Below are 57,671 nucleotides of genomic sequence, written 5' to 3' on the forward strand. Positions count from 1 at the left end.
TCACCCGTGATGTTTGAACGACAAAAGGCAAATACTAAAATGCTTTTTAATTAAAACCAGTCTTAAAATTGTTGCAGGAAATTGAACTATTACACATCAACAAAAGGATGAATACGGACAAAATTAGCATGTAATTCAGCAATACGCTCTAAATCAGCTCTCCCTTCTTCTTTATCCCTTGCGTTTTTTTCTAGTAGCCTATCTATTTCGTTTTGCACTAAGTACGGTTGAGGCGGAATATGCTTTGCCCCCTGAATCATGACAGGAACAGAACGGTATTTGCCCGAATACATTTCATATTTTGTTGATTTTAAAAGTAATGTATTAAATTCTTTAATGTGTCGCTCAGATAACGGCTCTTTATTCTTAATAATATCTAATAGATAATAAATGGCCTCTTGATGGTTGATGACGTCTAAGTGATCTTTAAACGGCTTACCTTTAGCCGTCATCCCGTTTTCAAGCAATACTCTTGTTTCAATTAACGTTAATTGGTTTCCTTCGATAGCGTTAGAGGCTTGATTGTATCGAATCATAAAATCATCTTGTAATGATTGCGCCGTAATAGGATCTAATGGTCTTTTTGTATCGAGTATTTTTTTGAGTTGTTCAACGGAGTCCATAAGCGTTTTCCTCGATTAAGTGCTTATGCCGCACTTCGCAAACGGGCGGATAGTTAATCCGCCTCTACATTGCCTAATCAAATATCTTTGTCAGTAACCGGATAAAAACGGAATTACTCCACCGTCACCGATTGAATAACCACATCTTCTTGCGGCACGTCTTGGTGGAAGCCTTTATTGCCGGTTTTCACTTGGCGAATTTTCTCTACTACGTCCATGCCTTCGACCACTTCGCCGAACACGGCATAGCCCCACTCTTGCACCACGTCACGGTCGTACATCTTTTTGCCACGGTAATCCAAGAATGTGTTGTCGGCCACATTGATAAAAAATTGGGCGGTGGCAGAGTGCGGATCGCTGGTGCGTGCCATGGCAATTGTGCCTTTTTTATTGCTTAACCCATTGCTGGCTTCGTTTTGAATCGGTTTGTCGGTGGCTTTCTCTTTCATGCCGGGTTCCATGCCGCCACCCTGAATCATAAAGCCATCGATCACACGATGGAAAATGGTATTGTTATAAAAGCCTTTTTTACAGTAATTTAGAAAATTTTCGCTGGTAATTGGGGCTTTTTCGCTGTTTAATGCTAGTTTGATATCGCCAAAATTGGTGTGTAGTGTGACCATAAATTAAATCCTATTTAATTGTGGTAAAAACGTGATAATGTGGTGCTATTATTTCATAAAAATAACAAAACGGCTACTGACTCAACAGACCCTAATCAGTCATATTATTTAAACGACGACAGAGAACGCAGGACAGAAAATGTTAAAAATCTATAATACGTTAAAACGGGAAAAACAAGAATTTAAACCGATCCATGCCGGAAAAGTGGGGATGTATGTGTGTGGTGTGACGGTGTATGACTACTGCCATATTGGTCACGGGCGCACCTTTGTCTGCTTTGATATGATCGCCCGTTATTTACGCTATTGTGGCTACGACCTGACTTATGTGCGCAACATCACCGATGTGGATGACAAAATCATTAAACGGGCAGCGGAAAATGGCGAAAGTTGTGATCAGCTGGTCGATCGCATGGTGACGGAAATGCATGCCGATTTCAGTGCCTTGAATATTCAAGCCCCCACGCGTGAGCCACGCGCCACCCACCATATTGCTGAGATTATTGCGATGGTCGAAAAATTACTGGCACGCAAACACGCGTATGTGGCAGATAACGGCGATGTGATGTTCTCAGTGCCGAGTTTTGGCAAATACGGCTTGCTGTCGCGGCAAGATCTGGATCAGTTGCAAGCCGGTGCCAGAATCGAAATTTCTGCGATCAAACAAAATCCGATGGATTTCGTGTTGTGGAAAATGTCGAAGCCGAACGAACCGAGCTGGGCGTCGCCTTGGGGTTTGGGGCGTCCCGGTTGGCATATCGAATGTTCGGCAATGAACCACAAAGAGCTGGGCGCGCACTTTGATATCCACGGCGGTGGCTCGGATTTGATGTTTCCACACCATGAAAATGAAATCGCGCAATCTTGCTGTGCCCACGGCGATGATTATGTCAACTACTGGATCCATTCCGGCATGATCATGGTCGATAAAGAGAAGATGTCGAAATCGCTCAATAACTTCTTCACCATTCGTGAGGTGCTGAAACATTACAACGGCGAAAGCGTGCGTTATTTTCTGCTGACCGGGCAATACCGTAGCCAATTAAATTACAGTGAAGAAAATTTGAATCTGGCGCACACCGCACTTGAACGACTTTATACCGCCCTGCGTGGCACCGATCCACTGGCAAAAGCTAGCGGTGGAGAGAGTTTTGTAAAGACGTTTAAGGAAGCGATGGATGACGATTTTAACACGCCCAATGCGCTGTCGGTGCTATTTGAATTGGCAAGAGCAGTCAACAAAGCCAAGCAGGAATCCCCGGCACAAGCCGACGGCTTAGCAGCACGTTTGCGTGAGCTGGGCGAAGTGTTGGGCATTCTATATCAACAACCGGAAGCTTTTTTGCAAGCCGGTTCAAATGATAGCGAAGTTGCTGAAATTGAAGCCTTAATTCAACAACGCAACCAAGCCCGTGCCGACAAAAATTGGGCTGCGGCCGATCAAGCGCGCGATAAATTGAACGCCATGGGCATCATTTTAGAGGACAGCACCGACGGCACCATTTGGCGTAAAGCATAGCTTTTTACACTTAATGAAATAGTTATAACTTATCAATATAACAAAGTGCGGTTTTTTAGACCGCACTTTGTCTATTCCACGGAACACTTCCTGCCACTCTGTCTCTGATTAGTTTTATAAAAAAACATAAAACTGATTATTTTCATAAAGTTATTTTATTGATTTAATCATTCTGACCGAATATGTCGATTCGTATGAATTATTTTATTTTTATGTTGGTAAATGTAATAAAAAACTTTTTTACTCAGCATATAGAAAAGTAATTAAAAAAGTGTTCTAATGCCGCAATTATAGTCTTAATTGTAAAAATAATTAAGATTTTGTTTTTGACAAGTCAGTGTAACGGAGTATAACAATGAATAAAATTTATAAAGTGATCTGGAGTAAGGTTGTTCAGGCGTGGGTTGTGGTGTCTGAGCTCGGATCATCTCAAAGCAAAGGTGGCTCAGTTCGTACGCTGGTGCGTGCAAGCAACCATTCGCTCTTGTCTCCTTTGTCTGCCGTGGCGTTTGCGGTCAGCATGGCGTTCGCCGGCTTGGCTCAAGCTGTGGTTGTCTCCACAACAGGATATACAAATGGTTCTCCTAATGCCTCCATCGTTATTGGCAGCGCAGTAGGTAATACGGGTTGCTGGGGTGGAACAGGTACAGCCTCAGGCGTGGATTACAGCGCTGTTTCTGCGGTGGATGGCTCCGGGCAGTTGGCTTCCGTCTGGGGTTGTGCCAATGGTAACGGGCAAGTCGCGGCTACCTTATTGGGCAGTGGCGCGAAGGCCAATGGTGCTTGGGCCACTGCAATGGGGCCGTATGCCGAGGCCGGCACACGTGGTTCGGCATTTGGGGTAAAAGCGAATGCCGGCGGAAACGATGCGGTAGCGCTGGGTTCTTTTGCCAACGCTACTGCCAGCCAAACGGTGGCAATAGGCGGTTCGATTGGTAATGCGGCAGATGCGACAAACCGCGCCAATGCCACCACCGCCAGTGCAGTTGGAGCGGTTGCGATTGGTTCTAATACGGTAAGAGGCGCACAGGCCAGTGGCACCGATTCGATTGCGATTGGCGGGCAGTCAACAGCCAGTGGTGGTGGTACGATTGCCATCGGTAATCTGGCCACGGGTACCGTTGCCAATACCGTTGCCATTGGCGTGAGCACTAATGCAACGGGATTTGATTCGGTAGCACTGGGCTCAGGGGCGCAGGCATTAGCCGGCGGAGCCAATATAGCGATTGGTAGAGGGGCTTACACCAATGGTACAAGCAGTCCCGCCAATCCTGCAAACGGCACTAATATCTCCATCGGTAGTGCTGCCGGTGTGGGACAAACCACCACCGCCAACGGTAACGTGGCAATCGGTGGCAATGCGGGGCAAAACGTATCCGGTCGTGCCAACTTAGCCATGGGCTTCCAAGCGGGCTCCGGCGTCAGTGGTAATGCCAATATTGCCTTTGGTCGTAGTGCAGGCTTTGGTGGTACAGCCGCTGCGCCTTACGCACAATCCGGCTCTGTCGCTATTGGTGATAGCGCATTGTCAAGCAGCGCCACAGGCTATTCAACCGCTGTGGGTAGCTATGCACAAGCCACCGGCCAGCAAGCCATCGCCATCGGCGGCGGTTCGGCAGCCAATTCCATTGCCAGCGGCAACAATGCCGTTGCCATTGGTACCGTCGGTACGCAAGCCACCAGCAGCAATACCGTTGCATTGGGCAGCTCAGCCCAGGCTAACGCTATAAGTGCGATTGCGGTTGGTAATAGCGCCCATGCCTTGGGTCAAGGCAGTGTCGTGATGGGTAGCGCAGCAGGGCAACTGAATACTCAAGCCTACACCATTGCCATCGGCAACAGTGCAGGCACTGCCACAACAGGAACCACTAATACTGAAAATACTGCCATTGGTCGTAGTGCTGGGCAGAATGTGAGCGGCAACACCAACTTGGCGCTGTCTTCGCAAGCCGGGCAAAACGTTTCAGGTAGCAACAACTTCGCTGCCATGCTGCAGGCCGGACAATATGTTTCCGGCAACAATAATATTGCTATTGGACAAACCGCAGGCAGAGGCAGTGCTGCTACAGCGATGGCGGCTTCTCACACAGTGGCATTAAGCACTGGCGCTGTTGCGAGCCAAGATAATGCCATCGCCATTGGCAGAACCTCGCAAGCCACCAATGCCAATGCTGTCGCAATGGGTTATACAGCAAGGGCACTCGGAGCAAATTCAATTGCGATGGGCAACGCTGCCCTCGTTAATAGCTCTGCTGGGAATGCCATAGCCATCGGCATTAACGCCCTCAGTACCACGTATTCCGGTGTTGCGATTGGTGATAATGCCAGGGCAACTACCTCAGGTCTAACCAGTGCCACAGCAGGCTCATCCACGGCAATCGGTAGGAATGCGGGGGCCAACCTGGGCACCGCCGTTGGCGAAGGCGCTTGGGCGGCTAGCAGTAGCGTATCGATTGGACGTAACGCCGCCAGTGTGCCTAAAGACTGGAGCACTTCTGATATGAATACCACAAACAATAATTTTGGTATCAGTAACTATCCAGGCGCAGGCAATGTGGTGATCGGTGATAACGCCAGAGCTATGGTAGGCGGTCGGGGGGCAAATCTGGCTTCCGTAGCGTTGGGCTATGGTGCCAGCATTGTGGCTACCGATGAAACCACCATCACCAACCAACGCTTGTTGGGCGTGGGCAGTGCCACCGCGCTGGGTGGCAATACACTCATCACCGGCTCCACCGGTGCCACTGTAGTGGGTGCCAATGCCAATTCCACCGGTTCTAACGGCAGCGTAAGCGTGGGGCAATATGCCACCGCAGGAACACTGGCAAGGGGAATACTTACGCCTGCGGAAGCCGGTATTGCCATCGGTGGTGCGCGTTATAATACCAATGGTGCAGTGGTTGCCAGCACCGCCACCCGAGTTACCGGCGAAGCGGCGATTGCGATTGGTAGTGCCTTGCCAACTGGAACAACCTATCAAATTACCACCGCCACCGCGGCTAATGCCATCGCCTTGGGCACCGGGGCGCAAGCATTGGCTGAAAACACCATCTCGATTGGTACCGGTAACGTCGTGAGAGGCGCTAACTCCGGTGCCCTGGGTGATCCGTCTTATATTTCAGGCAGCGGTACTTATACCATTGGTAACGATAATGGTACTTCTGCTCAGCCGATTGCCGCCAATAATTCCGGTGCTTTTGGTAACAACAATGCCATGATTGTTGGCGGCTCAAGCGGCATCCGCATTGTGGGTAACAACAATAATGTTAGCTCCTCTAATGTGATGGTGTTGGGCAACAATGTCATTGTCGGCACTGGTTTAGATGGCGCTGTGGTGTTGGGCAATGATTCTACCGTCAGCAAAGCTGTAGATACCGCAAAAACTGATTTAAACGGCTTAACTTACACTTATGCTACTGCTGGTGCAGCCCCGGCTGACGGTGATGTAGTGAGTGTGGGCACTGCTGCCAAACCACGTCAAATTCAAAACGTCGCTAACGGACAAGTGTCTGCCACCAGCTTAGATGCCATCAACGGCAGCCAGTTGTATGCAGTGGCGGATACACTTTCCGGCAAATTAACCCATTTTTATAGCGTAGCGAATACTGATTCTACAGCAGGCAACTACAACAATGACGGTGCCACCGGCGCAAATGCAATGGCACTGGGGCCTAATGCCAAAGCAGTGGGTGCACAAAGTATTGCCATGGGCTTGAATGCTCAGACCTCTGATGGTGCCGATTCGGTTGCGATTGGTCATGAGAGTAATGCATCAACCGGCTCTGTCGCCATGGGACGTGGAACGGTTGCTAATGGACAGAATGCGGTGGCAATCGGCCTGGGGGCGCAAGCCACTTCGGCAGAATCGGATAATTTTGGGGGCGTGGCGATTGGCGGACAAAGCCGAGCCACCACGCCAACCGGCGCACTGTATACTGCAACCGCGATTGGCTATTCCAGCCAGGCAACAACCGATGGTGCTTTGGCACTCGGAGATACGGCTAAAGCCACTGCCAATGCGGGTGATGTGGCTTTAGGTAGCAATTCCGCTACCGCAGCGGTGGTTAACACCACCGAAGCAGGGATAGGTGGTTTGAAGTACTCCGGCTTTGCCGGCACCGCCGCTACCTCCACCGTGAGCGTAGGTGACACAGATAAAGAGCGCACCCTGACCAATGTGGCAGCAGGACGCATTAGCCAAACCAGCACCGACGCTATCAACGGCAGCCAGTTGTATGCGACTAATTTAACCTTGAGTAATGTTGCCACTACTGCCGTAAGCATTTTAGGCGGCGATGCCAAGTTGGCTACAGATGGCAACATCACCATGACCAATATTGGTGACACCGGTAAAACTACCGTACACGATGCAATTAAAGCAGCGAAAACCGAAGTGACAAATGGAACCAATGTGACCAGTGTGGTGAAAACCGAAGGCGCCAATGGCCAAGCGGTTTATACCGTTAATGCTAACGGAACAACGGCTTCCGCAGGTTCCACCGCAGTGACAGTGAGCGCCGATCCGAAAGACGGCACCACCAATATCACTAACTACAAAGTTGACCTCTCGCAAGAGACGAAAGACAGCATTGCCAAAGCCGATAGTGCACTTCAATCTTGGACAGCGCAGGTGAATGGTACGACAGCGAAGACGATTGATAAAGACAATACCACGTTGAATTTTGTTAATGGTGACAATATTCTGATCACCAATGATAATGGTGGGATTAAAGTGTCTACCAGTATGACGCCAACCTTTACTAGCGTTAACGCCACCACAATCACGGCACCAACCATCAGCACCGGCAATGGTGGTCCGAGCATGACCACCACGGGTATTGATGCAGGCAGCCAGAAAATCACCAATGTTACTGCGGGTTCGGCAGATACCGATGCGGTTAATTATAGCCAGTTGAAAGCGGTACAAGATGCGGCTAAAACCAGTAGCGTAGTCAAAGGCACCAATGTAGCCAGTGTTACCTCAACCACCACCGGCGTGAACACCGAATATACCGTGAATGCCGACGGCACTACTGTATCCGGCACAGGTGCGGTTAAAGTGACTGCGGGTGATAAAAATGCTACTACTAACGTTACCGATTATGCACTGGACTTAACTGATAAGACCAAGGAAGATATCGCCAAAGGCGTGACAGCCTCTGAAGATATTGCCAGCAAAGGTATTGCTTTTGCCGGTGACAGCGGTGACAACGCCACCCGCAAACTCGGCGAAACCTTAAATGTTAAAGGCGGCAATACCACCGAAGCCAATCTTACCGACAATAACATTGGCGTTGTTTCAAATGGCGCAGATACCTTAACGGTAAAACTGGCAAAAGATATCAACCTTGGCGCAACAGGCAGCCTTACCATCAACAACAACAAGCTGGATAAAGACGGTTTGGAAGTGGTTAGCGGCGTTACATCTGTGTCTGTTAAACCGATTAAACTGGGTGACCCGGTGTCGGTGGTGGCGACTGATGGCAGCAACACTGCGGTGTATGGCGCTAAAGGTTTAAGTTTTACTGAAACCAACGGCACACCTTTGGCAAACAGCCCGAGCATCAGCCAAACCGGCATTAATGCAGGCAGCCAACAAATCACCGCTGTGAAGAGCGGTGTTGACGGCACAACCTTGGCAGATGCCGCAGGCGACACCCTCACCAACGCTGCCAACATCGGCGATGTGAAAAATGCTATTACCAATCTGGAAACCCAATACCAAGGCGACAACACAACGGTGACCGTGAAACGCAAACCGGCTGAAGTGTTGAGCATTACTGGCGGAGCAACCGATTTAACTGATAACAATATCGGTACGGTGGGTAATGCCGATGGTTCTATTGCCGTGAAATTGGCGAAAAATCTGACCGGATTAACTGATGTCGCAACCGAAAGTTTGTCGGTTGGTGACAAAGTGACGATTACCAGTGCCGGCATTGATGCAGGCGGCTTACCGATCACCAATGTGGCAGACGGCGTGAATGACGACGATGCGGTGAATATGTCTCAGTTAAATAAAGTTGCCGGTGGTTGGGAAATCGGTAACGATATCACCGAAGATAAAATTGGTAATGTGGCTGCCGGTAAGCGGGTTGATTTTGTTTCCGGTAATGAAGAAAGCACGCAGGTTACGGTTGCGCAAGGTGCCGACGGAAATAGTGTTGTAACAGTGGAAGCCGCACCGGGTGCGCTTCGCTACAGCAACACCAATACCGCAGCAGGTGGCAATGTTTCGACTGGTGATCAATTTACTGCTACCGATTCAGTTACTTTGGTGGGTAAAGATGGTGATACCAGCGGTGGTGTGACGATTAACAATGTTGCACCGGGAACATTATCTGCTGACAGCAAACAAGCGGTTAACGGTTCTCAATTGTTTGCCACCAATACTAATGTAACTACGAATGCAACAAATATCACCAATCTGCAAACTGAAGTGGGCAAAGGCTGGAATGTACAGGCTAACGCAACAGCAGCAGAGAAAGTTGCGATGGGCGATACGGTTAAATTTATTGATGGCAAAAATATTGAAATCACCCAAAATGGCAAAGAATTCACCATTGCTACTGCAGCGGCTTTAGTTGCTGACAGTTTGACCATCACCAATGGCCCGGTGATTAACGCCGAAGGTATCAATGCAGGCAGCCAACAAATCACCGCTGTGAAGAGCGGTGTTGACGGTACAACCTTGGCAGATGCCGCAGGCGACACCCTCACCAACGCTGCCAACATCGGCGATGTGAAAAATGCCATTACCAATCTGGAAACCCAATACCAAGGGGATAACACAACGGTGACCGTGAAACGCAAACCGGCTGAAGTGTTGAGCATTACTGGCGGAGCAACCGATTTAACTGATAACAATATCGGTACGGTGGGTAATGCCGATGGTTCTATTGCCGTGAAATTGGCGAAAAATCTGACCGGATTAACTGATGTCGCAACCGAAAGTTTGTCGGTTGGTGACAAAGTGACGATTACCAGTGCCGGCATTGATGCAGGCGGCTTACCGATCACCAATGTGGCAGACGGCGTGAATGACGACGATGCGGTGAATATGTCTCAGTTAAATAAAGTTGCCGGTGGTTGGGAAATCGGTAACGATATCACCGAAGATAAAATTGGTAATGTGGCTGCCGGTAAGCGGGTTGATTTTGTTTCCGGTAATGAAGAAAGCACGCAGGTTACGGTTGCGCAAGGTGCCGACGGAAATAGTGTTGTAACAGTGGAAGCCGCACCGGGTGCGCTTCGCTACAGCAACACCAATACCGCAGCAGGTGGCAATGTTTCGACTGGTGATCAATTTACTGCTACCGATTCAGTTACTTTGGTGGGTAAAGATGGTGATACCAGCGGTGGTGTGACGATTAACAATGTTGCACCGGGAACATTATCTGCTGACAGCAAACAAGCGGTTAATGGTTCTCAATTGTTTGAAACCAACCAAAATGTAGCAATCAACACCACGAATATAGCAACCAATGCGGCCAATATTGCCAAAGGTATTAATTTTGGTGGCACCGAGGGCAGCAATAAATATGCGTTGGGCGACACCATCAATGTGAAAGGCGATAGCAACATCACCAGTACAACCATTGCCGGTGGTACGCAGTTGGCATTGGCGAATACCGTTACTATTGGCAATGCAACCACAGGCAAACCGGTGACGATCAATGGCGAAGCCGGTACGGTTGGCGGTTTGACCAATACTACCTTTGATGCAGCCAACATCACCAGCGGGCAAGCCGCGACAGAAGACCAGTTGAAAGCGGTTAGCGAGGTTGCCAGTGCCGGGTGGAATGTGCAAGCCAATGATACGACCGCAGCGAACGTAGCACCGAATGATACGGTGACGTTTAAAGACGGCAAAAATATTTTGGTAACTCAAGAGGGCAAAACATTAACTATTGCCACTTCTGATACACCGGAATTCACCAGTGTGAAAATTGGTGATGCCACCAATAACACCACGCTGACCAGCACAGCCAACGGCTTGGATGTGGGCGGTGACAAGATCACCAATGTTGCTACCGGCACAGCGGATACCGATGCGGTGAATGTGGCGCAATTGAATGAAGTGGCAGGCGCAGCAGCGAAACCACTGACTTTTGCCGGCAACAGCCGTGTAGCAGCAGATGGCACGAGCGATGTTGAGCGTAAATTAGGTGAAACCCTGAAGATCTACGGTGCAACTGATGGCAGCCTGACAGCGCTCTCAACGGATGCGGCGACAGCAGGCAGCTACAGTGGAAAAAATATCCAAACAATTACGGATAAAACCACCGGAGCCGTACAAATTCAATTGGCGGAGAATCCGGAGTTCACCAGCGTGAAAATTGGTGATACCACCAATAACACCACATTGACCAGCACAGCCAACGGCTTGGATGTGGGCGGTGATAAGATCACTAATCTGAAGAGCGGTTTGGACGGTACAACGTTGGGTAATGCCAGCGGTGCGGTGTTGACCAATGCGGTGAATGTGGCTGACCTGCAAAGTGCGGTCACAGGGTTGACCGATGGTGGCTTTAAAGTCAATGCCGATAATGCGGATGCTAAAACCCATAAACTGGGCAACGAGTTGGCGATTGTGGCGGGTAATGCCACAGACACATCTAGCAGCAACTTGGCAACCAAAGTTGAGCAAGATGCGGACGGTAAAACTACGGTGACCGTAAGCATGAAAAATGCACCGACCTTTACCGGTACGGTGACCGCACCAACATTTGTGACTAGTGGTAACAATCCGGTGACGATTGGTGATGGCAAAGTGACCGGCTTGGTTGCACCGACTGAAGATGGTGATGCTGCCAATAAAAAATATGTGGATGATCAGGTAACCAATATTAACACTACAGTTGATGCCGTTGCGCTGAATACCTCAGGCGACAGCGGTGCCGGTAATGTTAACCTGAAAACACAAACATTGTCGGTGACCGGTACGGCGGATCAAATTGAAACAACCGCAGCAGACCAAGGCATCAAGCTGAAGTTGAGCGACAAAGTGACCGATTCGCTGGCGAAAGCAGACAATGCGGTGCAATATGATGATCCAGCTGTGAAAGATAAAGTAACCTTGGGTGGCACAGACAGCACAACGCCGGTGCAGTTGACCAATGTCAAGGCGGGGGATCTGAGTGCGAACAGTACGGATGCGGTCAATGGCAGCCAGTTGTTTGCTACCAATCAAAATATTGAAACCTTGCAAAAAGGCTGGAACGTCACGACTTCTCAATCGGACGGCACAGCAAGTGGAAGTGCGGTCACGGCAGTGAAAGCCGAGGATACGGTGACCATTGATGCCGGTAAAAATATCGTCATTACTCAAGATGGGCAAAAAGTATCGATTGCTACTTCGGCTACACCGGAATTCAGCAGTGTGAAAATTGGTGATGACACCAATAACACCACGTTGACCAGCACCGCAAACGGCTTGGATGTGGGCGGTGACAAGATCACCAATGTGGGTTCAGGTACGGTAGCAGCGGACAGCACCGATGCAGTCAACGGCGGCGATGTGTATACGGCGATTCAAAATACCGAAACCCAATACCAAGGCGACAACACAGCGGTGACCGTGAAACGCAAACCGACTGACGTGCTGAGCGTGAAAGGCGGTGCAGCTGCGGATCAATTGACCGATAACAACATCGGTACTGTAGGTGCGGAAGACGGTTCGATCACCGTCAAACTGGCGAAAAACCTGACCGGATTGGAAAAAGTCACCGTTGGCGACAGTGAACTCACCACCAACGGCTTGACCATCAGCAATGGTACTGCGGGCAGTGCGGTCAGCTTGACCAAAGACGGCTTGAACAATGGTGGCAACCAAATCACCAATGTGAAGAGCGGCTTGGGCGATACGGCTTTGGGTGATGCCAGCGGTGCGGTGTTGACCAATGCGGTGAATGTGGCTGATCTGCAAAGTGCGGTCACAGGCTTGACCGACAGCGGCTTTAAAGTCAATGCCGATAATGCGGATGTTAAAACGCATAAACTGGGCAATGAGCTGGCGATTGTGGCGGGTAATGCCACCGATACTGTCACTACCAACTTGGCAACCAATGTTACACAAGATGCGGACGGTAAAACCACGGTGACCGTGAGCATGAAAGAGAGCCCGACTTTTAAGGATATTACTGCCACCAGCGTAACGGCTGATGACGGTGCGGGCAATGTCACCAAACTGACGGCAACGGGCACCACCGTCACCGACGGCACGAATACCAGCACTTACGGTGCCGACGGTCTGGTGATCAAAGACAAGGATGGTAAAGAAGTTGCTTCTTTGGACAGCACACCGATTACAGTGAAAGACAACGACGGCAACGATATTACCAATATCAACACGGCGTTGAACCAGTTGAACAGTGTGCAACAAACGGCTGACAGCTTTGCGGTCAAATACGACAAAAACGCAGACGGCACACCGAACAAAGACAGTGTGACCTTGGCGGGCACTGAGGCAACTGCGACTAAAGATGATACGACCGGTGTGATTACGACTATCGGCGGTACCAGCTTGAATAATGTGGCAAGTGCGGGTGATATCAGCGATGTAGCCAATGCGAATAAAGCAGTGAATGCGGCGGATTTGAACAATCAAGTTGTCAACCTGACCAATAAAGGACTGATATTTGGTGCCAATGACGGCACTGATTACACCGCTAAGTTAGGCAGCACGGTGGCAGTGAAAGGCGCAGACAGCAATACCGATTTCAGCAAGTTTGATGCGGGACAAAACATCATGACCCAAATCGACAATGGTCTGATTCGTGTTGCCTTGGCGAAAGATCTGAGCGGCTTAGACAGCGTGACGGTCGGCAAAGACGCCAACGGCAATACCACGGTATTGAACGGCGGCGGCACCACTGTGACCAACGACGACGGCCGCACCGCCAGCTATGGGGTGGACGGCATGAGTGTTAAAGGTGCGGACGGCACCAGCTTGGCCAGTGTCGGCAAGGATGGTGTGAGCACAACCGGCACGGTTAAAGTGGTCGATGACAGCGGCAACACTGTGGCGCAGTTGGACAACACCCAGATGAATGTTGGCGGCAATTCGGTGACCAGTGTCAACGAAGCCATTAATCAATTGGATAAAGCGGCAGCTGCAGCCAAAACGACGGTTACTGCGGGTGACAATATTGTGGTTACCCCAACAACCAACAGCGACGGCAGTATGACATATAATGTTGCTACCGCTAAAGATCTGAAGGTGGACAGCGTTAAAGCGGGCGATACCACCATCAACAACGATGGCTTAACCATCGCAGGTGGTCCGAGTGTGACGAAAGCCGGGATTGATGCGGCAGGAACTAAGATCACGAATGTGGCATCGGGTGATATCAGTGCAACCAGTACCGATGCAGTGAACGGTGGCGATGTGCATAATGCGATCAAAAACGCCACTAGCGACTTAGTTGATAGCGGTCTGAAATTTGGTGCCAACAGCGGTGATACTTATACTGCTAAGCTGGGATCAACGGTTAATGTGAAAGGTGCGGACAGCAATACCGACTTCAGCAAGTTTGATGGCGGCAAAAACATCATGACGCAAGTGGATACCAAGGGCAATATCACTGTGGCATTGGCTAATGATGTGGAGGTTGCCAGTGCCAAGTTCGGTGATACTGTCAAGATCGACAACAACGGTATCAATGCAGGCAATACTGTGATCGACGGGGTGAAAGCCGGCAGCATTGCTGCAGGTAGCCAACAAGCTGTCAATGGTGGCCAAGTTCGTGATGTTGCAGAATCTGTTGCTAAAGCATTGGGCGATGGCGCGAAAGTTAACCCTGACGGTACGGTGACGGCTCCGACTTATACCATCACCAAAACGGATGGTTCGACAGTAACAGCAAACAGTGTTGGTGGAGCATTGAATTACTTCAACCAAGAGATTGTTAAACCAATTACCTTTACCGGTGATAGTGGCAGCTATGATGCGAAACTGGGTAATACTGTGAATGTGAAGGGTGATGGTAAAAACATCAGCACTTCTGTGAGTGGTAATAACCTGACCATCAGCATGACCGATACTCCGGAGTTCAGCCGTGTTACCACCGGTGGCACTGTGATGAATAGCAACGGCTTGACCACGGGTGGTGGCAATGGCCCTAGCTTGACGACCAGCGGTATTAATGCAGCGGGCACCAAAATCAGCAATGTGGCCAATGCAACAGAAGCGGGTGATGCGGTCAACTTCGGGCAAGTCCAAGCGATGGGGAATAACCTGAGCAGACGTATCAATGAAGTTGATAAGAGTGCCAGAGCGGGTATCGCCGGAGCGTTGGCAACCGCCGGTCTCTACCAAGCCTACTTGCCGGGTAAATCCATGGTTTCTGTCGGTGCAGGTACTTATCGCGGTGAAAACGCGTTGGCTATCGGTGTTTCCAGAATCTCTGACAATGGCAAAATCGGGGTGAAACTGACCGGTATGTCAACCAGTCAAGGTGATGCCGGTGGTTCTGTCAGCGTAGGTTATCAGTGGTAATAAATCTTAACCGCACTTTGGACAACGTTGTGCAAAGTGCGGTCAACAAAAAGGAAATGGTGAGATGAAATTAAAGTTAGTGAAGTATGCGCTACCACTGGCAGTTGCAGTCGCATTGGCGGGCTGTCGTTTGAGCGATGTTAAATCCGATGGCACGACCGATCAGCCGGTGTGGCCGAAAGTGGAAGATGCCGGTGTGAATTTCAGCGGTTCGCAGTATGGCATTTGGCCGAACTGGGATAACGTGCGCATGATCGAAAAAGGCATGAACAAAGATCAGCTGTATTATCTGATCGGCAGACCGCACTTTAGCGAAGGCTTGTTTGCGGTGCGTGAATGGGATTATGTGTTCAACTACCGTCAAAACGGTGAGCATAAAATTTGTCAATACAAAGTGTTGTTCGACAAAGACATGAATGCCCAATCATTCTTCTGGAAACCGACCGGCTGTAACAATCAGTATGAACTGTCGGGCGACTTCTTGTTTGATTTTGACTCGGCGACCTTGAGCGCCAAAGGCAAATCGACGATTGATGAAGTGGCGCGTGGTTTAAATGTGAGTGGCAGCAAAGCGCTGACAGTGGACGGCTATACCGATCGTTTAGGTTCGGACAGCTATAACCAACGCTTGTCACAACAGCGTGCGGAAGCGGTGAAAGCCTATTTGGTTTCGAAAGGATTTGCGGCAAGTGCAGTGACAGCAGTCGGACACGGCAAAGCAGATCAAGTGGTGGCGTGTGAAGCGGAACAAGGACAAGCATTGCGTGACTGCCTGCGTCCAAACCGCCGTGTGGTGATCTCGGCTAACTAAGCTGTTGCTAAGCTCAGTTTAAAATAAACCCTGTCATGATGATAATGACAGGGTTTTTTATGGTATAGCTCGATGTTAAGGCTTATTTAACCGGGAAGCAGGATTTTTTCAAAATTTGATCGACTTTAACGGTCGCACCGTTAACCGTATCGTTTTTCGTCAAGGTCAGGAAGCCGTTGCCCTCTTTTTCAGGGGACTGCCCGGCGTTGTTATTGCTGATGGACCAAGAGTAATCACCAACACTGAAGACAGTTGTTTCCGGATTGGATTTATCACCATCATAATCCATGGTTAAAATTTCCTCGCCTAAAGTCACTTGCGCAACTGCAGTGGCTTCGCCAAAGTGATAGCGGGCTTTTGCCTGTTTTTGATCAACACCATTTTCACATTGGTAGCTGATCCATTTTGCCGTCAAAATAGGTTCTTGATAATCTTTTACGGCGACTTGGTTATCTACGGAGTGGCTGCAAGCGATTAATACAGTAGAGCAAGCAGTAGCGAGTAACATAGTTTTTTTCAAAGACATATCTTTCTCCTTTTAGGGTGCTAGAATAGAAATCCGAGATAGGATTCCCGATAAAAATCGTTATTGGTCATGATAGTGTTCGCAGGCATACAACGTATTGCTCATTAACATCGCAACCGTCATCGGCCCAACGCCACCGGGCACTGGGGTAATAAATGCTGCATTTTCGCTGGCAGTATTAAAATCAACATCGCCAACTAAACCATTTTCGGTACGGTTTATACCGACATCAATAACTGTTGCGCCTTTTTTGATCCAATCGCCCGGAATAAAGTGCGGTTTGCCGACAGCAACGACCAAAATATCAGCTTGGCGGATATGCTGCTCTAAATTTTGCGTAAAGCGGTGAGTAACCGTGACGGTACAGCCCGCCAGTAGTAGCTCTAGCGCCATTGGTCGTCCGACAATATTTGAAGCGCCGACGACTACAGCATGCTGTTCGTACAGATTGATGCCGGTGGTTTGTAACAATTTGATGATACCATAAGGGGTACAGGCGCGCAGCAGAGGAATGCGCTGGCATAAACGCCCGACGTTGTATGGGTGAAACCCATCGACATCCTTACTCGGAGTTATACGTTCAATCACTTTGGTGGTGTCGATTTGTGCCGGCAACGGCAGTTGAACTAAAATACCATCAATTTGCGTATTATTATTCAGTTGTTCGATGAGTGCTAATAGCGTTTGTTCGTCTGTTTCAGCTGGCAAATCGTAAGATTGCGAATAAATGCCCAGCTCCGCACAGGTTTTGCGTTTGCTGCCGACATAGACTTGTGAAGCCGGATCGGCACCGACTAAAATGACAGCTAGCCCCGGCGGCCGTTTACCTTCACGTATACGATCACGGATTTTTTCTGTAATCTCGGTGTTTATCTGAGCTGCAATATGTGTGCCGGAAATAATTTGCGCAGACATTTATTAATCCTTTTTTAGTAATACTCTAACGAATTAGGTTATTTTGGCAGAAAAAAGCGGGGATTGTAAGAGGAAATTCGTTAAAAAATAAGCGACTGAACTAAAAAAGATAAAAAGTGATTGACGAAAAATTTCAGACTCTTATAATGCACGCTACTTGTCGGCGAGTAGCGCAGCTTGGTAGCGCAACTGGTTTGGGACCAGTGGGTCGTAGGTTCAAATCCTATCTCGCCGACCACTTCTTTCTTCCCTTATTTATATATCCAACTAATGATGCAATAACCGTGCGCCCTTAGCTCAGCTGGATAGAGCAACGGCCTTCTAAGCCGTAGGTCACAGGTTCGAATCCTGTAGGGCGTGCCATTTATCTATTTTTGAATCATCGTGCTTTAATCAATGTGCGATTAGCTATTGCTGATCTCGTGATTTGACAAAAATAATATTATTGCTAGAATAAAAAATAAGCGGGCGTTCCCCAACGCTCGCTTATTAAGGTTATGATCTGCTACATTCCAGTAGGCGAACTACTTGTTAGTAGTAAGCAAGGCAGAATAACGATTAGATACATTATTAAACGTTTCATAAAGGTTTCCTTGTCGATATAAATCACAAGGTCTGCAACTAGCCCCACTAGCTACCCACTGGTGGGGCTGTTTATTTGCAGACCCACCTATGCTTTCATAAGCACCTCAAAATTCTAGCATAATTTTCTTAATATCTTAATATGACATTATTCATGAACTTTCCGAAAATAAAGTCATAAATCGCTTGTTATTCATCGATAATCGTGTTCTAATGCGCCACAGCTAGACGAGGTTTATTTAAGTTCGATATTTCCTGCACTTCCTTAATACAAATTTTATTTTGTTTTCCTGAAAGTCTTTGAATACCAATCTCTATCTAAGTTCAAGTGTTAGCAAACAGCTTATTTTCAAGCAACTTTATTTAAAATTATTGATTAAGGATGACAGCATGTCTAAATTAACAGGCTCTGTAAAATGGTTCAACTCAACTAAAGGCTTCGGCTTCATTACTCCGTCAAACGGTGGTAAAGACCTATTCGTTCACTTCTCTGGTATCGTTGGTGACAACTATAGAACTTTAGAAGAAGGTGCGCGTGTAGAATTCAACGTACAAGATTCTCAACGCGGCCCAGCAGCTGTGGATGTTGTTGTACTGTAACTGTAAAGTGCGGTTCGCCAAAGCATATGATTAAGCCTCCTTCGGGAGGTTTTTTATTGGGTTAATTTTAGGCTCTGTTATTCTTTATGAACTATGTTGTGACATTCTCGTTAATGCCTTGCTAGCCAATTGTTGTTTCAGAAAATAATCTGTGAGGTGAGTAACAATTTGACTCCGGATGATTTGTCTTACATGTGCTTTTTTGCCTAGAATCAAGGGTACTGATTGATTTTATGGATGTTTTCTATGGCAGATTCGCGCGCTTACTCTCTTAAAAAACTGAGCCTCTATCCTTTTGCAATGGCAAGACAGAGCAAGGTTATTCAGTTTTTACTCTCCATTCTTTTTGGTTTGGGCATGATGTATTGGTTGTCCGACCCCAGCTTTACCCAAACCCAGAACTTGGTATTGTTGTTACTTTTTTTGGCTATTGCACTATGGATTACCGAAGCCATTCCGCCGTTTTCTGTAGGGATATTGGTGATTGGCTATCTGGTGGTGGTGATGGGCACCGACGAAAACCAGCATGCGATGCGCTATGTACAAACCTGGTCTGACGGGGTGATTTGGCTTTTCTTGGGTGGTTTCTTTTTGGCGGAGGGAATGAAGAAAACCCGTTTAGATGAAGCGTTGCTGGGGATTTTATTGCCTAAATTTGGCAAGAAACCGGAATTTATCTTATTGGGGTTGATGCTGACCACGGCAGTTATTTCAATGTTAATGAGTAATACCGCAACGACTGCGATGATGATAGCAACGGTTAGCCCGATTTTTGCTTCGCTAGATAAAAAATCCAATTTTTCTCGCGCCCTGCTGCTGGGAATCCCAACGGCAGCTTCTATTGGTGGCATGGGAACAATCATCGGCTCGGCACCAAATGCCATTGCTGTTGGCGCTTTGGAAGCGGTTGGGATTAGTATTTCGTTTTTAGAGTGGATGGTCATCGGTGTACCGATTGCGTTGTTGCTACTATATATTTTTTGGCGAATTTTGCTGCGCCGCTATCGTGTGGGACGTGAGGAGATGACGGTTCAATTTGCATTGCCAACCGTAGAGCATAGTGACCAGTTGAGCAGTAAGGAACTTCGACTGCAAAAAAATATTATGATGGTGGTGTTGGGCATAACACTATTTTTCTGGTTGACCTCTAAATGGTTTGGTATTCCGATTGCGGCGGTATCGGGTATTCCGATTGTCGCGCTTACTATGTTGGGTGTCTTGGATGCCGATGATGTACGTGCTTTGCCGTGGGATACCTTAATGTTGGTTGCCGGAGGTCTTGCACTGGGAATGGCAATTCAGGAACAGGAGCTGGCAGCGCATTTTGTTGATAAGTTGAGCGGCGTGCAAATTAATTTCTATTTGTTGATGTTGTTGTTTGGCTTTATTACCGTGTTGTTGTCTAATTTTATGAGTAATACTGCTGCAACTACTATTTTAGTGCCTATTGCGCTGTCTTTGATGAGCATTTCCAGTGGCGATTTCAGCCCGGCAACCTTACCTTTAATCATTGCATTAAGTGCTTCTTGTGCACTACTGCTACCGGTGTCGACGCCACCCAATGCGATTGCTTTTAGTACCGGCTTGATCAAGCAGTCCGAATTTAGGTTAGGAGGTGTCTCAATGGGGTTATTGGGACCGGTGAGCAGTATCGTGTGGGTGTTGGCAGTGACGTCGATTTTTAATTAGCTGATAAATAAAACCGCACTTTGCTATCGTAATGCAAAGTGCGGTATAGGGGCTGTTGCGCTTTGTCTATAACTCAAATTATAAACCAAGATCAACAGATCCTAGTATCAATAATTAAGGTTTGTAGATCGTTTCTACGCCCTCTTCATCTTCTTCTGACCAGTCATCATCCCAATCGTCATCTTCGCTACTGTCACTGTGGGCGGCGATTTGTTGTTGATGGTAGTCATCCCATTTAAATTTCACCTCTTCTGTTTCAGGTTCGGCTGAGAGCGTTTCGCGTGGATTATCCTCGATAAATTGCATAATATCACGGCACAGTGCCTGAACATTTTTGCCGGTAACGGCTGAAATCAGGTAGTAATCTTCCTGCCAGCCTACACGCTCGACAATTTCAGCGGCTAGGGCTTCTGTCTCTTCGGCGCTTAAGGTATCGATTTTATTGAACACCAGCCAGCGTGGTTTTTCTGCCAGCGCTTCACTGTATTGATACAGTTCTGATTCAATAATGGCGATATTGTCCGCTGGATCGCTTTGATCGATCGGATTCAGATCGACCAAGTGAATTAACACGCGGCAGCGTTCCAAATGCTTCAGAAAACGAATCCCCAAGCCGGCACCGTCGGAAGCCCCCTCGATCAGACCGGGAATGTCAGCAATCACAAAACTGCGGTTAGCGTCCACTCTGGCGACGCCTAGGCTCGGCACCAGCGTGGTAAACGGATAATCCGCCACTTTTGGCTTGGCGGCAGAAACCGCGCGGATAAAGGTAGATTTACCGGCATTGGGTAGTCCCAACATTCCCACATCAGCCAGCAACATTAACTCCAGTTGTAAATCGCGTTTTTCACCAGTCGTACCGTTCGTTTTTTGACGTGGTGCGCGATTGATCGAGGATTTGAAACGTGTATTGCCCAAACCGTGATAACCGCCTTTAGCTACTAACAGTTTCATGCCGTGCTGGGTGAGATCACCAACTGTTTCTTGGGTGTCGTGATCGATTGCCCGAGTACCGACCGGCACACGCAGCGTGATATCTTTGCCGCGATGTCCGGTGCAATTGGCGCTGCGTCCGTTTTCCCCGCGTTCGGCGGCAAAACGTTTTTCGAAACGGTAGTCGATTAAGGTATTCAAGTTTTCATCGGCAACCAAATAAACATCACCACCATCACCGCCGTCGCCGCCGTCAGGGCCACCTTTCGGCACATATTTTTCGCGGCGGAAGCTGACACAACCGTTGCCGCCGTCGCCGGCTTCAATGCGAATTAACGCCTCATCAATAAATTTCATCTGTTTCTCCTGTTCGTCTGACTCTTTATCACGTTATTTCATTATGATTTCTTGGGACGACGAAATAAAAAAGTATGCCCGATTGCCGAGCACAGGGCACCGGTAACCACCACACAGGCACCGATATACGATAATAGGTTTAAATCCGGCAACGCAAAAGCGTGAGGTGCGGCCAGATAGGCGATTTCCGAAAATAAAATAGTAAACAGCGGAGTCAGCGTAATGATTGCGCTGACTTTAGACACTTCCCAACGGTTGATCGCTTCGGCATAACAGCCGTAAGCAACTAACGTATTTAAACAACAAAATGCCAAACAAAACAACTCTAACAGCGGCAGACGGCTGACGCTGCCAACCTCTGCCATCGGTGTGAACAATAGGGCGCTGCCGGTATAAAATATCAGTAAAATCTGTTGAGAATTGAAACGGCGCAGCATCAGTTTTTGTGCTAAACCATAGCCAACCCAAATCAGTGCAGCAGATAGGCTGAGTAACACACCTTTGGTGTAGGTTGTCATACTGGTCAGTAATTCTGCTAAGCGTTCGTTAAAAAACAGCAGCAAGCCGATAACCAATAAAACTGCACCGATTTTTTGTGTCGGACCAATCAATTCTTTCAAGAAAACCGCACTTGCTATCATCATTAAAAAGGGGGAGACTTGCGCGATCACTTGCGTCACTGCCGGATCCAAATAGCTTAACGAAGTGTTGAACAGTAAAAAATTGCCGCTGAGTGCAATGATACCAATAATCGTTAGCCAACGAAAACGCGGGCTCAGCAACAATTTAGCCTGTGGCAATTTATCTAAAAATTTTAAAATGATCAGCAAGCCGACAGCAGCTACCGAAAAGCGGTACCAAACGATAGTACTGCTGTCCATAAAACGTAAAATCGGTTTTAATGCCAACGGCACCATACCCCAGCAAACTGCTGTGGTTAAGGCAAACAAAAAACCACTGACCGATTTCTTCATCTCTTTTGTTGTGTCCAATTGTGTTGTATCAATTTTACCGCACTTTTTACCTGATAAAAGTGCTAATAAAAAACCCCGCGCTATAAAAGTGCGGGGTTCTTCAACTCTGAAATTAAATTAGTCAGCGATAATACTTACGTATTTGCGATTTTTATCGCCTTTCACTTCAAATTTAACTTTACCGTTTGCCGTTGCAAACAGAGTATGATCGCGACCAAGTCCAACATTAGTGCCTGCGTGGAATTTAGTACCACGTTGACGAACAATAATGCTACCGGCTAATACTGATTCACCGCCAAAGCGTTTAACACCAAGACGTTTACTTTCAGAGTCACGACCGTTGCGAGTGGAACCACCAGCTTTCTTATGAGCCATTTTCGATCTCCTCTAAATTAGGCACTGATGCCAGTGATTTTCACTTCTGTGAACCACTGACGGTGACCTTGTTGTTTACGACTGTGTTTACGACGACGGAACTTAACGATTTTAATTTTATCGCCACGACCGTGTGCAACGACTTCAGCCACTACTTTACCACCATCAACTAATGGGGCACCAATTTTTACATCTTCACCGTTGACGACCATCAACACTGAGTCGAACTCAACTGTTTCACCAGTTGCTACTTCAAGTTTCTCTAAACGAACAACTTGACCTGCGCTCACTCTGTGTTGTTTACCGCCACTTTGGAAAACCGCGTACATAGAAAAAACTCCGCTAAAATATGTGCCGAATAAACGAATTGCCTGTTTATATCGTATGGCACAATCAAAATTCATATAAATAGGGTGCGGATTTTACGCAAAAAATTGCCTGATAGCAAGCAACTATTTTGGATAAGTTTAAAATATTTGATCCTTGTGCAGGATTGATTTTAGAAATTCGATAAATTCGGGTACAATGCGGCTTTCCGAAATAATTATTGACGTGGCAAGTTTGCAATCATGACAGGACATCAACCCTTCGATCTAAAAAAGATCCAGACACTTTGCGCTGAAGACATGCACGCTGTCAATGCGCTGATTTTGGCGCAGATGAATTCAGATGTAGTGCTGATCAATCAATTGGGACACTATATTATCAGCGGTGGCGGCAAACGCATTCGCCCGATGATCGCCATTTTGGCAGCGCGGGCGTTGGGGTATCAAGGTACGGCGCATATCACCGCTGCTACTTTTATCGAATTTATTCACACGGCAACGTTGTTGCATGATGATGTGGTGGATGAGTCGGATATGCGACGCGGCAAAGAGACCGCCAATGCGCTGTTCGGCAATGCGGCGAGTGTCTTGGTCGGGGATTTTATCTATACTCGTGCTTTTCAATTGATGACGTCCTTGGTCTCGTTGAAGATCCTGAAGATCATGTCGGATGCCACCAATGTGATCGCCGAAGGGGAAGTGTTGCAACTGATGAATTGTAATGACCCTGACACCACCGAGCAAAGCTATATGCAGGTGATCTACAGCAAAACGGCGCGCCTGTTTGAAGCCGCAACGCAATGTGCCGCGATTGTCACCGAAGCGAATGAAAAGATTGAACAGGCGCTGGCTGATTACGGGCGTTATCTCGGCACTGCGTTTCAATTGGTGGACGATGTGCTGGATTACAGCGCTGACCAACAGGCATTGGGCAAAAATATTGGTGATGATTTAGCCGAAGGCAAACCGACATTGCCGTTATTACATGCGATGCAACACGGTGATGCTGAACAACAAACGATGATTCGTAATGTGATTGAAAATGGCAGCGGACGCGATCAACTGCCGCAAGTGTTGGCAGCAATGCAACAACACGGCTCTTTAGACTATGCAATGCAAAAAGCACAGGACGAAGCACAAAAAGCGGTGGCTGCACTAGCTCCACTGCCTGAAAGCGATTATAAACAAGCACTGGTTGCGTTGGCATATCTTTCTGTTGACCGCACTTACTAAGAAAAAATATGATGACTGAATTAGACTTAAACACTAAAAGTGCGGTCTGCGAAACTGCACCAACCACTGAACCGCACTTTGTATCTGTGCGTGCCAAACGGCGTAAACAAAAAGAGCAAGGTCCGTTTGTACGTCCTAACCTGGCATTGCCGAACGGACACAACAAACTGCTGTTGCACTCCTGCTGTGCGCCTTGCTCCGGCGAAGTGATGGAAGCGATTTTGGCCTCGGGCATTGAATTTACCATCTATTTTTACAACCCGAACATTCATCCGCTGAAAGAGTATTTGATCCGTAAAGAGGAAAATATCCGCTTCGCCGAAAAATTTAATATTCCGTTTATCGATGCCGATTATGATCGCCAAAACTGGTTCGATCGTGCTAAAGGCATGGAAGACGAGCCGGAACGCGGCATTCGCTGCACCATGTGTTTTGATATGCGTTTTGAAAAAGCGGCGGAATATGCCCATGAAAACGGTTTTCCGGTGTTCACCAGCTGTCTGGGAATTTCCCGTTGGAAAGATATGCAGCAAATCAACGGTTGCGGTCACCGTGCAGCGGAAAAATATGATGATGTGGAATATTGGGACTACAATTGGCGTAAAGGCGGTGGCTCGCAACGCATGATCGAGATCAGCAAGCGTGAACGTTTTTACCAACAAGAATATTGTGGCTGCGTCTATTCGTTGCGTGATACCAACAAATGGCGTGAAGCGACAGGTCGGCAAAAAATTGAAATTGGTAAACTGTATTATTCAGTTGATGAGAGTACAGCCTAAGTCACAGTAAAAATAGACAATTGCTTTACCTCAACAAATAAAGGTCGTAAACTAGCCAAATCTTGAGCCTTTTTCAAAAGAACTGTGCGGCAAGAACATTACTTTATTATTCATTTAGAGGATTAATCCATGAAACGTTTTTATCAATTTTTTACTTTCGTATTTGTTGCATTGGCGGTTGTCGCTTGTGGTGACAAAAATGCTGATTTAAAGGCAGATTTGCAAGCTTTTGACGCAGCAACCGAACAAAACGGTAATTTAGCTGAAATTCAAAAATTCCAAACCGAGTTGATGAGTGCGGCAACACCGGAAGATCAAGCGGTAATCTTCAACAAAATTGCAGATAAATATAAAGAAATCAAAGCCAGTGTTGAAGGTTTAAAAATCAAAACGGCTGAAGCCAAAGCGTTACAAGGCAAATTTACTTCTGGTTTTGATGATTTCATCAAATTAATGACAGATTCAGCCATTTACGTTGTCACCCCACCAACCGCAGAACAGCAACAAGCGCTGGTGACCTTACAACAACAAGCAACGACTAAATTGCTGGAAGCGGCACAAGGTATCCAAACCTTAAAAGAACAAGTTGAGAAAAAATAAATTTCTCTAATATATTAAAAGCCCGCAATGCGGGCTTTTTTGTACGAATAATTGATTTGATATAAAGATGAAAAAAATAAAATATCAATTGCGCCAATGGCGTATTGCATTAGGTAAATGGATCCTAGACAAAACTAAACCTATGCCTGATAACATCGAGCTAAAAAGCGTACTGTTCCTGCGTCAAGACGGAAAAATTGGCGATTATATTGTTAGCTCTTTTGTTTTTCGTGAGCTGAAAAAATATAATCCAGCAATAAAAATTGGCGTAGTTTGTAGCGATAGATCGTTGTTTGAAAAAAATCCTCATATCGATACGCTTTATCCGGTCAGAAGAAAACATATTTTGGATTATATTAAAGTGGGGTTTAAATTGCGCAAAGTGCGGTACGATGCGTTAATTGATCCGACGGTATTTGTGCGCAATCGCGATTTATTGCTGATTCGGTTGATTAATGCCAGAGTCAATATCGGCTACCTTAAGCAAAACTATCACCTGTTTAACCTGAATATTGATGATCAACGGTTGCATTTTTCTGAGGTTTATCAAACGGCATTAATGTATTTGGGATTGGATAATATTGATAGGCAATATGATATCCCCTCGGATCCGCAAAGTGTGATTGAGATATCGCAATTTTTAGAAAAAAATCAATTAACTGATTATATTGCAATTAATTTTTTTGGTGCACCTAGATCGCGTAGATTTGTTGCGGAGAAGATCCGTTTGATATTGGCAGATTTGAGAGCGAAAGTTGCGGATAGAAAAATTGTAGTATTGACTTATCCGGCAGTAACGCCGATGTTGAAAGAACTTATAGGCGCTGATAATAATGTGTATTTATATGAAAATACCACATCGATTTATCAGAGTATAGAGCTTATTCGCCATGCTAATTTAGTCATATCACCAGATACATCCGTGATTCATATTGCTTCCGGCTTCAATAAAAAAATTATTGCATTTTATCACCGCCATGATCTGGGGTTGGCAAACTGGGGACCTAAAAGTGAGGAAACAACGCATATAGTTTGCTATCAGGATAATATTAATGAAATTAATCCCGAGGATATTCGAAAAGAGTGGTTATTTGAGTAGAAACACGTTTTATTATTATGAATATCGTCGCCAATAAATTTTAATATACAGAGTTAAGCAAATGACTAAAAAACTTCCCATCACCGTTACGATGTTAGTGAATAATTCAGAAAAATATTTATCACAAGTCCTGACTGCCCTTACGGATTTTGATGAAGTGTTACTGCTGGATAACGGTTCGACAGACAGCACATTGACGATTGCGCAGCGCTTTGACAATGTAGTGGTTTATCACTCGCCGTTTATCGGTTTTGGTCCGCTCAAAAATTTGGCGGCACAACAAGCAAAGCATGATTGGATTATCAATATTGATAGTGATGAAGTGTTTCCTGAAGCGCTTATCAATGAGCTTAAAACCCTGGATTTAACCGAAACTAATAAAGCATACGCTATTTTGCGCTTGAATCATTATCGCGGTAAAGTGATCAAAACCTGCGGTTGGTATCCTGATTATGTTAAACGATTGTATAACCGCACTTTAGTTACGTTCAATGATAAGCAAGTACATGAATCCTTAGATATTCCACAAAATGTTGAATTAGTGAAGTTAAAGCAGCATTTTTTGCACTACTCTTTTGACGGTGCCAGTGCGTTGATCAATAAAATGCAGCAGTACACCACACTGTTTGCAGAGCAAAATAAATTTAAAAAACGTGCTTCAGTATTCAGTGCAATCACACACGGCGTATCGGCATTTATTAAAAATTATCTGCTGAAAAAAGGGTTTTTAGACGGACAAGACGGTTTTGTCATCGCCTGTGCCAATGCAATGGGGGCATATTATAAATACATTAAATTGATGGAAGCGAATCAACGCTTACAAGCGTCATTGATTGTCACCACCTATAACCGCCCGGACGCACTAAGTGCGGTTTTACAATCTGTCTTGGTGCAAAAAACATTGCCAAAAGAAGTGATTATCGCTGATGACGGCTCGACGGACGAAACCAAAACGGTGATTGAGCAATACCAAGCGATTTTTCCGGTGCCGTTGATCCACAGTTGGCAACCGGATACCGGTTTTAAACTGGCTGAGTCCCGAAATCGTGCGTTAGCACAAGCAACGGCGGATTATATTGTGGTGATTGACGGCGATATGGTGATGCACTCTCAGTTTATTCAAGATCACTTAAAAGCAGCTAAAAAAGGCATCTTTATTCAGGGCAGTCGAGTGGTGTTACCTCAGCCAAAAACCGCTGAAATCCTAAAGCAACCGACGAAGTATCCTGAAATAAAATGGTATCAAAAAGGGATTGAAAAGCGTTTGGAAAAGCGCCTTTCCGCTTGCCATTTACCATGGTTAAATTCGATTTTACATAAAGAAAAGCGTGATTATTACAAAGGGATTCGGGGCTGCAATATGGCATTTTTCCGTGAAGATGCCCTGGCGGTAAATGGGTTTAATAATGATTTTGTCGGCTGGGGGCGTGAAGACAGTGAATTTGTGGCACGCCTATTTAACAATGGCGTAAAACGCAAAGATATTCGTTTTGCCGCGATTGCTTATCACCTATGGCACAATGAAGCCGAGCGTGATGCCCTGCCGGAAAATGACCGTTTGTTAAAAAATGTCATTGAGCAAAAATTAACAACTTGTGAAAATGGTGTAGCACGATTTTTAAATCATTCTACCGAATTAATGGATTAAATTAAGGGCTTATGCTAACAAAGTTACCTATCAATATTAACGATTTGCTTCATCAACGTACGGTTGAAAGTGAACGTATTGAATATAAAGCGGGTTGGAATCCCGAGGCGATTTTGCATACCCTTTGCGCCTTTGCCAATGACTTTCATAATATCGGCGGCGGATATATTTTGATCGGGCTTGATGAGCAACAAGGGCAGCCTCAGTTGCCGCCAGTTGGGTTATTGCCGCAACAAATTGATTCCATTCAAAAAGAATTGCTAAATTTAGGATATTCGGCGATCTTCCCACATTATCATCCACTGACAGCAACCTATGAAATTCAAGGTAAAACCATTCTGGTGTTATGGGCACCAGGTGGTGAAATGCGCCCTTATCGTGCCAAGCTCAGTTTGAGTGATAAAAAAAGTGATTGGGGCTATTACCTGCGTAAACACACGAGTACTGTAAAAGCTTCCGGTGAGGATGAGCGAGAGTTATTGGGGTTAGCAGCCAGTGTACCATTTGATGATCGTTATCGTCAGACAGCAAGGTTGGACGATCTTTCCCCCCGTTTGATGCGAGATTTTCTTGAAGAAGTCAACAGTGAATTAGCGAGTGAGGCTCAATTGTTTGAGTTGGAAACACTGGCGCGCAGAATGAATATTGTGGGTGGACCAAGTGAAATGGTACTACCAAAAAATGTCGGCTTGCTTTTTTTTAATCCTCATCCAGAGCAATTTTTTCCGGCAACGCAGATTGATATTGTTTATTTTTCTGACGGGGTTGGCGGTGATCGTTTTGAAGAAAAAATTTTCAAAGGTCCTCTCGGGCGTATTACTCGGGATGCTCTAGCCTACATTCAGAGCAACTACATCAAAGAGGGCGTGATAAAACTTGCACACCAAGCAGAGGTTGAGCGTTTTTGGAATTTTCCGTTTGCGGCAATAGAAGAAGCTGTGGTCAATGCGGTGTATCATCGCTCTTATCAAATTCGTGAGCCGATCGAAATTCGGATTGATCGGCAAGCCTTAGTGGTATTGAGCTTTCCTGGTCCAGATCGTGCTATTCGGCTGCAAGATCTTCAATCAGGAAATGCTGTGAGCCGCCGCTATCGTAATCGTCGGATTGGAGAGTTTTTGAAGGAATTGGAACTCACTGAGGGGCGATCGACGGGAATCCCCAAAATATTGCGCATGATGCAGCAAAATGGTTCGCCACCACCTGAATTCGAAACTGATGATGATCGTAGCTATTTTTTGATTCGTTTGCCGATACATCAGGGATTTGAACAAGTAACCGAACAAGTAACCGAACAAGTAACCGAACAAGTAAATAATCAGGTAAGTGCGACAACTCTTGCTTTGTTAGAGGCATTAGCTACTCAGCCACTCAGTACAAAAATGCTATTACAAACATTATCTTTACTACATCGCCCGACATTTATGGACAATTATTTGAAACCGGCGGTAGCTGCTGGCTTGGTCGAGATGACGGAACCTGACTCACCTCGTAGTCCAACACAAAAATACCGTTTAACGGTGTTAGGGCAAAATGCCTTATTGGCAAATAAACGCGCATAGCATTGTTATATGACCAAATGAGGCATTATGTTTTTTTTACTTTATAACATCTTAATTTATCTCATTCAGCCCTTCATCCTGCTGTTCACCCTTTTCCGTAGCCGCAAATCCCCAGCGTATCGGCAGCGGTTGAATGAACGTTATGGTATTTATAAGAGAAACAATATTGTGCCACAGCCAAATGGGGTGTTGATTCATGCGGCGTCCGTTGGCGAGGTGATGGCGGCGCAGCCGTTGGTGAATACGATTTTGGCTGAATATCCGCAGTTGGCGCTGACGATTACCACAGTGACACCGACCGGTTCGGAGCGGGTCAAATCGGCCTTTGGCAATCGCGTGACACACATCTATCTTCCTTATGACACCCCGACTGCCATGGCACGCTTTATACGTTTTGTGCAGCCGAAGCTCTGTATTGTGATGGAAACCGAATTGTGGCCGAACTTTATTGGTCAGTTAGCGAAACGTAATATTCCGTTAGTGATTGCCAATGCTCGTTTGTCGGCTCGCTCGGCAACGCGTTATGGCAAATTGAAAAAAATTGTGCACCAGATGTTGTCGCAAATTACACATATTGCCGCGCAGGACAGTATTAGCGCCAGCCGGTACCTGAGTTTGGATTATGACAAATCACGTCTGAGTGTGATGGGCAATCTAAAGTATGATTTAAGTCTCAGTGCGGTATTACAGCAACAAATCGCAGAACTACGCCAAACATGGCTGCCAAGCAAGCGTCCGGTGTGGATTGCCGCCAGTACCCACCAAGGCGAAGATGAAATTATCTTGCAAGCGCACCACACTTTGCTGCACCGTTATCCCGATTTATTGTTGCTGCTGGTGCCACGCCACCCGGAACGTTTTCAAGCCGTATATGACCTGATTGAAAAATCGGGGCTAAGTGCGGTACGGCGTTCGGCGCAGCAAGTGCCGGGTGCAGAAACGCAAGTGATGTTGATTGATTCAATGGGCGAGCTGATGTTGATGTACGGCATCAGCGATATCGCTTTTGTTGGCGGCAGCTTATTGCCGATCGGCGGACACAATCCGCTGGAACCACTGGCGTTTAAACTGCCGGTAATCTCTGGTAAACACACTTTTAATTTTCCAGAGGTGTTCAGCGCTTTGCGAACGGTGAACGGTGTGATTGAAATCGAGAGTCAAAGCCAGGCGTTGGCGAAGCAAGTCGATGGGTTACTGTCAACGCCAACACTGGCACAACGCTATGGCGAAGCAGGCTATCAGGTATTAATGGAAAATCGCGGCGCACTGGATCGTTTGATGTTATTATTGCGCCCTTATCTGGAAAAATAGGACACTGAAGATGCAAACTACCGTGATCTACCCCGGCACATTTGACCCGATTACCAACGGGCATCTGGATATTATTGAGCGCAGTGCGTTGCTGTTCCCGAAAATTATCGTGGCGGTGGCGGCCAGCCCCAGTAAAAAGCCGTTGTTTGAGCTGGAACAGCGGATTGAACTGGTGCAGCAATCATGCCGACACTTGGCGAATATTGAAGTCATCGGTTTTTCCGGTTTACTGGCCGAGGTGATCAAGCAATATCAGGTCAAGGCGATTATTCGCGGCGTGCGGGCAGTGGCGGATTTTGAATATGAGCTGCAACTGTCACATTTGAACCGCTTGCTGACCCATGGTGTAGAGAGCCTGTTCTTTCCGCCGTCGGATCGTTGGTCATATGTTTCCTCGACCATGATCCGTGAAATCAGCTTACACGGTGGCGACACGCAAGCCCTTGTGCCACAAGTGGTATATCAGGCGTTGCAGCAAAAACACGCCAAACATCAACAGACCCTAGACGTGAAAGCTTAAAAATGATAACCGGTGAGCAGCTGTTGCCAATTCTGTTCGCTGAATTGAATCTGCATTCTGCCGATTTCTTTGAGAAAAGAGCGGTGCAGCCGTGCCAAATTATCGGCTTTCCAATTATCACCACTGAGAAAATCACACTTATCAAAATCAATCAGCCAAAATTTGTGCTGCCCCTGTTGCTGTTGCAACAAAATATTGTGTGCGTTTAAATCACGGTGGCATACTTGCAGATCGTGCATCTGCCGAATCAAGCCGCCAATCTCCTGCCACTGTGGCTCGCTCAGGGTTTGTTGCTGTAAAAGTGCGGTCAAATCCTGTGCGTTTTCGATTTTCTGCAACAAAATATCTGCTTGGTAGCCGATGGTTTTTTTTATGACCCGTGCTGCAATCGGCTGTGGCACCGGTAATCCGGCTTTGTGCAACCGACGCAACATCTCGAATTCGGTAAAGCTGCGGCTGTTTTTCAATGCACAATCAAAGTAGCGGTCACGGTTGAATTTTGCCGACCAGCCGCCGCGGTAGTAGTGACGCAGCGCCAGATTTTTGCCGATATCCAAATCGTCGGCTTGCAGAAACCAAGTGATCCCACGCCCTTTGGCTTGCCCGATCACTCGTTGCTGCTGCTGCCAATATTCAATATCAAACAGTTGTTCAGGCGCCAGTGTGGTGTTGCTATTCAGGAGAAAGTATTGGTTGCCGTGTTGAATGTAAGCCATCGTATTGTCCGCAGATTAACATGGTAATTTTTCGATTTTACTTTAGAATAAATCAAATCCCAATCAAAAATCCTTTAATTATGCAGAAAGTTATGGCAAAACAACCGCTTTTTACCCAAGCTCCTGAAAAAATTTGTATCTTGCGCCTCTCGGCGATTGGTGATGTGTGCAATGCGATTGCCATGGTGCAACAGATCCAACGCCACTATCCAAGCACGGAAATCACCTGGATTGTCGGCAAAACCGAAGCTCAGCTGGTATCGGTGTTGCCGAAGGTGAAAACTGTGGTGTTTGATAAAAAGTGCGGTTGGCGTGGTGTATTGGCGATTTGGCAACAATTGAAAAACCAACGTTTTGATGCGCTGCTCAATATGCAAACCGCACTTCGGGCGTCTGTGCTGTCGTTGGGGATTAAAGCTAAGTATAAAATTGGATTCGCGAAAAAACGGGCACGTGAAGGGCAGTGGTTGTTCACCAACCGTACCATCAACGAGCCGCAAAATCCGCATGTTTTGGACGGATTCTTGGCGTTCGCGCAAGCCATCGGCGTGCCGCCAAGCCCGCCTCGTTGGGATATTCCACTGACGGCGGCAGATCGGGAGTATGTCCGCAGTCTGATTGATCCGAGCCGAAAAAATCTGCTGATTTGCCCTTGTTCCAGTAAAGCAGAAAAAGATTGGACGGTCGAGGGGTATGTGGCGGTGGCTCGTTATGCTGCTGAACAGAATATCAATGTCATTCTTGCGGGCTCTCCTGCGCCACGCGAAGTGGCGATGGCAGCTGAAATTGCGCAAAAGAGCGGTATTGTGTTGACTAATGTGGTCGGTAAAACCTCGCTGTTACAGCTGATGGCATTGATTGATAGCGTGGATTTGCTGATTTCGCCGGATTCCGGTCCGGCGCATATGGCAACCACGCAAGGCACACCGGTGATTGGGTTATATGCGGTGCACAATCCGCTGCGCACCGCACCGTATAACAATCTGGCCAATGTGGTGTCGGTGTATGAACAAAATATTCAGGCGCAATACGGCAAACCCTCCGCCGAACTGCCTTGGGCGACCCGCGCCAAAGGTAAAGATTTGATGCAACAGATTCAGGTGCAAGAGGTGATTGCTCAGATGAAAGGAGTGTTGGGAATTAGTTGATTGGTACAACTAGAACATCCTTTACATATTAACCCGATGACATCGTTTACACTTCGGGCTGTATCCCAACTTTCCTACTCTCACAAGGGCGAAGGAATTCTAATGACTACGCTCAACTCAGTTACAGTACATTATTTCCTTCTCCCTTGATGGGAGAAGGTGCCCGAAGGGCGGATGAGGGTGAGATCTCGGTACACTGCACCACACTTTACCCCTCATCCTGATTTTCGCTTCTGAACGAAGCAAAAATCTGTCCTTCTCCCACAAGGGGCGAAGGAAAAGTGCGGTATTCCAAAGCCCCAACAGAGTTGATTCATCCGTAATCTCGAATAACTTGCATACACTTCGGGTTGTACGGAACTGTTTCTTACCGTTACAATCCCTGACACCTCGGACAATAAAAACTATTCCGTTGCCCGATAACCGCACTTTCAATTTTGGTGCCGCAAGTCGGGCAAGGTTCGCCGGCTTTACCATACACATACAGCTGTTGCGCAAAATAGCCGGGGCGACCGTCCGGTTGTACAAAGTCCTTTAACGATGTACCGCCTTGACGGATTGCGTCTTTTAATACCTGTTTCACCTGTTCGACCAGTTTATAACATTGTGTGCGAGTTAAGCAGCTTGGGGGAGTAAGCGGGTGAATGCCGCACAGAAACAGGGTTTCGTTGGCGTAAATATTGCCGACACCGACTACCACTGCATTGTTCATCACAAACGATTTGATCGGCGTATTTTTATTGCGGCTTTTTTGCCAAAAATAATCCGCATTAAACTCGTCGGACAGCGGTTCGGGGCCGAGTTTGGCGAACAGCGGAAAATCGGCTAAGGTTTCGGTCCATAGCCAAGCGCCGAAACGGCGTGGATCGTTATAACGCAAAATCTTACCATTGCCGAAAATAAACTCTAGGTGATCATGTTTGTCGCGTACCGCACTTTCATCATCTATATCCACAATCCGTAACGATCCTGACATCCCTAGATGTCCGACAATATAACCCTGCTCGGTTTCTAAAATCAGGTATTTGGCGCGTCGCTGCAAGCCAGTGATACGCACGTTGTAAAACTCGCTGAGTTCGGGGCTGACTTCCCAACGCAATTTGCTGCGGTGGACACGGATTTGCTCGATTTGTTGCCCCAACACAAATGGCGCGATGCCGCGCAGGGTAGTTTCGACTTCAGGTAATTCAGGCATGATTGCTCTCTGTTTGCTTTGCGTGTTGATAACGGTATAACGCATTCTATCCAATTTTAAAGCGGCTTTCAGCACTTGTTTAAATAGGCAAGAGTGGTATAGTTTGCTTTTTATTTTCAAACTTAAAAATTATGTTAGACATTGTATTATATCAGCCAGAAATTCCGCAAAACAGCGGTAATATCATCCGTTTATGCGCCAACTGCGGTTTTCGTTTACACCTGATCGAGCCGTTAGGTTTCGCTTGGGACGACAAAAAACTACGCCGTTCGGGCTTGGATTACCACGAATTTGCCGAAATCAAAAAATACCCGTCATTTGAAGAGTTTTTACAACAAGCCAAACCGACACGGTTGTTTGCGTTAACCACCAAAGGCGGGCCGAACCATGCTGAAGTACGCTATCAGTTAGGCGATTTTTTGATGTTTGGGCCGGAAACCCGCGGGATTCCAAAGCCGATTTTAGACAGTCTGCCGTTGGCGCAAAAAATCCGTTTGCCGATGGTGGCAAACAGCCGCAGCATGAATTTGTCCAATGCGGTGGCGGTGACGGTGTATGAAGCCTGGCGGCAGTTGGATTTTGCCAATGCGGTAAATCCGAATATTAACCTGTAAAAACAGTGGCTTAATATGGAACAGCTTATTCAAGGATTTTTGGTTTCCGGTAGTTTGATTGTGGCCATCGGCGCACAAAACGCCTTTGTGCTGAAGCAAGGTTTATTAAAACAGCATATTTTCTGGGTATCGCTCACCTGCTTTGTGTGCGATTTTCTCTTGATCTGCATTGGTGTAATGGGCTTGGGCAGCCTCATCGGCCAAAGCCCGAGCGCAACCTTGGCGTTGGCAGTGATTGGAGCGCTGTTCTTGCTGGTCTATGGTGCCAGAGCATTTCGCAGTGCCTATCAGGGCAGCAGCGGTTTAAGCCTTGATCAAACCGGATCATCGTCGCAAAGTGCGCTCAAAACGGTGTTGATTACCTTGGGCTTAACCCTGCTCAATCCGCATGTTTACCTCGACACCGTGGTGATTATCGGCGGCATTGCCTCGACCCTGCAGTTTGAACAAAAACTTGAATTTTTAATCGGGGCAATTTTCGCCTCCGGCTTATGGTTTTTCGGCTTGGGCTATGGCGCACGTTTGCTGATTCCGCTGTTCAAACGTCCACAAACTTGGCGCATTCTGGACTTTGCCATCGGCTGTATTATGTGGCTGATCGCCTTCAGCTTGGCGCGTTATGCGTTTAAACTGTTCGCATAATTGCTGAAAAGTGCGGTCTTCACCGCACTTGGTGAGCTGGCAGGACGGTTAAATATTCCGAAATTCGTATTCCGACTGCTCAGCGCAATCGTCAAAATACTGATCCATTTCAAATGAGGGTTTAGTTTTTTGTTGTTGGGCGATGATTTTGGCTGGGACACCGGCGGCGGTGGCGTATTCCGGTACAGGTTGCAGCACGACTGAACCGGCGCCGATTTTGGCGAAGCGTCCGACTTCGATATTGCCGAGAATTTTCGCTCCGGCACCGATCATCACGCCTTCGCGCACTTTCGGGTGGCGGTCACCGCACTCTTTGCCGGTGCCGCCGAGGGTGACCCCTTGCAAAATCGAAACATCATCTTCGATCACCGCAGTTTCACCGATTACAATGCCGGTGGCATGGTCGAGCATAATCCCTTTGCCGATCCGCGCTGCAGGGTGAATATCTACATCAAACGCCACCGAAATTTGATTTTGCAGATAAATCGCCAAGGCTTTTCTACCACTTTTCCACAGATAGTGGGTGATACGGTAACTTTGCAACGCATGATAGCCTTTCAAATACAGCAACGGCGTGGAGAACATCTGCACTGCCGGATCGCGTTCGCGCACGGCGAGCAGGTCGCTGGCGGCATAGGCGATCAGGTCGGGGTGATTTTGGTAAGCCTCTTCGATAATCTCTTTCAGCGCAATCGCCGGCATAATCGGGTTCGAGAGCTTGTTGGCTAAAATATAGCTCAGTGCCAAGCCGAGATCGTAGTGTTTCAAAATAGTGGCATGGAAAAAACTCGCCAACATCGGTTCGTTGTCCACCAATTCTTTGGCTTCATTGCGGATCGATAGCCATAAATCCAGTAGTTTTTGCGGAGAGATTTCGGTCATAATTCTCACTCTTTGCTATATTCTTCTTTGCGTTCACGCCCCAACAGCGCCAATGCTGCATCACGCGCATCTTTGCCGCAGAACAGCACTTGATAAATCTGTTCGGTGATCGGCATTTCGATCCCTTGGCGTTGTGCTAACAAATGCGCCTCTTTGGTGTTATAAAACCCTTCGACCACTTGTCCGATATTATCCAACGCTTGCTGGGCGCTGAAACCTTGCCCCAACATCAAGCCAAAGCGGCGGTTACGCGACTGATTGTCGGTGCAGGTCAGCACCAAATCACCTAAGCCCGCCATGCCCATAAAGGTTTCCGGCTGTGCGCCCAATGATAACCCCAAGCGGGTGATTTCGGCAATGCCGCGAGTGATAAGTGCGGTACGCGCATTGGCACCGAAGCCCATACCGTCGGAAATCCCGGCACCGATGGCGATCACGTTTTTAACCGCGCCGCCCAGTTGCACACCGATCATGTCGTTGTTGATATACACTCGAAAATTTTTGCTGCAATGAATCCGGGTTTGAACCTCACGTGCAAATTGGAGATTATCGGAAGCTAAGGCAATTGCAGTCGGCAAGCCGTTTGCCAGCTCTTTAGCAAAGGTTGGGCCGGACAGTACCGCCAGCGGATAGTGGCTGCCGAGCTGTTCTTTGATCACCGTTTGCAATAATCGTCCGCTATCCCTTTCTAATCCTTTAGTCGCCCAAATCAAGCGGCTGTCATCTCTCAGCAATGGCTTTATCTGAGCAATCACATCGCCGAATACATGGCTTGGCACTACCAGTAAAATATCGCGCGATGCCTGAATTGCTTTGCGTAAACTAGGTTCGATAATCAAGGAATCGGGAAAGGTAATATCTGGTAAGAATTGGTTGTTTTGCCGTTCATCCGCTAAACGTTGCAGATGATGTTGATCGTGTCCCCACAAATAAGTCGGGTAGCCGTTGCGCGAAAACGCAATAGCTAATGAAGTGCCGAACGAACCGGCGCCAAGCACGGTGATTGGGGTATTGGTCAGAGCGGTGGTCATATTCTTTCCTTGGTTAGTTTTTTTATTTTTAACGTTTATTTTATGGTTATTTATGTTATCTAAAAAAAAGGAAAATTTGATGGGTCCAGTGTATCGACTTCACTACGTAATATCCGTAATAAAATAATTTGTGTTTCAGTACGATAAAAATATAAATTGTAACGTTGATAGGGAAACATCAGTAGATTGGGTTTAATATCATTTCTGGCTGTTCCAAGTACCATATTAAAATCGCACAGTATGTTTAGTGTATGAACTAATCCGTTTTTAAATTTTTGGTTTGTTTCAGCAGAGAAATAGCGTCGCCCATATTCAGCAATTTCATTGAGATCTTGAAGGACAGCATTGGAACGAACAAGCTGGCGTTTATTCATGAAAAATAGCATCCAGATCAGCTTCCATATTTTCCCACTGTTCAAACCGGCTTTCTTCTGCCTGCTCGATTAGTGCGCGCAGTTTTATACGTTGCATTTCAACGGATTGAATTTGTGCAAGATAATCTTGTTTAGTCGTTGCTTGGATTGGGATTGGTTTTACAGACAAGGTCATTATTTAGTCCTCTCGCGTATAGTATTTCTATGTAATATCATACAGACGCTAAAAGTGCTATGCAATGATTTTGCAACAAGTGGGAAAGTTCTAAAACAAAATCGCAGACAATTGCCTGCGATTTTTATATATTGAGAAAATTAATGCTTAGTGCGTTGTTTCGGCAGCTGGTTCCGCAGATTCCTGCTGTGCTTGCAATTGTTGCATAAACAGCGCATCAAAATTGACCGGAGACAGGTTCAACGCCGGGAAGGTGCCACGGTTGACTAAGCTGGAGATCAGTTCACGCGCATACGGGAACAGCATGTTAGGGCATTGTGCGGTCAGACAGTGCGCCAGCTGTACGCCTTCCAAGCCTAATACGGTGAAGACGCCGGCTTGTTTGACTTCACAGATAAAAGCAATGTCGTTGCTGTCTTCCAAGGTGGTTTCGACGGTTAGATTTAAACAAACTTCGTATAAGCCTTCAGCCAGTTCAACGGTTTCGGTGTTTAAATCGAATTTCAACTGTGGTTTCCACTCTTGTTGGAAAATAGTCGGCAGATTCGGCGCTTCGAAAGAGACGTCTTTGACATAAATTCGTTGGATTTGCAGTGTCGGTTGTACGGCTTCTTCGTTATTTACTGCGTCTTGTGTGTTTTCATCAGCCATTGTCAGCTCCCTGATTTGAAATTTTAAGAATAAAGGAAATTAGTGTTTCACCAGTGGTAAATTGGCGCCACGCCAGCCACCGATGCCTTCTTTCAGGCTATAAACCTGAGCAAAACCTTGTTTGTGCAGCTGATTTGCCAAGGCTTCAGAGCCTAATCCACTGGCATCGACCACAATCACCGGAACCGCTTTATGTTTTTCCAAAATGCTGGCGGTACGGTTTTTAATCTCACTTGGTAACGCTTGCACGCTGCCGATGATGTGTCCGCGTTTGAATTCATCGTTGCTGCGAACATCAACCACCACACCGTGTTCTTTGTTGATCAGTTGCGTCAACTGCATATTGTTGATCACTTTGACTGCAGAGGTTGCCGATTTGGCAAAGGTGACGATCACCCCGATGAAAACCACGACCCAAGCCACGACCATGATTGTGTGATTGCCCGCAAATTCGACAGCCTTAGGGATAAAATCTTCCATTTAAATCTTAGTCCGTAAAAATAAATTAATGAATAGGTAAGCGGTAAGTATAACCGCTCTTGCCTGCTTTAACCAAATAAAACTAGGCAAGACTGTACAAATATTGTCAAATCGCACTCAACGGATACAAAAAACCGCACTTTGACCGATGAGATCAGCAAGTGCGGTTAGTATTACGTTATTCGGTTAAATTACAGATAGTATTTTTTAACCACTTTTAAGTTGTCATCCAATTGGTACACTAACGGCTGACCGGTTGGGATCTCCAGATCCATAATATCCGCATCGGAAATACCTTCAATATGTTTTGCCAACGCACGCAAGGAGTTGCCGTGTGCAGTGACTAAAACACGTTGACCGCTCAATAACGCAGGGGCGATTTGATCTTCCCAGAATGGCAACACGCGCTCTAAAGTTACTTTCAGATTTTCACCGTCCGGCACCACATCGCTTGGCAAATGGGCATAGCGGCGGTCGTTGTGTGCCGAGTTTGGATCGTCTTGTGGCAATAATGGTGGCAAAGTGTCATATGAACGGCGCCAGATGTGCACTTGTTCGTCACCGTATTTTTCTGCGGTGGCTTTTTTATCCAGCCCTTGCAATTCACCGTAGTGACGTTCGTTCAAACGCCAGTTTTTGACTTGTGGAATCCACAATTGATCGGCTTCTTCCAACACGATATTACAGGTTTTGATGGCACGGGTTAACACGGAAGTGAATGCAATGTCGAATTCGAAACCGGCTGTTTTCAATTTTTGTCCGGCAGATTTGGCTTCTTCGATGCCACGTTCGGTCAGGTTGACATCACGCCAGCCAGTGAATAAGTTTTTGGCATTCCACTCACTGAAACCGTGACGAATGAATACTAATTCCATAAAAAAGTTCTCCTGTTATAGGTTTTAAAAATAAATATGTGGCATTTATAGCAAATATTTTCCGAAGTTTAAATAGCTAATCCGGATCTTTGCTGATATTCTGCTGAGAATTGCTGATCTTTTGCAAAGAAGCGATTAAAATGTATTAATTTTGTTAGCATTAAGGTAAAAGGGAGTTAAAGCGCGTGCCGGTGCGGGGAGTAAACAACGCTAGAGATTTTTTTAGATATGCGATGACGCTGAGCTTATCGCTTGTTTTGGCATTTGTTTTGCTGGGTTATCCTGAATCAAGCCATGCCAACCAGCAAGATCTGTCTAAAATTCAGCAGCAAATTAAACAGCAACAACAACAGCTCTCACAGCAGCGCCAAGAGCAGAACCGCTTGCAACAAGAATTGAAAAAACAAGAAAACAGTATCAACAATGTCTTGGGCGAACTACGTAAAACCGAGCAGGATCTTGGTAGCCTACGGCAAAATATCCGTGAAACCGACAGGCAAATTGCGCGTTTGGAAAAACAGCTGGCGGCACAAAAACAAAAATTGGCGGAGCAGTTGGATTCAGCCTATCGAGCAGGTCTGAATCCGTCGGTCATTGAAAAAATGCTGTCGGAAAAAGCGCAAGAAAGCGATCGGATGTATGCGTATTATCAACAGTTCAATCGTACTCGCAGCGAGTTGATCGAATCGATCAAACAGACTCAGATCAGTCTGGAAAACCAAAAAGCCGAAGCACAACAGCAGCAGAAACAACAGCAAGCTATCCTGAATAAGCAGAAACAATCACAATCTTCATTGCAAAAAACACAAAATGAGCGCAAATCGACGCTAAATAAGTTAGATCGTTCGATTAAACAAGGCGAAAATCGGCTTGATGTGCTAAAAGAGAATGAAAACAGCCTGAAGCGCTCTATCGCACAGGCAGAGCAACGCGCGAAACAGCGTGAACAACAAGAGCTTGCTGCTTATCAAAAGAAAAAAGCCGAACAAGAGAAAAAGAGCGATAAGCCGTATCAACCGACTGAAACAGAGAAACAGTTGACCCGCAAAACCAGTGGCTTAGGCGCCGGCAAAAAACAATATGCCTTACCGACCAGTGGCAGCATTGCCAACCGTTTCGGTTCGGTACAAATGGGCGAATTGCGCTGGAAAGGCATTGTGATCAACAGCAACAACGGCGCAGCGGTGCAAGCGATTGCCGATGGGCGGGTGATTTTAGCCGATTGGCTGCAAGGTTACGGCTTAATGGTCGTGGTCGATCACGGAGCCGGTGATATGAGTTTGTACGGCTACAACCAGCGCTTGAGCGTACAAAACGGACAGTTCGTCAAGCGCGGTCAGAAAATCGCCGAAGTCGGCAGCAGCGGCGGGCAAGGCAAATCCTCACTCTATTTCGAAATCCGCCGCAAAGGCACACCGGTCAATCCGTTGAATTGGGTGAAGTGATGGCAAGATTACCAGATAGCCAACAAAATTTTTACGATAAGATTGCCCAGATTTTGCAATCTGCACGCACCCGAATCGTCCAGAGTGTGAATAGCACTATGGTGGCGACTTATTTTGAGATTGGCCGCTTGATTGTTGAGGAAGAGCTGCAAGGAAAACAGCGGGCTGAATATGGTAAAAAAATTCTAAAAGATTTATCGACCAAATTGACTGCTGAGTTTGGCAGAGGGTTTCCGGAAGATAATTTGGGTAATATGCGTAAATTTTATACGATATATCAAGCTCAAATTTCCGAGACACTGTCTCGGAAATCGGATAAAACAACGGACGTATTCAGTTTAAGTTGGTCGCACTATTTAAAATTAATGCGGATTGGCGATGAAAATGAACGGCGCTTCTACGAAATCGAATCTGCCAAAAATCATTGGAGTTTGCGCGAATTACAACGGCAATATGATACCGCACTTTATACACGTTTGAGGTTGAGCAGAAATAAATCGGAAGTGCTGGCTCTATCAAAACAGGGACTGCGTATTGAAAAGGCGCAAGATCTTATCAAAGATCCGTATATTTTAGAATTTATCGGTTTACCGGAAAGTGCGGTTTATTCCGAGAGTGATTTAGAGCAACGGCTGATTGATAAGTTAGAACATTTTTTATTAGAGCTTGGCACCGGATTTACCTTTGTTGCTCGCCAAAAACGAATTACGTTTGATGAAAAACATTTTCGTATTGATTTGGTTTTTTATAATCGTTTGTTAAAAGCATTTGTTTTAATCGATCTGAAAAATGGTGAACTAAAACATCAAGATATTGGACAGATGCAGATGTATGTCAATTATTATGACAGGGAAATCCGTTTGGCGGATGAAAATAAAACGATTGGTTTGATATTATGCCAAGATAAAAGCGAAGCGGTGGTGCGTTATACCCTGCCGGAAAATAATGAGCAAATTTTTGCCAGCCAATATCAAACTGTGCTACCAAGCAAAGAAAAATTAATTGCGCTATTACAAGAGAAAGAAGATTAAATTTTATTTATGTTAAAAAGGGTATCTCAAACCGCACTTTGCTGTTTTCTACTGCTGTCAGGCAGCGGTTTTGCGGCACGTTTGGCGATTGTGATCGACGATATCGGTTATCGTGCCGACGATCAGAAAATTTATAACCTGCCGAAAGAGATTTCGGTAGCGATTATTCCGTCGGCACCGAATGCGATGGCTCGTGCGAAACAGGCAAAGCAGCAAGCGCGCGATATTTTGATTCACCAGCCGATGCAGCCGAAAGCCAAAATGAAACTGGAAAAAGAGGGCTTGTTGCTTGGAATGTCCGCCGAACAAGTGGCAAACAATATTGAGTATGCACGGCAAAAAGTGCCGTATGCCATTGGTTTGAATAACCATATGGGCAGTGCTGCCACCGCCGACCGCACGTTGATGACTCATTTGATGCAGCAGTTGCAACGGCACAAACTGTTTTTCCTCGACAGCCGCACCATCGGCAGCAGTGTGGCGATTAAAGTCGCACGAGAAAATGGCGTGGTGGCGTTGGATCGGCATATTTTCTTGGATGACAGCGATGATTATGCCGATGTGCAGCGCCAGTTTAATCTATCGCTACAATATGCCCGCAAACACGGCACCGCAATTGTGATCGGACACCCACGCAAAAACACGATTAAAGTCCTACAGCAGGGCATTGCCAATTTGCCGCAAGATATTCAACTGGTCGGCATGGGCAGCTTATGGCGCAATGAGAAAGTGATTCCGCCGAAACCGTTTATTTTGTTGTTTAACGATTTACCGGCTTCGACCTCGGTTGCGCCTTTTATTAAATATCCGCTATTGCGCGGCGTGCCTGAATAATACTGAATAATACGTTGTTGAGCTATGGACACGGGTTGCTGATTTCTGCGTGTACTGCATTGATCTGCGCCAATGTTGCTTCACTTAACTGCACGTTAATGCTGGCAATGTTTTCGGCAAGCTGTTCGAGGCTGGTGGCACCGATAATATTGCTGGCGACAAAGCGTTGTTGGTTAACAAATGCGAGTGAAAGTGCGGTCAGGCTGATACCGGCTTGTTCGGCAATAGCGGCATAACGTTCCACCGCTTCAAAGGCTTTTGGTTTGTTGTAGCGTTTAAAGCGTTCAAACAGGGTTAACCGTGCGGTTGGCGGCCATGGCTGAGTGCGGTATTTGCCGCTTAACATGCCGAATGCCAACGGTGAATACGCCAACAAACCGACCTGTTCACGCAATGAAATTTCACTGAGACCCACTTCGTAGCTGCGGTTCAGCAAATTATACGGATTTTGCACCGACATCACTTGCGGCAAAGCGTGCATTTTGTGCAGGCGCAAGCACTCCATCACCCCCCACGGGGTTTCGTTCGACAAGCCAAAATAGCGGATTTTGCCTTGCTGTTGCAAGGTTTGCAGCGCTTCCAGGCTTTCTTGCAACGGAGTAATATCTGCGGCTTCATCCAGTGCGCTCAGCCCCAGTTGCCCGAAATAGTTCACTTGCCGTTCCGGCCAATGCAGTTGATACAGATCTAAATAGTCGGTTTGCAGCCGTTGCAGACTGGCCTCGCAAGCGGCAAAAATTTGTTGTTTGTTAAAGCGTGATCCGCCACGGATATAGTGCTGATTGTCATTGCCACGTGAGGGGCCAGCAATTTTGCTGGCAAGAATCAAATTCTGGCGCGGCTGTTTTACTAACCAACTGCCGATAAATTGCTCGGTTTTGCCATAGGTGCTTTGATTCGCCGGCACCGGATACATTTCGGCGGTATCAATAAAATTGATGCCTTGCGACACGGCATAATCCAGTTGTTGGTGCGCATCTGCCTCGCTGTTTTGTTCGCCAAAGGTCATCGTGCCCAAACAAATAGCACTGACGTGCAGCTCGCTGTTGCCTAATTGTCGATATTGCATCTTGTTTTCCTTATTTTTGCTTTCACTGAATAACCACGAAACTATAACAAATTTGTTTTACTTTTGTTGTGCTTTTTGCAGTGCAATGCCAAGTGCCGGGGCAGCGGAGCTGCCGTGGTTGGTGTCGGCAATCAAGATAAAACGGCTATTGATACCGTCTTGTTGTAAAATGATATTCAATTGTTCAACAGTAAGTCCTTGTCGGCGCTGTAAAATCCGTGCTCTTCGTGTCGGATCTAACTGCGGATCGGCATTCGGATTTTGCTCATATTCGCTTAAGGTTAGTGTCAGCGAATCCGGTTTATTTGCAAAAACAGTGGGTTTCTGTTGCAAAATCGCCCGATTACCCCACCAAAGTGACGGACTGGCGAGAATATATTCATCAAAGCGTTGTGGCTGCTGAAACAGACTGTAAAGCCCGAACAAGCCGCCAAACGAATGCCCGAAGAAGATTTGCTTCACCGGCGTGGCGGTATTGTGGCTAACTTGCGTTATAAAGTGCGGTTGCAGTTCATCGCTGAAAAAACGTAAAAAATCTGCGGCGCCGCCACCTTGTTGAAATTCGGCTCCACTTGCAGCAAAAGTGTAATCTCGGGTGCGTTCGGCAACAGCGTAAGCCCCCGTGGTCGGATAGCCGACGGCGACAATAGTCGGCAGCGGCAGGCTGGGATCAATCATTTGTAATGCCATTGGAAAATGGGCATTGCCGTCAAGCAGATATAAAATCTTAGCGCTGCTATGCTGTTTTGGTGTGGCGATAAACAGGCGATAATGTTTTCCTTCAAAAGTGCGGTTTTGAGTACTGAGGGTGAATAGCGCCTGTGGATTTTGAACCGCACTTTTGTTGCTGCTGTGCGGTTTTGGTGTGGTTTGGGGTGAAGTAGTAGTCATGTTGCAACCTGTTATGCCAAAGAGGATTAAACAAAGATAAAACAGTTTTTTCATGCGGTTAAACACTCAAATGAAGTTATCGGGCAAGTTCTAATAAAACATAAAAAATAATAGTAACAATTCTCATTGACTTAAATCAAATAATTCCTTTATGATATTTTTATTAATTTAGTCGAAAAGCGATTTTTTACATTTCGCTTTGTGCGAATTTTTTAAATAAAATCAAGCCTAAGGAATCTTAATCATGTCATTTGTCAAAAATAAAATCACTATTGCTATTTTATTGGCCTCTAGTTCGCTAGTGTTTGCCGATCAGCAGTTGGAACAAATTAATGTGACCGCTGAACAACAGCTTAAACAGTCTTTAGGAGTAAGCAAACTGTCAGCGGAACAGATCAGCAAAAGTGCGGTGACCAATGATATTTCCGAACTGGTGCGCAAAATGCCCGGTGTCAATTTGACCGGCAATACTGCAACCGGACAGCGTGGTAACAACCGTCAGATCGATATTCGTGGTATGGGACCGGAAAATACTCTGATTTTAATCGATGGCAAACCGGTGAGTTCGCGTAATTCGGTGCGTTATAGTTGGCGCGGACAACGGGATACTCGCGGCGATTCTAATTGGGTGCCGGCAGAGGAGATTGAATCAATCGAAGTATTGCGTGGTCCGGCAGCAGCACGTTACGGTTCCGGTGCGGCAGGTGGAGTGGTGAATATTACGACCAAAAAAATTAGTGAGGAGTTGAGTGGAGCGTTAACTTACTACACTAATCAACCTTTTGATAGCAAAGAAGGCACCACGAATCGGGTGGGTTTCAACTTAAACGGACCGCTGGCAGATGATGTATTGTCGTTCCGTTTATACGGCAGTGCCAACAAAACAGATGCCGATGCACAGGATATCAATACGTTGCAAAACGGCTCGAATGCGGCAGGCAGAGAAGGCGTGCGTAACCGTGATATTGCCGGACGGCTTGCTTGGAAAATCAGTCCGCAACAGCTGGTTACCGTCGATGCTTCTTATAGCCGTCAAGGTAATATTTATGCTGGTGACACCCAGCATAACAACCCGACCGAATTGACCGAAAATTTATACGGCAGTGAAACCAACCGCATGTATCGTCGCAACTATTCGATCATGCATCAAGGTGATTGGTCCTGGGGAACCAGTAAATTGATCGGTAGCTATGAGTACACCACCAATAGCCGCTTGTTAGAAGGTTTAGCCGGTGGCCCGGAAGGGCGGATCAGCGAGCTAAGTTATGATGACAGTAAACTAAAAAATTCCCGTTTGGCAGGCGAAATCAGCGTGCCGTTTGAATGGGGCGTGCCGCAAGTGGTCACTTTGGGTGCAGAATTTAATCACGATAGCTTGCAAGATCCGGCATCAATGCGACAAATGTTTGCCGATCGTGCGACTTTTGTCGGCTTGGAAAATTTGAATAAAGGCAAAACGGCGCAAGACAATTTTTCTGCATTTGTGGAAAATAATCTGTTGTTGAGTGACAGAATCAATTTAATTCCGGCACTACGTGTTGATTATAACAGTCGTTCCGGCAGCAAAGTGAGTCCGGGCTTGAATGCGTTTTATCACTTGGACGATCATTGGACGCTGAAAGGCGGGGTGGCACAGGCGTATAAAGCACCGAATTTATATCAAAGTACGCCGGGATATTTGTTGTTTACCCGTGGCAACGGTTGCCCGATAGGTGATGCGACCCAGTGTTATTTGATAGGGAATGACAATTTAAAACCGGAAACCAGTATCAATAAAGAGCTGGGAGTAGAATATAATTTGCGTGACTGGAGCGCTTCTTTTGCTTGGTTCCGCAATGATTACCGTAATAAAATTGCAGCCGGCAAGGAATTTTTGCAAAGTGTCAACGGCTATCAATTGCTGGAATGGACTAACATTCCAAGAGCGGTGGTTGAAGGCTTGGAGGGCAGTTTCACTATGCCACTGACGGACACTTTGAAATGGAGCAACAACTTCACTTATATGCTGCAAAGCAAGGATAAATCGACCGGCAATCCGCTGTCGATTATCCCGAAATACACTATTAACACCTTCCTTGATTGGCAGATCACACCACAATGGGATACACAATTGAGCGCCACGTTTTATGGACGACAAAAACCGCGTCAATATGCAGAAAATCGTACTGAAGCCGGTATGAATACCACCGGAGACATTTTGGATACCAGCACCACAATTGGCAGTTATACTTTGGTTGGTTTGAACACCGGTTATAAAATCAACAAAAATATTGATGTGCGGCTTGGCGTCAATAACATCTTCAATAAAAAGCTGTATCGCAGTGGCGCCGGCGCCGCAACTTACAATGAAAGTGGCACATCAGTTTACGGCAAGTTAAGTGTGAGTTTTTAGTCTTCAGCGATGCTGAAGGACATAAAAAAAGGCGGACTTTTCCGCCTTTTTTGTTGATTTTAATTCCGTTATTTTTTGCTGTTGACCGCACTTTGTTCCGTTGGAGTTGCTGTGCGTTGCGGATCGGTCGGTTTACGCCGTTTGCCGATGTTTTTGCTGTCGCGATGGCGCACTTTGACTTTTTTCTTCTCTTGCTGTTTTTCCGCTTTTTTCTCTTTTAAGCGGGCTTTCTGTTTTTTGCTGACGCTTTTTTGATCGCCGTCTTTGGGCGGATTGGTGCGGGGTTCAAGCCCTTCGACAATGCGTGATTTTAATGCTTCGTTGGTGTAGCGGCGGATTTTGCCCAGCAGTTTATAATCGTGTCCTTCCACCAATGAAATGGCATTGCCTTTTTTACCGGCACGGGCGGTGCGACCGATGCGATGCAGGTAAGTGTCGGCACTGTACGGCAGATCGTAGTTGAAAATATGGCTGATATCCTCAATGTCGATGCCGCGAGCAGCGACATCGGTTGCGACTAAAATCGTTACTACGCCGTTTTTCAGTTTATCAATCGCATTGTTACGTTGGGTTTGTGCCATTTCGCCTTCCAAATAGGTGCTGCGGATTCCACGTTTACGCAGGTTTTCCGACAGTTCGCGCACCTCTTCGCGCTTGCGCACAAACACAATGCCACGTTCAACCTCTTCGTTTTCAATCAGGCGTGCCAACAATTTGAATTTATGCTCTTTGCTGTCGGCATGGTACATCCATTGTTGGATTTTTTTGCGCTCACGGCGGCTCGGATCAGCGTCAATTTGCACCGGCTCATTCAAAATCCGCTCGGCAAAATCAACCAACAGCTCGCCCTCTAAGGTGGCTGAAAATAGCAGGGTTTGACGGCGCCAGCGGGTTTCGGCAGAAATGGTTTCCGCATCTTGTCCGAAGCCCATTTGCAGCATGCGGTCTGCTTCGTCGAAAATCAGGATTTCCACCGCACGGCAATCAAAATTTTCTTCTTTGATGTATTGCAGCAGCCGCCCCGGGGTGGCAACCACAATATCTTGATTTTTATTAAAAATTTCGCCGTGATTTTGATAAGCCACACCACCGGTGATAGTGGCGATGCTGAGTTTGGTATATTTTGCCAGCTCTTTGGCTTGCTCCGCCACTTGCATTGCCAATTCGCGGGTCGGGGTCAGCACCAACACACGAGGGGCTCCCGGTTTGCGGCGTGGGAAATCCAACAGATGCTGAATCGCCGGTAATAAAAATGCCGCCGTTTTGCCGGTGCCGGTTGGGGCAGAGCCGAGAATATCACGCGCTTCTAACGCATGCGGAATCACTTCCGCCTGAATCAGCATCGGGCGTTGGTAGTTTTTATCGCGCAGGGCTTTCAGCAGTTCTGGCGCTAAGTCAAATTCTTCAAAATGTTGTGCTGTTGTCATAAATTACCTCAATCTTTTTATGTGTTGATTATAGCCTGTTTTACTTCAGCCGTCTTAAATTTGTCTGTGGTAGAATTATCCTTTATTTTTTGTTCTCATTTATCAACAGACCCTAAGGATCTTCAATGTCGACATTCCAATTTAAACAATTTGCTGTTGCGCATGATCGTTGTGCGATGAAAGTTGGTACGGACAGCATTTTGCTGGGGGCGTGGGCGGAGACTGCTCAAGTGCGGTCGGTGTTGGATATCGGTTGTGGCAGTGGTTTGTTGGCATTGATGTTGGCGCAACGGTTGGCACAGCAGGGGGAGGATTATCATATCACCGCCTTGGAAATCGACTCGGCGGCGGCACGGCAGGCGGCGCAAAATATACGGCAATCAATGTGGGCGTCGCGAATGGAAGTGATTCATCACGATCTTTTTGAGTATGTGAGGCAGGTTAAACCGCACTTTGATCTGATTATTGCCAATCCACCGTATTTTAATGGCGGTGTGGAATGCCGTGATGCGCAACGGCAGACAGCACGTTATATGGCGCAACAAGGACATCTGGCTTGGGTGTTGGCGGCGCAGGGGATGTTAAATCCCAGCGGTAAAATAGCCTGGGTGTTGCCGTACGACATGGCACAGCATTTACGACAAGCACTATCGAAAACCGTATTGTATTGTGCTAAATGGGTTGAGGTTATCACCAAACAGGGCAAAGCGCCGCAGCGGGTTTTACTGGAGTTTAGGTTATTACCTGAAAGTGCGGTTCAACCACAAACAGAACGCAGTGAAATCACGATTTATCAGGCGGATAATCAATATCATCCGGATTTTATCAACTTAACCAAAGCATTTTATCTCAAATTCTGATACCGCACTTTGCTTTTGCTTAAACGGGCAAAGTGCGGTCAACTGTGTGAAGCCTAAATCCAATTTTCTAATTTAAGCGTCGTAATTCGTTGAAACTCTTTGGTGTTGTTAGTGACCAGCGTGCAGTCGAGCGCCAGCGCTTGTGCGGCAATCAGCATGTCTAAACTGCCGATCAGTTGTCCACTCTTTTCCAGATTATGTCGCAGTTGTGCGTAATGCCAGATTGCTGATTCTTCCAACGGTATAATGTCCAGTGGTGTCAGGAATTTTTGCAGTGCAATTTTATTTTTTTGCGAGCCTGATTTTTCAACTCCAAACGCCAATTCAGCAGCAGTAATGCTGGAGATACAAAGCTCACCTAGACGATAGGCGTTAAATTTTTCAAATACTTGTGGCGGTTTATGGTTGATAATGTAGATACAGATATTGGTATCGAGCATGTACATCAGAGCAATTCCTCTCGAACAGTTGCCGTTTGCTCGGCACGCGTTATTTCAAAATCAGTTTCAAATTCGTCGAGCGCTTCTGCCATCATCTGCCAAGGATTGTCTAACGGCAATAATAAAACACCATTACCGAAATGTTTAATGCTGACTTCATCGCCGTCGAAGCGATATTTTTTCGGCAGACGAACCGCCTGGCTGCGACCGGTGGTAAAAATTTTTGCGGTTTCCATTGTATATCTCCCCTTCTGATAGCTATCAGTAGTATATATCATATAGTGCGGAAAACAAGCGATGATGAAGCGATAGCAAATCGAATGTAGGATACCGCACTTTGCTTTTACTTACACGGGCAAAGTGCGGTCTTGAGTTAGCGTTGAATCGGGTTTTGTTTAGAGAGTTTGGTCCAGTTGTAGTAGCCGTAAAGCGAGTTGAGCAAATAGGCGGAGTACATCAGATACATCGCAGTGGTGTCTGCCCACAGGATAATCGAGAGAATGTTGATGATGATCCAAAAGTTCCACTGTTCACGATAGCGCAGCAGCATCAGCAATTGTGCCACCACGACCATCACGGTGGTGACGCCGTCCAGTCCGATAGAGTTGCCGTCGGTGGTTTTTAGAAATCCGATAAACAATGCTGAGCCGACCACTATGCAGAACAGTGTGATTAACCAGCCCTGAAAACTCAAGGTTTTTGCCAGCACACTGTCGTTGTTGTCGTTATTGTTCATGTTGGCTTTCCAAAGAAAATAGCCGATAAATTGCGACGGGATATACACATAAAGTGCGGTGCTCATTTCGCCATAGAATTTGTTGTCCCAGGATACGTAGAAATAGGTGTAGGCAAAAATCAGTCCAAAGAAATAGTTACTGATTTTTCCCTTACTGACAAATACCACACACAGCAAACCGCTGATGCCGGAGACCACCGCCAGCAGCGATTCCGGTTGATAAATGTAGACGCCGATTTGCAGTGCCAGAAACAAAAAAATCCAGGCGGCTTCAAATTTTGTCCAACCGGAAAACAGTTCGTTTTTAATCAAGGTCAGATAGTTCATAGGAAATCCTTTACAGGGGAAGTGTGGCTGAATTATAGCCTAGATCTTTTATTGACCGCCAGCGTAAAAAGGGCAAAATGCGGATCTTTGATATTTTCATCTTTTTTAGTGGAAAAGGGTAAACTAGAGGCGTAGTTTCATCTATAATCAGCGCCTTTTTAGTTGGATTAGAGTAAACAGTTTTAGAGAAAAGAGATGACGGCATTTGTAATCGGACAACGCTGGATCAGCGAGAGTGAAAACGGATTGGGTTTGGGGATTGTGGTCGGCATGGATCAGCGCACGGTGACATTGTTGTTTCCTGCCGCAGAGGAGCAGCGGGTGTATGCCTTTGCTTCTGCGCCGCTGACCCGGGTGCAGTTTAATCCGGGCGATAGCGTTAAGCACCATCAAGGGTGGCAGTTGCAAGTGGTGGAAGTGCATGAGCAGCAAGGCGTGTTGAGCTATCAGGGCGTACGCTTGGATAACGGCGAAAGTGCGGTGCTGCGCGAAATGGAATTGGATCATAAAATTTCGTTCAGCAAACCGCAAGATCGCCTGTTTGCGGCACAAATCGATCGCAACGAACATTTTAATCTGCGTTTTCAAGCGTTAACACATCAGCAAGCACAATTTCAATCGCCGCTGCGTGGCTTGCGCGGCATTCGTGCCGGTTTGATTCCGCATCAGTTGCACATCGCCACCGAAGTCGGTCATCGGATTGCGCCGCGCGTGTTGTTGGCGGACGAAGTGGGCTTAGGCAAAACCATTGAAGCCGGTATGATTTTGCAACAACAACGCTTCAGCGGCAAAGCTGAACGGGTGTTGATTATTGTGCCGGAAAGTTTGCAGCACCAATGGTTGGTGGAGATGCTGCGCCGTTTTAACCTGCCTTTTTCGTTGTTTGATGAGGAACGTAGCCAAGATTTTGATGGGCAGAATGGGGAAAGTGCGCAGCAAAATCCATTTGACACTGAAGCCTTGGTGATCTGCTCGTTGGATTGGCTGGTGCAGCAGCCGAGCCGTGCTGCCCAACTTGGCGCCAGCCAATGGGATATGCTGATTGTCGATGAGGCGCACCATTTGCAATGGAGTGAAAGCCAGCCTAGCGCTGAATATCAACTGATCGAAACCCTGGCACAGCAGATTCCGTCAGTGCTGCTGCTGACTGCGACCCCGGAACAACTGGGGCAAGAGAGCCATTTTGCCCGTTTGAAACTGCTCGATCCGGAACGTTTTTACGATTACACCGCTTTCGTGCAAGAACAACAGCAATATCAGCCGGTGGCCGATGCGGTCAATACGTTATTAAACGATAAGACGCTCAGTGCAAGCGAGCAAAACAGCATTGCCGATCTGTTATCCGAGCAAGACATTGAGCCGCTATTTAAAATTATCAACGGCAAGCAGTCCTCAGTCGAGCAGCAGACAGCGGCAAGACAAGAGCTGATCAGTAATCTGATTGACCGCCACGGCACCAGCCGGGTACTGTTTCGTAATACCCGCCAAGCGGTGAAAGGCTTTCCAAACCGCACTTTACACCAGATTAAGCTGGCATTGCCGAAACAGTATCAAAATGCACTCAAAGTGTGGCAGATGTTGGGCGAAGATGTGGCCGACGACGTGTTGTTTTACCCGGAAATGCTGTTCCAAAAACTTAATCCGAGCGCAGCATGGTGGGATTTCGATCCGCGTATTGAGTGGCTGCTCACCTTCCTGAAAAATCACCGTGATGAAAAAATCCTGCTAATCTGTCAACATGCGAATACGGCGATTCAGTTGGAACAAATCTTGCGTGAAAAAGAGGGAATTCGTGCGGCAGTGTTCCATGAAAAAATGAGCATTATTGAGCGTGACAAAGCCGCCGCCTATTTTGCGCAGCACGAAGACGGCGCACAAATTTTGCTCAGCTCGACCATCGGTTCAGAAGGACGCAATTTTCAGTTTGCTTCGAATTTGGTATTGTTCAATTTGCCGACCAATCCTGATCTGTTGGAGCAGTGTATCGGACGCTTGGATCGGATCGGGCAGCAACACGATATTCAAATTTATGTGCCGTTTTTTGCCGACAGCAGCCAGCAGCTGCTAGCACAGTGGTATCACGACGGCTTGAACGCTTTTGAAGAAACCTGCCCGATGGGCGCAGCGATTTTTGCACAACACAAAGTGCGGTTGCAGGCGTTTTTAAGCGAGACGGCAGACGGCGACGATTTTGCTCAATTTGTTAAAACCACGCGCCAACAGCGCGAGCAACTGAAATTGGAGTTGGAACAAGGACGCGATCGTCTGTTGGAACTGAATTCCAACGGCGGTGAATCGGCACAGCAGCTGGCGGCGGATATTGCGAGTAACGATGCAGCCACTGATTTGATTCAATTCAGCCTAAATCTTTTTGATATTATTGGCTTGGAACAGGAAGATCTCGGCGAAAAAAGCATTGTAATCCACCCGACCGGGCATATGCTGGTGCCGGATTTTCCCGGTTTGAAGGAGGACGGCAGCACTGTCACCTTTGATCGCCAGTTGGCACTTGCCCGGGAAGAACTGGAATTTCTGACCTGGGATCATCCGATGATTCGTAACGGCATTGATTTGATCACGGCCGGCGACATCGGCAAAAGTGCGGTTGCGGTATTGGTCAACAAAGCGTTGCCGGCAGGTACTTTGTTGCTGGAACTGATTTATGTGGTGGAAGTGCAAGCCCCGCCGGGGTTGCAGCTCACCCGTTTCTTACCGCCGACCCCGATTCGCCTGTTGCTCGACAGCAAAGGCAATGATTTATCGGACAAAGTGGCGATCAGCGCATTGCAAAAACAGCTCAAGCCAATCGGCAAAAATATGGCGAATAAAGTGGTGAAAATGACGCGAAGTGCGATTGAACACGCCTTGCAACAGGGTGAAAATCTGATCGCCGCCAAAGCGCACGCCTTGATTGAAGCGGCAAAGCGCAACGCCGAACAGCAACTGAACGGCGAATACCAACGTTTGACCGCACTGCAAGCGGTGAATAAAAATATCCGCCAAGACGAAGTCATCGCACTGGAACAACTGCAACAGCAGTCGTTACAGCAACTACAACAAGCCACGTGGCGCTTGGACAGCTTGCGGTTGATTGTCAGTAACAAGGAATAGCGAGAAGGAAACAGCATGGCACTGATTCATTACGATCCGCCGAGTGAGCCTTGGCTGGAAATTGTTTATCAGGATAACTATCTGGCGGCGATCAACAAGCCGAGCGGCTTGCTGTCGGTACCGGGTAACCGCCCGGAATATCTCGACAGCGCCACTACTCGAGTGCGGCAAAAGTTCGGCTTTGCCGAAGCAGTGCACCGTTTGGACATGGCAACCAGTGGCATTATCCTGTTTGCGTTAAGCAAAAAAGCCGAGCAGGAACTGAAGCGCCAGTTTCGTGATCGTGAAACCAAAAAGCACTATCAGGCATTGGTGTGGGGGCACCCTGACGCCGACGACGGATTTATCAACCTGCCGCTGATTTGCGACTGGGAAAATCGTCCACGCCAGAAAATTTGTTATCAAAACGGCAAAAGAGCGGTCACCCATTACCAAGTGCTGCAACGCTATCCAAACAACACTGCCCGTGTGCGTCTGACCCCGATTACTGGACGTTCGCACCAACTGCGGGTGCACATGTTGGCGCTCGGACATCCGATTTTGGGCGACAAGTTCTACGCCCACCCCGCCGCCAAAGCCCTGGCGCCACGGTTGTGCCTGCATGCCGAATCCTTGACCGTGACCCACCCGATCAGCGGTGAGCCGATAACCTTTGCGGTTGAAGCTGAGTTTTAGTTCCGCAAAGCGGGTAAAATTGGCTGAAATTATACTCAACTTGTATAATTATACATTGTGAGTATAATTTAGTATAATTTTATCCAGCCGGGGGGATTTATGCTGATTCGAGATCCACTTTATTTTCACCGCACCACATTGGCGGAAACGCTGTTAGCCAACTTTAAATCGGGTATTTTTCATGCACTTACGCTTTTTGCACCGCGCCGAATGGGAAAAACTCAGTTTTTGCTGAATGATGTTGCCCCGCTAGCAGAGGCGCAAGGTTTCAGCGTGTTTTATCACAGTTTTATGGACAGCGATAATGACTTTCGTGCTTCTCTACAACTGTTTTCTGAAAATAAAAACAATAAGGTGAAAGGTTGGTTTTCTCAAATCAAAGGTATTTCGATTGCCGGCAGTGGCGTTGAGCTGGACAAGCAAACGGCGGCTGAGCCGATCAGTCAAATTATCGCGCGTTTGGCAGATGAGAAAAAACCGACTTTATTACTGCTCGATGAAATTCAAGAATTGGCGCGCGGTGTGAATAATAGCAATGTGGTCGGTTCGTTACGAACAGGGCTGGATTTATATCGCGATAAAATTAAAGTGATTTTTACCGGCTCATCTACCAATGATTTGCGCGTGATGTTTAATAACGGCAAAGCCCCGTTTTTTCACTTTTCGCATCAAATTGATTTTCCGCCGTTGGGGCGTGATTTTTCCGATTTTTTAGCGGATATTTACCAGCAGAGAACAGAAGTATTCATCGACAAAACCGCACTTTATCAAATTTTTCTACGTCTGAACCAAACACCAATGTACTTGCGTCAGATCATTGAGCGGATGATCATTAATCCCGCATTAACGCTTGAACAAGCCACTGAAATTCAGCTGACTCAAAGCGGCACAGGTGCCGATTACCACAAAGTGTGGCAAGCATTGACGGCATTGGATCGGCAGTTATTGTTGGCAGTAGCTCAGGGGGAAACCGCACTTTATAGCGAACGTAACCGGCATGAACTTGCAAGTAGATTAGGCGTGGCAGAGGTGAAAACCTCATCGATTCAGGGCAGCGTACGTAAGTTAGAAAATCGTGAATTACTGACCAGAGATACTAAAAATAAGCAGTCTATCAATGAAAGTGCATTTAAAACATGGATTTTAGATCAATCGGTTAGTCAAAATTAGCTGAAATTATACTTGGATCGTATAATTATACTTTCTTCGTATAATTTTCGCTAAAATCAAAGAAAAGTGCGGCTTTGCTTGAAGCAACCGCACTTTCGCCGAAAAAATATTTCCCTAGACGAAAATCCTGTTATAATTCCGCTGTATAAATAAACAGTATTCAGCAGGCAAATATGGAATTTTCAGAACTTTTAGACGGTTTAAACGACAAACAACGGCAGGCGGTGGCGGCGCCGTTAGGCAATTATCTGGTACTTGCCGGGGCGGGCAGCGGCAAAACTCGGGTGCTGACCCACCGGATTGCCTGGTTGGTCGGGGTGGAAAATGTGCCGGAGTCGCATATTCTGGCGGTGACTTTTACCAACAAAGCCGCTGC

The 57,671-nt window shown here is 46.7% G+C and carries 48 protein-coding genes and 2 tRNA genes (1 of these 50 running past the window's edge); 27 read left to right on the forward strand and 23 right to left on the reverse strand.

The features are described 5' to 3' along the window. Positions 1–89 precede the first annotated feature (89 nt). A complete protein-coding gene (locus EDC16_RS11910; protein ID WP_232517259.1) occupies positions 90–623 on the reverse strand; it encodes a Fic family protein in 534 nt (177 codons plus the stop codon). A gap of 113 nt (positions 624–736) precedes the next feature. Then, positions 737–1,246: a peptidylprolyl isomerase gene (locus EDC16_RS11915; RefSeq protein WP_132968079.1), complete on the reverse strand. Its 510-nt coding sequence runs from the start codon at positions 1,244–1,246 to the stop codon at positions 737–739. Positions 1,247–1,385: 139 nt separating this feature from the next. Between EDC16_RS11915 and cysS the strand changes: the two genes are divergently transcribed. The 3 genes from cysS (at position 1,386) to EDC16_RS11930 (ending at position 16,075) form a co-directional block, all read left to right on the forward strand. After that, complete coding sequence (cysS, locus tag EDC16_RS11920; protein ID WP_132968080.1) at positions 1,386–2,765, forward strand: cysteine--tRNA ligase; 1,380 nt, start codon at positions 1,386–1,388, stop codon at positions 2,763–2,765. Between the two features lie 355 nt (positions 2,766–3,120). Next, entirely contained in the window at positions 3,121–15,264 is a 12,144-nt protein-coding gene (locus EDC16_RS11925) for a YadA-like family protein (RefSeq protein ID WP_132968081.1), read from the forward strand. 64 nt (positions 15,265–15,328) lie between these two features. After that, positions 15,329–16,075: an OmpA family protein gene (locus EDC16_RS11930; protein ID WP_132968082.1), complete on the forward strand. Its 747-nt coding sequence runs from the start codon at positions 15,329–15,331 to the stop codon at positions 16,073–16,075. Between the two features lie 82 nt (positions 16,076–16,157). On the opposite strand, the gene EDC16_RS11935 is transcribed toward EDC16_RS11930, so the two are convergent. Continuing rightward, positions 16,158–16,601, reverse strand: coding sequence for a hypothetical protein (locus EDC16_RS11935; RefSeq protein ID WP_132968083.1), 444 nt, complete (start codon positions 16,599–16,601; stop codon positions 16,158–16,160). Between the two features lie 60 nt (positions 16,602–16,661). Then, complete coding sequence (gene folD, locus EDC16_RS11940) at positions 16,662–17,516, reverse strand: bifunctional methylenetetrahydrofolate dehydrogenase/methenyltetrahydrofolate cyclohydrolase FolD (protein WP_132968084.1); 855 nt, start codon at positions 17,514–17,516, stop codon at positions 16,662–16,664. 161 nt (positions 17,517–17,677) lie between these two features. Here folD and EDC16_RS11945 point away from each other — a divergent pair. The 4 genes from EDC16_RS11945 (at position 17,678) to EDC16_RS11960 (ending at position 20,387) form a co-directional block, all read left to right on the forward strand. Next, positions 17,678–17,754, forward strand: a tRNA-Pro gene (locus tag EDC16_RS11945). Between the two features lie 48 nt (positions 17,755–17,802). Beyond that, positions 17,803–17,879: transfer RNA gene (locus EDC16_RS11950), tRNA-Arg, on the forward strand. Positions 17,880–18,488: 609 nt separating this feature from the next. Then, positions 18,489–18,698, forward strand: a complete 210-nt coding sequence (gene cspE / locus EDC16_RS11955) for a transcription antiterminator/RNA stability regulator CspE (RefSeq protein WP_132968085.1) — start codon at positions 18,489–18,491, stop codon at positions 18,696–18,698. A 357-nt stretch (positions 18,699–19,055) separates the two neighbouring features. After that, positions 19,056–20,387: an SLC13 family permease gene (locus EDC16_RS11960; protein ID WP_416069062.1), complete on the forward strand. Its 1,332-nt coding sequence runs from the start codon at positions 19,056–19,058 to the stop codon at positions 20,385–20,387. Between the two features lie 114 nt (positions 20,388–20,501). On the opposite strand, the gene cgtA is transcribed toward EDC16_RS11960, so the two are convergent. From cgtA to rplU, 4 genes are all read right to left on the reverse strand, one after another. Continuing rightward, a complete protein-coding gene (gene cgtA / locus EDC16_RS11965; protein WP_132968087.1) occupies positions 20,502–21,677 on the reverse strand; it encodes an Obg family GTPase CgtA in 1,176 nt (391 codons plus the stop codon). Between the two features lie 41 nt (positions 21,678–21,718). Then, on the reverse strand, positions 21,719–22,651 hold the full coding sequence (locus tag EDC16_RS11970; protein WP_132968088.1) for a DMT family transporter: 933 nt from the start codon (positions 22,649–22,651) through the stop codon (positions 21,719–21,721). A gap of 117 nt (positions 22,652–22,768) precedes the next feature. Further along, a complete protein-coding gene (rpmA, locus tag EDC16_RS11975) occupies positions 22,769–23,026 on the reverse strand; it encodes a 50S ribosomal protein L27 (RefSeq protein ID WP_132968089.1) in 258 nt (85 codons plus the stop codon). Between the two features lie 17 nt (positions 23,027–23,043). Next, positions 23,044–23,355 carry a 50S ribosomal protein L21 gene (rplU, locus tag EDC16_RS11980; RefSeq protein ID WP_132968090.1) on the reverse strand — a complete coding sequence of 104 codons (312 nt, stop codon included), beginning with the start codon at positions 23,353–23,355 and terminating at the stop codon, positions 23,044–23,046. A gap of 240 nt (positions 23,356–23,595) precedes the next feature. On the opposite strand from rplU, the gene ispB reads away from it, so the two are divergent. From ispB to coaD, 8 genes are all read left to right on the forward strand, one after another. After that, positions 23,596–24,585 (forward strand): octaprenyl diphosphate synthase, encoded by a 990-nt coding sequence (ispB, locus tag EDC16_RS11985; RefSeq protein WP_132968091.1) that lies wholly within the window; start codon positions 23,596–23,598, stop codon positions 24,583–24,585. An 8-nt stretch (positions 24,586–24,593) separates the two neighbouring features. Further along, positions 24,594–25,364, forward strand: coding sequence for an epoxyqueuosine reductase QueH (locus EDC16_RS11990; protein WP_416069061.1), 771 nt, complete (start codon positions 24,594–24,596; stop codon positions 25,362–25,364). 129 nt (positions 25,365–25,493) lie between these two features. Then, positions 25,494–25,964, forward strand: coding sequence for a hypothetical protein (locus EDC16_RS11995; RefSeq protein ID WP_132968092.1), 471 nt, complete (start codon positions 25,494–25,496; stop codon positions 25,962–25,964). A 67-nt stretch (positions 25,965–26,031) separates the two neighbouring features. Then, complete coding sequence (locus EDC16_RS12000) at positions 26,032–27,063, forward strand: glycosyltransferase family 9 protein (RefSeq protein ID WP_132968093.1); 1,032 nt, start codon at positions 26,032–26,034, stop codon at positions 27,061–27,063. Positions 27,064–27,124: 61 nt separating this feature from the next. Then, positions 27,125–28,711 (forward strand): glycosyltransferase family 2 protein, encoded by a 1,587-nt coding sequence (locus EDC16_RS12005; protein ID WP_132968094.1) that lies wholly within the window; start codon positions 27,125–27,127, stop codon positions 28,709–28,711. 11 nt (positions 28,712–28,722) lie between these two features. After that, positions 28,723–30,273 carry a Fic family protein gene (locus tag EDC16_RS12010; protein WP_132968095.1) on the forward strand — a complete coding sequence of 517 codons (1,551 nt, stop codon included), beginning with the start codon at positions 28,723–28,725 and terminating at the stop codon, positions 30,271–30,273. Between the two features lie 27 nt (positions 30,274–30,300). Next, positions 30,301–31,584 (forward strand): lipid IV(A) 3-deoxy-D-manno-octulosonic acid transferase, encoded by a 1,284-nt coding sequence (gene waaA / locus EDC16_RS12015; protein ID WP_132968096.1) that lies wholly within the window; start codon positions 30,301–30,303, stop codon positions 31,582–31,584. 10 nt (positions 31,585–31,594) lie between these two features. Further along, entirely contained in the window at positions 31,595–32,104 is a 510-nt protein-coding gene (coaD, locus tag EDC16_RS12020) for a pantetheine-phosphate adenylyltransferase (RefSeq protein WP_132968097.1), read from the forward strand. Here coaD and EDC16_RS12025 read toward each other — a convergent pair. After that, positions 32,101–32,820 (reverse strand): 3-deoxy-D-manno-octulosonic acid kinase, encoded by a 720-nt coding sequence (locus tag EDC16_RS12025; protein WP_132968098.1) that lies wholly within the window; start codon positions 32,818–32,820, stop codon positions 32,101–32,103. The genes coaD and EDC16_RS12025 overlap by 4 nt on opposite strands. A 92-nt stretch (positions 32,821–32,912) precedes the next feature. Here EDC16_RS12025 and EDC16_RS12030 point away from each other — a divergent pair, with 92 nt between their 5' ends. Beyond that, positions 32,913–33,968, forward strand: coding sequence for a glycosyltransferase family 9 protein (locus EDC16_RS12030; protein WP_132968099.1), 1,056 nt, complete (start codon positions 32,913–32,915; stop codon positions 33,966–33,968). Between the two features lie 373 nt (positions 33,969–34,341). On the opposite strand, the gene mutM is transcribed toward EDC16_RS12030, so the two are convergent. Continuing rightward, positions 34,342–35,163: a bifunctional DNA-formamidopyrimidine glycosylase/DNA-(apurinic or apyrimidinic site) lyase gene (gene mutM, locus EDC16_RS12035; protein WP_132968100.1), complete on the reverse strand. Its 822-nt coding sequence runs from the start codon at positions 35,161–35,163 to the stop codon at positions 34,342–34,344. A 131-nt stretch (positions 35,164–35,294) separates the two neighbouring features. Between mutM and trmL the strand changes: the two genes are divergently transcribed. Together trmL and EDC16_RS12045 are read left to right on the forward strand one after the other, a co-directional pair. After that, positions 35,295–35,777, forward strand: a complete 483-nt coding sequence (trmL, locus tag EDC16_RS12040) for a tRNA (uridine(34)/cytosine(34)/5-carboxymethylaminomethyluridine(34)-2'-O)-methyltransferase TrmL (RefSeq protein ID WP_132968101.1) — start codon at positions 35,295–35,297, stop codon at positions 35,775–35,777. Positions 35,778–35,792: 15 nt separating this feature from the next. Then, a complete protein-coding gene (locus EDC16_RS12045) occupies positions 35,793–36,419 on the forward strand; it encodes a LysE/ArgO family amino acid transporter (protein ID WP_132968102.1) in 627 nt (208 codons plus the stop codon). A 48-nt stretch (positions 36,420–36,467) separates the two neighbouring features. Here EDC16_RS12045 and cysE read toward each other — a convergent pair whose 3' ends face one another. From cysE to EDC16_RS12080, 7 genes are all read right to left on the reverse strand, one after another. Then, a complete protein-coding gene (gene cysE / locus EDC16_RS12050; RefSeq protein ID WP_132968103.1) occupies positions 36,468–37,301 on the reverse strand; it encodes a serine O-acetyltransferase in 834 nt (277 codons plus the stop codon). 5 nt (positions 37,302–37,306) lie between these two features. Beyond that, complete coding sequence (gene gpsA, locus EDC16_RS12055; RefSeq protein WP_132968104.1) at positions 37,307–38,332, reverse strand: NAD(P)H-dependent glycerol-3-phosphate dehydrogenase; 1,026 nt, start codon at positions 38,330–38,332, stop codon at positions 37,307–37,309. Between the two features lie 59 nt (positions 38,333–38,391). Next, complete coding sequence (locus EDC16_RS12060; RefSeq protein ID WP_157330417.1) at positions 38,392–38,706, reverse strand: type II toxin-antitoxin system RelE/ParE family toxin; 315 nt, start codon at positions 38,704–38,706, stop codon at positions 38,392–38,394. After that, on the reverse strand, positions 38,699–38,881 hold the full coding sequence (locus tag EDC16_RS12065; RefSeq protein ID WP_132968106.1) for a hypothetical protein: 183 nt from the start codon (positions 38,879–38,881) through the stop codon (positions 38,699–38,701). Before EDC16_RS12065 ends, EDC16_RS12060 begins: the two co-directional genes overlap by 8 nt. Positions 38,882–39,028: 147 nt before the next feature. Further along, entirely contained in the window at positions 39,029–39,532 is a 504-nt protein-coding gene (secB, locus tag EDC16_RS12070; protein ID WP_132968107.1) for a protein-export chaperone SecB, read from the reverse strand. Between the two features lie 39 nt (positions 39,533–39,571). Then, positions 39,572–40,012, reverse strand: coding sequence for a rhodanese-like domain-containing protein (locus tag EDC16_RS12075; protein ID WP_132968108.1), 441 nt, complete (start codon positions 40,010–40,012; stop codon positions 39,572–39,574). 191 nt (positions 40,013–40,203) lie between these two features. Next, complete coding sequence (locus EDC16_RS12080) at positions 40,204–40,887, reverse strand: 2,3-diphosphoglycerate-dependent phosphoglycerate mutase (RefSeq protein ID WP_132968109.1); 684 nt, start codon at positions 40,885–40,887, stop codon at positions 40,204–40,206. A 233-nt stretch (positions 40,888–41,120) separates the two neighbouring features. Here EDC16_RS12080 and envC point away from each other — a divergent pair, with 233 nt between their 5' ends. From envC to EDC16_RS12095, 3 genes are read left to right on the forward strand one after another with little or no spacing between them, the layout of a single operon-like run. Continuing rightward, positions 41,121–42,332: a murein hydrolase activator EnvC gene (gene envC / locus EDC16_RS12085; RefSeq protein ID WP_132968110.1), complete on the forward strand. Its 1,212-nt coding sequence runs from the start codon at positions 41,121–41,123 to the stop codon at positions 42,330–42,332. Continuing rightward, the gene (locus tag EDC16_RS12090) at positions 42,332–43,363 is read left to right on the forward strand and encodes a PDDEXK nuclease domain-containing protein (RefSeq protein WP_132968111.1); all 1,032 of its coding nucleotides are present in this window, start codon (positions 42,332–42,334) and stop codon (positions 43,361–43,363) included. The genes envC and EDC16_RS12090 overlap by 1 nt, the downstream gene beginning before the upstream one ends. Before the next feature lie 9 nt (positions 43,364–43,372). Continuing rightward, positions 43,373–44,197, forward strand: a complete 825-nt coding sequence (locus EDC16_RS12095; RefSeq protein ID WP_132968112.1) for a divergent polysaccharide deacetylase family protein — start codon at positions 43,373–43,375, stop codon at positions 44,195–44,197. A gap of 22 nt (positions 44,198–44,219) precedes the next feature. Here EDC16_RS12095 and EDC16_RS12100 read toward each other — a convergent pair whose 3' ends face one another. Beyond that, positions 44,220–45,266 (reverse strand): NADP(H)-dependent aldo-keto reductase, encoded by a 1,047-nt coding sequence (locus EDC16_RS12100; RefSeq protein WP_132968113.1) that lies wholly within the window; start codon positions 45,264–45,266, stop codon positions 44,220–44,222. A gap of 57 nt (positions 45,267–45,323) precedes the next feature. Then, entirely contained in the window at positions 45,324–46,157 is an 834-nt protein-coding gene (locus tag EDC16_RS12105) for an alpha/beta hydrolase (protein WP_157330419.1), read from the reverse strand. A gap of 244 nt (positions 46,158–46,401) precedes the next feature. On the opposite strand from EDC16_RS12105, the gene EDC16_RS12110 reads away from it, so the two are divergent. Next, on the forward strand, positions 46,402–48,549 hold the full coding sequence (locus EDC16_RS12110) for a FepA family TonB-dependent siderophore receptor (protein ID WP_132968115.1): 2,148 nt from the start codon (positions 46,402–46,404) through the stop codon (positions 48,547–48,549). Between the two features lie 68 nt (positions 48,550–48,617). Here the strand turns inward: EDC16_RS12110 and srmB are convergent, their stop codons facing one another. Next, a complete protein-coding gene (gene srmB / locus EDC16_RS12115) occupies positions 48,618–49,976 on the reverse strand; it encodes an ATP-dependent RNA helicase SrmB (protein WP_132968116.1) in 1,359 nt (452 codons plus the stop codon). Between the two features lie 125 nt (positions 49,977–50,101). Between srmB and EDC16_RS12120 the strand changes: the two genes are divergently transcribed. After that, positions 50,102–50,836, forward strand: a complete 735-nt coding sequence (locus tag EDC16_RS12120; RefSeq protein ID WP_132968117.1) for a tRNA1(Val) (adenine(37)-N6)-methyltransferase — start codon at positions 50,102–50,104, stop codon at positions 50,834–50,836. Positions 50,837–50,889: 53 nt separating this feature from the next. On the opposite strand, the gene vapC is transcribed toward EDC16_RS12120, so the two are convergent. The 3 genes from vapC to pnuC form a co-directional block, all read right to left on the reverse strand. After that, positions 50,890–51,282, reverse strand: a complete 393-nt coding sequence (gene vapC / locus EDC16_RS12125) for a type II toxin-antitoxin system tRNA(fMet)-specific endonuclease VapC (protein WP_232517175.1) — start codon at positions 51,280–51,282, stop codon at positions 50,890–50,892. Next, complete coding sequence (locus EDC16_RS12130; RefSeq protein WP_132968119.1) at positions 51,282–51,512, reverse strand: antitoxin; 231 nt, start codon at positions 51,510–51,512, stop codon at positions 51,282–51,284. The genes vapC and EDC16_RS12130 overlap by 1 nt, the downstream gene beginning before the upstream one ends. A gap of 137 nt (positions 51,513–51,649) precedes the next feature. Next, entirely contained in the window at positions 51,650–52,339 is a 690-nt protein-coding gene (pnuC, locus tag EDC16_RS12135; RefSeq protein WP_132968120.1) for a nicotinamide riboside transporter PnuC, read from the reverse strand. 195 nt (positions 52,340–52,534) lie between these two features. Here pnuC and rapA point away from each other — a divergent pair, with 195 nt between their 5' ends. The 4 genes from rapA to uvrD all read left to right on the forward strand — a co-directional run. Further along, positions 52,535–55,450, forward strand: coding sequence for an RNA polymerase-associated protein RapA (gene rapA, locus EDC16_RS12140; protein WP_132968121.1), 2,916 nt, complete (start codon positions 52,535–52,537; stop codon positions 55,448–55,450). Between the two features lie 15 nt (positions 55,451–55,465). Beyond that, on the forward strand, positions 55,466–56,125 hold the full coding sequence (rluA, locus tag EDC16_RS12145) for a bifunctional tRNA pseudouridine(32) synthase/23S rRNA pseudouridine(746) synthase RluA (protein ID WP_132968122.1): 660 nt from the start codon (positions 55,466–55,468) through the stop codon (positions 56,123–56,125). Between the two features lie 99 nt (positions 56,126–56,224). After that, a complete protein-coding gene (locus tag EDC16_RS12150; protein ID WP_132968123.1) occupies positions 56,225–57,295 on the forward strand; it encodes an ATP-binding protein in 1,071 nt (356 codons plus the stop codon). A gap of 173 nt (positions 57,296–57,468) precedes the next feature. After that, a protein-coding gene (uvrD, locus tag EDC16_RS12155; RefSeq protein ID WP_132968124.1) for a DNA helicase II crosses the window boundary here: on the forward strand, positions 57,469–57,671 show its beginning. Its footprint extends 1,990 nt past the window's final position; only the first 203 of its 2,193 coding nucleotides appear in the window; it begins with the start codon at positions 57,469–57,471; its stop codon lies off the right edge, out of view.

Source organism: Testudinibacter aquarius (genome assembly GCF_004342725.1).
GTDB classification, from domain to species: Bacteria; Pseudomonadota; Gammaproteobacteria; order Enterobacterales; family Pasteurellaceae; genus Chelonobacter; species Chelonobacter aquarius.

Bases quoted from the DNA above. Each gene is read 5' to 3' on its own strand.
- EDC16_RS12120 (WP_132968117.1), top strand. From the start codon at position 50,102: ATGTCGACATTCCAATTTAAACAATTTGCTGTTGCGCATGATCGTTGT.
- coaD (WP_132968097.1), top strand. From the start codon at position 31,595: ATGCAAACTACCGTGATCTACCCCGGCACATTTGACCCGATTACCAAC.
- EDC16_RS12000 (WP_132968093.1), top strand. From the start codon at position 26,032: ATGAAAAAAATAAAATATCAATTGCGCCAATGGCGTATTGCATTAGGT.
- rluA (WP_132968122.1), top strand. From the start codon at position 55,466: ATGGCACTGATTCATTACGATCCGCCGAGTGAGCCTTGGCTGGAAATT.
- rapA (WP_132968121.1), top strand. From the start codon at position 52,535: ATGACGGCATTTGTAATCGGACAACGCTGGATCAGCGAGAGTGAAAAC.
- srmB (WP_132968116.1), bottom strand. From the start codon at position 49,976: ATGACAACAGCACAACATTTTGAAGAATTTGACTTAGCGCCAGAACTG.
- EDC16_RS11925 (WP_132968081.1), top strand. From the start codon at position 3,121: ATGAATAAAATTTATAAAGTGATCTGGAGTAAGGTTGTTCAGGCGTGG.
- EDC16_RS12065 (WP_132968106.1), bottom strand. From the start codon at position 38,881: ATGACCTTGTCTGTAAAACCAATCCCAATCCAAGCAACGACTAAACAA.
- EDC16_RS12030 (WP_132968099.1), top strand. From the start codon at position 32,913: ATGGCAAAACAACCGCTTTTTACCCAAGCTCCTGAAAAAATTTGTATC.
- EDC16_RS11915 (WP_132968079.1), bottom strand. From the start codon at position 1,246: ATGGTCACACTACACACCAATTTTGGCGATATCAAACTAGCATTAAAC.
- cysS (WP_132968080.1), top strand. From the start codon at position 1,386: ATGTTAAAAATCTATAATACGTTAAAACGGGAAAAACAAGAATTTAAA.
- EDC16_RS12045 (WP_132968102.1), top strand. From the start codon at position 35,793: ATGGAACAGCTTATTCAAGGATTTTTGGTTTCCGGTAGTTTGATTGTG.
- EDC16_RS11995 (WP_132968092.1), top strand. From the start codon at position 25,494: ATGAAACGTTTTTATCAATTTTTTACTTTCGTATTTGTTGCATTGGCG.
- EDC16_RS12095 (WP_132968112.1), top strand. From the start codon at position 43,373: ATGTTAAAAAGGGTATCTCAAACCGCACTTTGCTGTTTTCTACTGCTG.
- EDC16_RS12105 (WP_157330419.1), bottom strand. From the start codon at position 46,157: ATGACTACTACTTCACCCCAAACCACACCAAAACCGCACAGCAGCAAC.
- EDC16_RS12150 (WP_132968123.1), top strand. From the start codon at position 56,225: ATGCTGATTCGAGATCCACTTTATTTTCACCGCACCACATTGGCGGAA.
- rpmA (WP_132968089.1), bottom strand. From the start codon at position 23,026: ATGGCTCATAAGAAAGCTGGTGGTTCCACTCGCAACGGTCGTGACTCT.
- EDC16_RS11990 (WP_416069061.1), top strand. From the start codon at position 24,594: ATGATGACTGAATTAGACTTAAACACTAAAAGTGCGGTCTGCGAAACT.
- cgtA (WP_132968087.1), bottom strand. From the start codon at position 21,677: ATGAAATTTATTGATGAGGCGTTAATTCGCATTGAAGCCGGCGACGGC.
- EDC16_RS12060 (WP_157330417.1), bottom strand. From the start codon at position 38,706: ATGAATAAACGCCAGCTTGTTCGTTCCAATGCTGTCCTTCAAGATCTC.
- secB (WP_132968107.1), bottom strand. From the start codon at position 39,532: ATGGCTGATGAAAACACACAAGACGCAGTAAATAACGAAGAAGCCGTA.
- EDC16_RS12130 (WP_132968119.1), bottom strand. From the start codon at position 51,512: ATGGAAACCGCAAAAATTTTTACCACCGGTCGCAGCCAGGCGGTTCGT.
- EDC16_RS12010 (WP_132968095.1), top strand. From the start codon at position 28,723: ATGCTAACAAAGTTACCTATCAATATTAACGATTTGCTTCATCAACGT.
- trmL (WP_132968101.1), top strand. From the start codon at position 35,295: ATGTTAGACATTGTATTATATCAGCCAGAAATTCCGCAAAACAGCGGT.
- EDC16_RS12100 (WP_132968113.1), bottom strand. From the start codon at position 45,266: ATGCAATATCGACAATTAGGCAACAGCGAGCTGCACGTCAGTGCTATT.
- ispB (WP_132968091.1), top strand. From the start codon at position 23,596: ATGACAGGACATCAACCCTTCGATCTAAAAAAGATCCAGACACTTTGC.
- EDC16_RS12090 (WP_132968111.1), top strand. From the start codon at position 42,332: ATGGCAAGATTACCAGATAGCCAACAAAATTTTTACGATAAGATTGCC.
- mutM (WP_132968100.1), bottom strand. From the start codon at position 35,163: ATGCCTGAATTACCTGAAGTCGAAACTACCCTGCGCGGCATCGCGCCA.
- envC (WP_132968110.1), top strand. From the start codon at position 41,121: ATGACGCTGAGCTTATCGCTTGTTTTGGCATTTGTTTTGCTGGGTTAT.
- cysE (WP_132968103.1), bottom strand. From the start codon at position 37,301: ATGACCGAAATCTCTCCGCAAAAACTACTGGATTTATGGCTATCGATC.
- EDC16_RS12025 (WP_132968098.1), bottom strand. From the start codon at position 32,820: ATGGCTTACATTCAACACGGCAACCAATACTTTCTCCTGAATAGCAAC.
- vapC (WP_232517175.1), bottom strand. From the start codon at position 51,282: ATGTACATGCTCGATACCAATATCTGTATCTACATTATCAACCATAAA.
- EDC16_RS11970 (WP_132968088.1), bottom strand. From the start codon at position 22,651: ATGAAGAAATCGGTCAGTGGTTTTTTGTTTGCCTTAACCACAGCAGTT.
- EDC16_RS11960 (WP_416069062.1), top strand. From the start codon at position 19,056: ATGATGTATTGGTTGTCCGACCCCAGCTTTACCCAAACCCAGAACTTG.
- cspE (WP_132968085.1), top strand. From the start codon at position 18,489: ATGTCTAAATTAACAGGCTCTGTAAAATGGTTCAACTCAACTAAAGGC.
- EDC16_RS11935 (WP_132968083.1), bottom strand. From the start codon at position 16,601: ATGTCTTTGAAAAAAACTATGTTACTCGCTACTGCTTGCTCTACTGTA.
- EDC16_RS12110 (WP_132968115.1), top strand. From the start codon at position 46,402: ATGTCATTTGTCAAAAATAAAATCACTATTGCTATTTTATTGGCCTCT.
- EDC16_RS11930 (WP_132968082.1), top strand. From the start codon at position 15,329: ATGAAATTAAAGTTAGTGAAGTATGCGCTACCACTGGCAGTTGCAGTC.
- waaA (WP_132968096.1), top strand. From the start codon at position 30,301: ATGTTTTTTTTACTTTATAACATCTTAATTTATCTCATTCAGCCCTTC.
- EDC16_RS12075 (WP_132968108.1), bottom strand. From the start codon at position 40,012: ATGGAAGATTTTATCCCTAAGGCTGTCGAATTTGCGGGCAATCACACA.
- EDC16_RS11910 (WP_232517259.1), bottom strand. From the start codon at position 623: ATGGACTCCGTTGAACAACTCAAAAAAATACTCGATACAAAAAGACCA.
- pnuC (WP_132968120.1), bottom strand. From the start codon at position 52,339: ATGAACTATCTGACCTTGATTAAAAACGAACTGTTTTCCGGTTGGACA.
- folD (WP_132968084.1), bottom strand. From the start codon at position 17,516: ATGTCTGCGCAAATTATTTCCGGCACACATATTGCAGCTCAGATAAAC.
- EDC16_RS12080 (WP_132968109.1), bottom strand. From the start codon at position 40,887: ATGGAATTAGTATTCATTCGTCACGGTTTCAGTGAGTGGAATGCCAAA.
- gpsA (WP_132968104.1), bottom strand. From the start codon at position 38,332: ATGACCACCGCTCTGACCAATACCCCAATCACCGTGCTTGGCGCCGGT.
- EDC16_RS12005 (WP_132968094.1), top strand. From the start codon at position 27,125: ATGACTAAAAAACTTCCCATCACCGTTACGATGTTAGTGAATAATTCA.
- rplU (WP_132968090.1), bottom strand. From the start codon at position 23,355: ATGTACGCGGTTTTCCAAAGTGGCGGTAAACAACACAGAGTGAGCGCA.